Source organism: Massilia sp. TSP1-1-2 (genome assembly GCF_049896185.1).
Classification (GTDB): domain Bacteria; phylum Pseudomonadota; class Gammaproteobacteria; order Burkholderiales; family Burkholderiaceae_D; genus Telluria_A.
In genome coordinates, this window is record NZ_JAFCTU010000007.1 from 114125 (window position 1) to 171795 (window position 57671).

The window sequence follows — 57671 nt, forward strand, 5'->3', positions numbered from 1 at the left end:
CAGCAGTGTTGGCCGGCACCGGCAACTACGGTTACAACGCAGCCAACGGCACCTACGGCGACATGGTCGAAATGGGTGTTCTGGATCCAGCAAAAGTCACCCGTTCGGCACTGCAAAACGCAGCATCGATCGCTGGCCTGATGCTGACCACCGACGCCATGGTATGCGAGCAAGCTGAAGACAAGCAAGCTGGCGGCATGGGTGGCGGCATGGGTGGCATGGGCGGCATGGGCGGTATGGACGGCATGATGTAATTGCTGTTTGCCTGACTAAAAAGCCTGCAAGGTTCGCGCCTTGCAGGTTTTTTTATGTCTATTTTTTGCGTGCGCATTTGTTCAGAGGTGGCGCCACCCCCGGCGGGAGCAATCCACGGAACAGTGGCAAGATAGACGATAGTGAGATCGAACAAGCGTCGCAGCGGTTCGCCATGTATGTATCAATCAATCATTGACGAGGGGACAAGCCGCTGTTACTGTACTAACCGTAGTAGTACAGTAGAGAGGCAACCATGACCCGCCGCGCCGCATTAATGCTCCAGATCGCCACGGGCGACCCACGCCCGATCAACCGCCAGATCGTCGACGGCGTGCGGCGCATGATCGCCAGCGGTGAACTGGCCGTGGGCGCCGCCCTGCCCAGCGTACGCGGCCTGGCCCAGCAGCTCACCGTCAACCCCAACACCGTGGCCAAGGCCTACAGCGAACTGACGGCCGAAGGCTGGCTCGATGCGCGCGCCGGGCTGGGGCTATTCGTCGCCATCCCGCGCCAGCGCCTGTCCCATGCAGAACGCTCGCGCCGGCTCGACGACGCGGTGCAGCGCTTCGTGGGCGACGTGATCGGGCTCGATTACCCGGCCCAGGCGCTGCTCGACGCCGTCGCCGGCGAGCTGGCGCTGAGCCTTTCCAAAAAAACCGCCTAAGCTGCCCCGTGTCCGACTTCATCATCCAGACCAACTCCCTCGTCATGCAATACGGCCGCAAGCGCGCGCTCGACGGCATGACGCTGCACGTGCCGCGCGGCGGCATCCACGCCATCGTCGGCGCCAACGGCGCCGGCAAGTCGACGCTGTTTCGCGTGCTGCTCGGCTTTGAAACGCCGACCTCGGGCCGCGCGCACATCCTCGGCTGCGACAGTGCGCGCCTGACCCCGCAACTGCGCGGGCGCATCGGCTTCGTCAATGAAGAACACACCCTGCCCGGCTGGATGAGCATCAACGAAGTGACCGCCATGCAGCGCCGCCAGTACAGCCTGTGGAACCAGGCCCGCTACGACGACGTCATTGGCCACTTCAATGTGCTGCCCGAGCAGCGCATCGCCCAGCTCTCGCGCGGCGAACGCGCCGGCGTAAATTTAGCGCTGGCGCTGGCGCAAAGCCCGGAACTGCTGGTACTCGACGAACCGACCCTGGGGCTGGACGTCGTCGCCAAGCGCGCCTTTCTCGAAGCGCTGATGTTTTCCAGCCTGGCCGACGAGTCGACCATCATCTACTGCTCGCACCAGATGGAAGAAATCGAGCGCGTGGCCGACAACCTGATCATCCTAGAACGCGGCGCGCTGCGCCACATGTCGGCCCCGGGCGAATTTTGCGAACGGGTGCAGCTGTGGGTGGCCGAATTTCCGTTTCGCGAGCCTAGCCTGGCCCACCTGCCCGGCGTGCTGCAGGTGCAGCGCATCGACGGCCTGACCCACTTCATCGTCTTCGACCAGCAGGACGATTTTGGCGCGCGCCTGGCCCTGCTCGGCGCGCGCAGCGCCCAAGCAATGCCGGTCAGCCTGGACCGCGCCGTTAACGGCTTTCTGGCCAGCGGCCACATAGCCTCCACGCCCGTTGCGGCAGCTGCCTGAGAGCGGCCATGAGAGAGCTTTTTTTCAGCGAGTGCCGGCACTTTCGCAACGCTGCCCTGATCTTCGCCGCCGCGCACCTGCTGCTGCAGCTGTTCGTCAACCGCCTGTTCGACTTGCTGCAACTGCGCTACGAGCCGCACATGATCGCGCTGGCCGTCTACATGCTGGCCGCACTGGCGTTTGCGATGGTGCAGTTCGGCGCCTACCGCCAGCCAAGCCGCTGGCTCTGGCTGCTGCACCGGCCACTGGCGCGGCTGGCGATCTTTGGCGCCATCGCGGCCGCCTCCGGCGCGCTGATCGTGTTCGCGGTCGGCCTGCCGGCCTTGCTGACGGTGCTGTGCACCGACTGGCTCAGCACCCGCGTGGTCGATGCGCGCCACTACCTGCTGGTGCTCGAACTGGTGCTGCTGACGATGACGGCCTGGCTGGCCGGCAGTTACGTCTCCCTGAGCGGGCGCCGCAGCGCCATCCTGGTCTTGCTGCTGCCCCTGCTGCTGATGGGCCACCTCGCCTCCGGCTACGTGATGCTCGCGCCAAGCGCCCTGTGCCTGGCGCTGCTGGTCTACATCGCCTACGGCGCCTTTAAGCCGGACCGCACCGCCCCGCCGTCGGGCGCCGCGCTAGCCGCCACCGCAGCACCGCTGCTGATCGGCTTTTACCTTGCCCTGACCTGGGCCGGCTCCATGATGTACCAGAATGGCCTGATGCTGGCCGGCGTACACCCGCTGAACCGCGCGCTGTCCCCGGCCGGCGGCTTTACCGAGTCCACCCGTTCCGAAGGACCGGCGCTGTTCCTGCGCGGCCTTACTTCTGCGACCGATCCGCAGGCGCTCCAGTGGCGGCGCCAGATCGCCCTGACCGGCATCGTTAATTTTGAACCGTCGATCAGGCAGTACCCGGTGCGCCACCAGCTCGGCAACCTGGACACGCTACGCTTGACCGATGAGGCACGCCATATCGAATGGACCTTCAGCCACGACGCCATGTTGTTTATGGGCCGCGACCTGTACACCATGCAGCCGCGCGGCGTGCTTGGCGCCAAAGGCATGGGCGACCATACACCTTTCAGCGCCGTCCCCCTGCCCGGCGACGGTCCCTACCTGCTGCTGCCGCACGAGCTGATGGCGCGCGACGCCACCAGCGGAGCGGTCCATTCCCTGCTTAAGCTGCGCGCACCCGAGACGCTGGCACGCGAACCGATGGAGGCGGGCGACGTCTGGTACGTCATCACCAACCTGCGCCTGATCGCCTTTGCCAGGCCCGCGCCTGGAGCAGCGCTGCAGGAGACTTACAGCATCGCGCTGCCGCAAGCGTTCAGCAGCCTTGACCGGATCGACATCGCCGCCCTGCTCGACGGCGCGCTGGTCTCGTTCAGCTTTGGCGGCGACATGATCACCGGCGGCAGCGAAGCGAGCCAGGTCATCATGCTGGTCGACGCAGCCGGCCATGCGCGCGAGGTGGCGCGGCGAGAGCTCGCGCATGACTTCCCTGCGCTGTTCGAGCATCATGACTGGTGGGTGTCGCCGGTCTTGCACCACCTGCTGGCACTGCCCGACGCGCTGCTCGACAAAGGCCGCATCCTCGACCGCGCAAAGACCCGCTACAGCAATCTCCTGGACCGCGCGCGCCCAGATGACGTAGTGATCGCGGCCTTGCTCGCCGCCTTGTTGTCAGCACTGGGCGGGTACTACTGGCTGCGCGGCGCGCGCGTAACAGTGCTGCGCAGGGCAGCCTGGCTGGCCGCTTGCCTGCTGCTTGGGCCGCCCGCGCTGGCATGCCTGATGGTGCTGCAGGCGCGCCCACCGGTTTTTCTGAAGTCTTCCACGCCGGCCGCCGTGTTGCTTGCGGCCTCATAACAACAAGCAGTCTTGTCCACCAAAGGAGTCACCATGCTTACCCCAAAAATCGCCCGCAACGGTTCGGCCTGCGCCATGGCATTGGCCATCGCCTTCGCCTGCCTGGGCGCGAGCGCCGCGCAAACCGCCACAGCACTTGATGCGCGCGCGCTCGAAACGCGCTCGCTCAAGCCGCTGCTGGCGCGCATTGCCGCCATGCCGGCGGCGGCGCCCATCAAGGACCAGGACTTCAGCCGCCGCTCGCGCCTGAGCCAGGTGAAGCTCTCGCCGGACGGCGAATCGCTTGCCTTCCTCGAGTCGGACGGCCAGGCACAGACGCTGTACGTCCTGGATATCAAGACCGGCGACAAGAAAAAACTGCTGGCCATTTCCGGTCGCCAGGATCCCTCCTGGTCGAGCGACGCCAAGTTCATTTTTCTCGACAGCGGCGACGCCTTGTCCCAGGTGACGCTGGCCACCGGCGCCAGCAGCAAGCTGGCCGCGTTCGATCCCAAGACGGAGCAGCAATTCCTGTTCGTCGACCCTAGCCGGCCACGGCACGGCATCACCGAAGAATTCGACCGTGCCGCCGGCGCCTACCGTATCAGCCGCATCGGCATCGACGGCAACAGCGAGGTGATCTACGAGGGCAGCAAGAAAGTGGACGAATTTCTCATCGACGGCGCCGGCCAGGTGAGTTTCATCCGTACCCGGGAAGCGGACTTCACGCAGGTCGTCTCGCACCGGCAAAACGGCAAATGGGTCGAGGCCGCGCGCTGCAAGCGGCTGCGCGCCTGCGAACTGGTGGCCGCCTCGCCCGACGCTCGCACGCTGACGATGGTCGTCAACCATGCGGGCGAGCGCAAGGCGCTGGTCCAGGTGGACCTGGCCACGCACGCCACGCGCGTGCTGCACACCGACCCGCTGGCGCTGTCGGACTTGAAGCAGGCCGTGGTCTCGCCCCTATCGCGCACGCCGCTGCTGGCCGTCTACGATTCGCCGGCGCGCCGCAACTATGGCTTGAACGCCGCCGCGCGCCAGGGCGCCGCCGACGTGGCCAAACGATTCCCTGATGCGAACATCACTATTGCCGCCAGCGACAGCGCCCCGCGCTGGCTGCTGACGGAAAGATCGGCGCGCCTGCAACAAGATCGCTACTATCTGTACGACGTAGCCAGCCGCCGCATCGATCCCGTGCTGGCGCAGGAGAGCAGCCTTGGCCAACCGCTGCCGGAGAGCGCGCTGGCGCAAAAAATCGCGCTGCACTATCGTGGTTCGGACGGCGCGCTGCTGCACGGCTACGTCAGCCTGCCGCCGGGGAAGGATGCGGCCACGCTGCCGATGGTGACCATGGTCCATGGCGGCCCGTGGGGCAAGTTCGACAACGATTACAACGCGCTGGTGCAGACCCTGGTCAACCGCGGCTACGCCGTCTTCCAGCCCAATTTTCGCGCCTCGACCGGCTATGGCGAACACTACCTGACGGCACCCAAATCGGACTTTGGCAACGGGCGCGTCCAGGCCGACATCATCGACGGCGTGCGCTGGCTGGTGGCCAAGGGCGTGGGCGACAAGCGCCGCCTGGCCATCATGGGCGACTCCTTCGGCGGCTACTCCACGCTGCTGGCGCTGACCCACACGCCGGAGCTGTTCAAGTTCGGCATGGCGATGGTGCCGCCGCCCGACTTTGCGCGCACGCTCAAGGCCGCCGCAGCCGGCCCGGCGCAAGGTGACGACGCCCCGTTCTCGGTCACGCTGGCGGAAATGGGCATCGACTTGAACGACGCGGCCGCGATGAAGGCACTGGCCGACGCCGCCCCGGCGGCAAATGCCAGCAAGATCACCAGGCCGCTGTTGATTCTTGCCGGGGGCAAGGACCGGATGGTCGACCCGGCCAGCGTGACCGACTACGTCGCGCGCCTGCAAGGCATGGGCAAGCCGGTGACGCTGCTGCTCGACCCGGACGAAGGCCACTCGCCGCGCAAGCCGCTGATGCGCCAGGCGTATCTGCACCTGCTGCTGCGCGGCCTGCACCAGCACCTCGGCGGCCCTGCCCCGGCCGCCCCGAGCGCCGAACTGGCCAACTACCTCGAGCAAAACCTCAAGGTCAACACCGCCCTTAACTAATGAAACCGGGAAACCGGGGTCAGACCACTTCACGCCCTGCGAACAAGTGGTCTGACCCCGAACTAATCCAACTGGGGTCAGACCACTTCACACCCTGCAAACAAGTGGTCTGACCCCGGTGTTGCGGTTGACTTGGGTTTTGGTTTAGTATGGCCGCAACTACAGTTACAGGTTGCTCATCAATGCTGAATCAGAAAGCGTTACTCGCGGGAATTTTCGCTGTCGTTGCCGGGGTTGGCGTCGTGTTTTTCACGCGCGACAAACCGGCGCCGGTGACGGTGGCGCCGACCCCGATCGTAGTGCACGAGCAGCCGTTTTCGGGGCCCCGCAGCAAGGCCGAAGCACGCGCCGCGCTGGCGGCGCTGCCGGAATTGAAGGCGTGGTCGGAACACCTGGAAACGGCGTCTCACGGCACTGTCCACGGCGCATTGATCGAGTATGGGCCGACGCCCAAAGTGATCGGCGCCAAGAGCTACTGGCAATTCAGCTATGTCGAAAATACGCCGGAAGCGGCGCGGCGCTGGGAAAGCTTCCTGGTCGGCCAAGACACCCCCGACATCCTGGTCGAAGACACCGAGACCGACCAGCCGGTCAGCCTGGCCAAGTGGCGCAAGGACAAGCAGCCAATGGCGCGCAAGAGCGCGCTGTAAGCTTGACGCTGTAGCCCTCAGCTTCCCAGGTGCGAGATCAGCATGCGGCGCTGGTCCGCTTCGAGCTCGCCGCCTTCAGCCTTGGCGCCCTGCGCCGCCGTACCGAGCGAAATCCCCACCGATACGATATCGATCAGCAGCAGCTGCAAGATGCGCGAGATCATCGACAGGAAGTTGGTGCTGTCTTCCGCATGGTCAACCGCCAGGCACACTGTGGCCTTCTTGGCCAGCGCCGAGCCGCTGCTGGTAATGGCGATCACGTCCGCGCCCGCAGCGCGCGCCGCATCGACCGCCGTCAGCAATTCGGGCAGCCGGCCCGAGTTTGAAATGGCCACCACCACGTCGCCCGGCTTGAGCAGTTCGGCGGCCAGCGTAAACAGGTGCGAGTCGCCATACGACGCGGTGGGAATGCGGAACCTGAAAAACTTGTGCTGTCCGTCCAGCGCCACCACGCGCGAATTGCCCATCGCGTAAAACTCGACACGGTTGGCCTGGGTCAGCAGTTCGATGGCGCGGTCGATGGCGCGCACGTCGAGCTGGTCGCGAAATTTTAAAATCGCCGAGACGGTGTTGTCGATCACCTTGGCCGAAACGTCGTGCGTGCTGTCGCCGTTGCGCACCTGGCTGTGGCGCACGGGAATGGCGCCCGTCAGGCTGCTGGCAAACTTGAGCTTGAAGTCGGCCAGCCCCAGAAAACCCAGCGAGCGGCAAAAGCGGATCACCGTCGGCTGGCTGACTTCGGCCAGTTTGGCAATCCCCGCGATCGGCTCATTGAGCACCAGGCGCGGATGCTCGAGCACCAGCGTGGCCACGCGCTGTTCGGCAGGCGTGAGCTCGTGCTGCAGGTGGCCTATGCGCTCCATCAGCGTGTTGGCGCCGCTGCGTCCGCGCAGGTGTTCCGACAAAATCGTGGCCACGCCGTGAAAGGCCGGGTTGGGCGTGGTGATGACGTAGGTGGGAATATCGGCCAGGTAGCCGGTGAAGCGCCCCTTGGCCTCGAAGCGCGCCCGGAACTGCGATGTGGCGAACCATTCGCCCATGCGCGGCACGATGCCCCCGCCGATGAACACGCCGCCAAAGGCGCCCAGCGTGACGGCCAGGTTGGCGGCGGCACCACCGAGCATGCCGCAAAAGCAGTCCAGCACTTCCAGGCACAGCGCATCCTTGTCGTCGAGCGCGCCGCTGATGATCGCCGGCGACATGCGCACCGGCACCTTGACGCCATTGCGCAGCGCCAGCGCGCGGTAGATAATCTCCATGCCGGGTCCGGAAATGAGCCGCTCGTTCGACACGTGCGGCCACTCCTTCCAGGCAAACTGCAAAATGGCGAACTCGCGCTCGTCGGCCGGCGCGAAGTTGACGTGGCCGCCCTCGCTGCCCAGCGTGACAAAGCCGTCCACCGTCGGAATGACGCCCGACACGCCAAGGCCGGTGCCGGGCCCCAGCACGCCGACCACCGCGTTGCCCGCCGCCGCACCGCCGCCGACCTTCATCAGGTCGTCCGGGCCCAGCGCGGGTATCGCCATGGCCAGCGCCGTAAAGTCATTGACGATCAGGAGCGTCTGCAAACCGAGCTCGCGCCGCACGGCGTCGGTCGAAAACTCCCACGCGCGGTTGGTCATGCGGACCTGGTCGCCATTGATCGGATTGGCCACCGCAAGCGCCGCGTGGTGCAGCAGCTCCTGGTGGTCGGCCAGGTAAAACTGCAGCAGCGGGACGATGCCTTCGAAGTCGTCGCACTTGAGCACCCGCACCGAGCGAAACACGCCCGGCGCGGTCTGCAGCGCAAAGCGCGCATGCGTGGCGCCGATGTCGGCCAGAAGGCGCGCGCCGTCGGCAAACGCGGTGCGCGCAAACTTTTCCGGATCGGCGAGGTCGTTCATGCTGCGATGCTGCCGAACCAGGCGCCGTAGGCCGGCAGCGTGACGCTGGTGCCGTCAACGCTGCCGGGCAGCCCATGGCCGCTCAGCACCACCGCGCCGGCCGCTTGCTCCAGCGTGAAAGTGATTGGCGCCGGTCCCAGGTTGAACATCGCCAGCACGCTCGGATGGCCTGCCAGGTCGCGCTGCAGCGCCAGCACCGGCTCGGGCGCATCGAAAAACACGATGTCGCCGCGCGTCAGCTGCGGCTGCTGGCGGCGCCAGGCGATCAAGCGGCGCGCAAAATTGAGCGGCGAGTGCGGGTCGCTCTCCTGCCCGGCGGCGGCATTGGCCAGGTGTTGCGGCGCGACCGGCAGCCATGGCGTACCGCTGGTAAAGCCGGCGTGCGGCGCCTCGGTGGTCCACGGCATCGGCGTACGGCAGCCGTCGCGGCCCTTGAACTCGGGCCAGAAGGTGATGCCGTAAGGGTCCTGCAGCAGTTCGAACGGCACCTCCGCTTCGAGCAAGGCCAGCTCGTCGCCCTGGTACAGGCATGGCGTGCCCTTGAGCGAGCATTGCATCGCCAGCACCAGCTTGGCCAGCGCCGGTGTCGGCGCCCCGCCGCCCCAACGCGACATCACGCGCATCGCGTCGTGGTTGCCGACCGACCAGGAAGCCCAGCCGCCCTTGACGCGCGCTTCGAACTCCTCCACCTGCGAACGGATGTAGGCCGCCGTGAACGTGCTGGTGAGCAGGTTGAAGCTGTAGGCCATGTGCAGCTTGTCGCCGTCGGCCGTGTAGTCGGCCATCACGCCGAGCGCATCGTCGGCGCCCACTTCGCCAATCGCGACGGCGCCAAATTCGTTGAGCAGCGTGCGGATCTTTTGCAAAAAGGCGATATTCTCGGGACGCGTTTTGTCGTAAATGTGCGCCTGCATGCCGTACGGGTTGACGTCGGTGACGGTAGCGGTGTCGCGGTTGGTCGCGACCGGATTGCTGCGCAATGCGGGGTCGTGGAAGTGGAAATTGCAAGCGTCCATGCGCACGCCGTCCACGCCGCGCGCCAGCCAGAAGCGCAGGTTGTCCAGGTGCGCCTGCTGCACTTCCGGATTGTGAAAGTTCATGTCCGGCTGGCTGACCAGGAAGTTATGCAGGTAGTACTGCTTGCGCCGGCTGTCCCACTGCCACGACGAGCCGCCGAACACGGACAGCCAGTTGTTGGGCGGATTGCCGTCGGGGAGAGGATCGGCCCACACATACCAGTCGGCCTTGGGATTGTCGCGGCTCTTGCGGCTCTCGACAAACCAAGGATGCGCTTCGGCCGTGTGCGAGAGCACCTGGTCGATCATGATTTTCAGGCCCACGCTGTGGGCCTTGGCAATCAGGGCGTCGAAGTCGGCCAGTGTACCGAATAGGGGATCGACGTCGCAGTAGTCGGAAATGTCGTAGCCGAAGTCTTTCATCGGGGACGTAAAGAACGGCGAAATCCAGACGATGTCGGCGCCAAGCTCGGCGATATAGTCGAGTTTTTCAGTGATGCCGGGCAGGTCGCCCACGCCGTCGCCATTAGTGTCGAGAAAGCTGCGCGGATAAACCTGGTAGATGATGGCTTCGCGCCACCAAGGTGTGATTTGATTGTTCATGAAGCGTCCCGTTATGATTTTGTAGATAATATACATCACTTGCCGCCATTTAACAATATCCGCTCATCCGTCATAAATAGCAATAATGTTTATACTTATCAATGGCTTAGAACATTCCATGGCAATAGTACCAGATCACTATCGTAGTCAAACTACATCAAATAAATTAGCTATTGCCAGTCTCTCGGCAAGCGCTTAGGATCGCGTCTGGTCAAATGTAGGGAGCGGGAATGGCGCAAGCGGATAAACAGGACGGCAACGGGCCCTTGCCCCGGCAAGTGCCGTACATCGTCGGCTCCGAGGCGTGCGAACGCTTCAGCTTTTACGGCATGCGCAACATCCTCACGCCTTTTTTGATCAGCACCCTGCTGTTGTTCATGCCGGCCCCGGACCGCGCCGGCGAAGCCAAGGATATTTTCCACACCTTCGTCATCGGCGTGTATTTTTTTCCGCTGCTGGGCGGCTGGATCGCCGACCGCTACTTCGGCAAATACAACACCATCTTCTGGCTCAGCCTCGTGTACTGCGCGGGCCACGCCTGCCTGGCCGTCTGGGACGACAACCTCAAGGGCTTTTACTTCGGCCTGTTTCTGATCGCACTCGGCTCGGGCGGCATCAAGCCGCTGGTGTCCTCGTTCGTGGGCGACCAGTTCGACCAGACCAACAAGAACAAGGCGAAGGTGGTGTATGACGCCTTCTACTGGTCGATCAACTTCGGCTCGTTCTTCGCCTCGCTGCTGATGCCCATTTTCCTGCGCAGCTACGGCGCCTCGGTCGCCTTTGGCATTCCGGGCGCGCTGATGCTGGTCGCCACACTGGTGTTCTGGTCGGGACGCAAAAAATACGTGCACGTCCCGCCCGCCCCGGCTGACCCGCACTCGTTCATCAACGTGGCGCGCACCGCACTGCTGGCCAAACAGCGCGGCGCTGGACAGGCGGGCCTGTTCGTCGCCGGCATCGGCGCGCTCGGCGCGCTGGTCTCGCTGCTCATGATTCCGGCGCTGGGCTTCGTCATCGGCGCCTGCCTGGCGCTGGTGCTGCTGCTCGCGTTCGGTGGTATCGGCACCTCCATGCAACTCGAACGCGCGCGCGGCATCCATCCCGACGAAGCGGTCGATGGCGTGCGCGCCGTGCTGCGCATCCTGATCGTGTTCGCCCTGTGCACGCCCTTCCAGTCGCTGTTCGACCAGAAGGCCTCGACCTGGGTGGTACAGGCCAATGCCATGATCGCGCCGACCATCGACCTGTTCGGCAGCCCGTTCACGTTCGCACCGGCCCAGATGCAGGCCATAAATCCGCTGCTGGTAATGATCCTGATCCCGTTTAACAACCTGGTGCTGTACCCGCTTTTGCGCACACTGGGCATCGAGCCGACCGCACTGCGCCGCATGACGACGGGGATCGCATTTTCGGGCCTGTCGTGGATCGTCATCGGGGCCATACAAGTGGCCATGGATGGCGGCACGCCGATGTCGATGACCTGGCAGATCCTGCCGTACGCGCTGCTCACCTTTGCCGAAGTGCTGGTATCGGCCACCGGCCTGGAATTTGCCTACAGCCAGGCGCCCAAGTCGATGAAGGGGGTGATCATGGCCTTCTGGTTCCTGTCGATCACGGTCGGCAGCCTGTGGGTCCTGATCGTCAACAAGACCGTGCGCAACGACGCGGTGATCGCGCAGATCGCCAACAGCGGCGTGAGCGTGATGGCGTTCCAGATGTACTTTTTTGCCGCCTTCGCACTGGTGGCCGCTGCCATCTTCGGGTGGTACGCAACGCGCTACAAGATGGTGGATAATTACCGCGCCCAGGGCGAGTTGAATCAAGTGTAAGATTTTGTAGTAAAGCTACAGAAAATGCTCTACCATCGCTAAATTATTAGGCTTGGCGGCGCGAGTCTTGTACTTGCAGTACTTTCCCTGAAAGACCTGTCTTTAGCACTGCCCTCGCCGCGATTTACCGACCCGGATTCCCTATGCGTATTTTGCTTCGCTGTGCAGCCTTGCACCTCATCTTCCTTGGCGCGGCGCACGGCGCCGACGCACCGCTGGCAGCCTGCGACAGCGCCAGCTTCCAGCAGCTACTGCAGCCGGGAGCGGCCAGCCTGCCGGCGCGCGCCGTCTGGCTCAACCGGCGCCTCGCGCGCTGGCCCGGCGCCGACGCGGCGGGCGTCGTCAAGCTGTACCACGCACCCGACGGCGGCATTACTGCCACGCCCGGCGCCAGGGTGAGCGGCGCCACCGGCGCACTGGTCATGACGCGCTTCACCGGACCGGCCGACCCGGCGCGCTTCAAGTACGTCGGCGCCGGCCCCACATTCGCCATTGCCGACGCCGACCTGGCGCGCCTGCCGGCGCTGCACCGCCAGCAGCTGGTACTGGTGCAGGAAGACGCCGACGGCACCGTGCGCGCCGCAACGCGCCTGCAAGCTGCCGGCGCGCTCGACGACCTGTATCGGGCTGCGGCCAGCGCCCCCGGCCTGGGCGTCGCTCCCCGCGCAACAGCCACCGCCTTCGGTCTGTGGGCGCCAACGGCGCAGCAGGTCATGCTGTGCACTTACGACAGCGCCAGCGCGCCGGCCACGGCGATCGCGCCCATGCAGCTTGACGCGGCCAGCGGCGTGTGGCGCATTGCCGCACCCGGCGACCTGTCCGGCAAATACTATCAATACATCGTCGACGTCATTGTCGATAGCGCCGGCCTGGTACGCAACCTGGTGACGGACCCCTACTCGGTCAGCCTGAGCACCGATTCGGCGCGCAGCTACATTGCCGACCTGGCCGCGCCGCGCTTGAAACCCGCGCACTGGGACCGGCACCGGGTGCCAGAGCGCGTCAAGGCGCAGACCGACATGGTGGTCTACGAACTGCACGTGCGCGACTTTTCCATCAACGACCCGACGGTGGCGCCGGCAAAGCGCGGCAAGTACGCCGCCTTTGGCGAGAAGAACGCCAACGGCATGCGGCACCTGGCAGCACTCAGCCGCGCCGGCATGACCGACATTCACCTGCTGCCGGTGTACGACATCGCCAGCGTGCCCGAGCGCGGCTGCGCCGTGCCCGCGCCCGTGGGTGCAGCCGATGGCGACTCCCAGCAAGCCTTGATCAAGAAAACCGAACACACCGACTGCTTCAACTGGGGCTACGACCCGTTCCATTACAGCGCGCCGGAAGGCAGCTACGCCAGCGACCCGGCCGACGGTGCGCGCCGCATCATCGAGTTTCGCGAAATGGTGATGAACCTGCACGGCGCCGGTTTGCGGGTCGGGATGGACGTGGTGTACAACCACACCTTCGCCTCGGGCCAGAAAGAAAAATCCGTCCTCGACCGGATTGTCCCGGGCTACTACCACCGCCTGAACGCGGCCGGCGCGGTCGAGCAATCGACCTGCTGCGACAACACCGCGACCGAAAACCTGATGATGGCGCGTCTGATGCTCGATTCGGCCGCGCTGTGGACGCGCGAGTACAAGATCGATTCATTCCGCTTCGACTTGATGGGCCACCAGCCGCGCGCGGTGATGGAGCAGTTGCAGGCGCGCGTCGACAAGGCGGCCGGGCGCCACGTCAACTTGATCGGCGAAGGCTGGAATTTCGGTGAGGTGGAAAATGGCGCGCGCTTCGTGCAAGCCTCGCAGCTCTCGCTCGATGGCAGCGGCATCGGCACCTTCAATGACCGGGGACGCGACAGCGTGCGCGGCGGCTCCGCTGCCGACGCCGGCGACAAGCTGATCTCGCAGCAGGGCTTCATCAATGGCCTGGTGTACGATCCCAACGCACTGGCCGGCGCGCGTCCGCTGGCCGATTTGCTGGGCACTGCCGACATGGTCAAGGTTGGCTTGGCAGGCTCGGTGCGCAGCTACCCCCTGCGCACGCACGCCAAGGGCGTGCTCACACTGGAATCGATCGACTATAACGGCCAGCCGGCCGGTTACGCCAGCGAGCCGGGCGAAGCGGTCAACTACGTTGAAAACCACGACAACCAAACACTGTACGACATCAACGTCCTCAAGCTGCCGCTGGCCACCACCAGCGCCGAACGCGCGCGGGTGCAGATGCTGGGCGCGGCCATCAACGCCTTTAGCCAGGGCGTGGCGTACTACCACGCCGGCATCGACACGCTGCGCTCCAAGTCACTGGACCGCAACAGCTTCAATTCGGGCGACTGGTTCAACCGCATCGACTGGAGCTACCAGGACAATTACTTCGGCACCGGTCTGCCGCCGGCGCAGGACAACGGCAAGGACTATGCCCTCCTCAAGCCGCTGCTGGCCAACGCCGCATTAAAACCGGCGCCGGCCGACATCGCCTATGCCCGCGACGCCTTTCGCGACCTGCTGGCAATTCGCGCCAGCTCCACCCTGTTCCGCCTGCGCACAGCGGCCGACATAAACGCGCGGCTGCGCTTTTACGACAGCGCCGCCCCGACCGTGATTGCCGCGCGCATCGACGGCAAGGGCTACCCTGGCGCGCACTTCAAGGCCGTCAATTACTTCATCAATGTGGACAAGGTGGCGCATGGCGTGGCCGTGGAGCGCGAACGGGGGCAGCGCATGCGGCTCCACCCGGTGCATGCGGCATCTGGGGCGGCCGACCGGCGCGCCGCGGATGCCGCCTACGACCGCGCAACGGGCATGTTGCATGTCCCGCCGCGCACCGCTGTCGTGTTTGTGGAGTAGTCAGATATCGAGGTGCGAGATGAGCATGCGCTTTTTCTCGGCCTCGCTGTCGTCGCCCTGCACGCCCAGCGAAATCCCGACCGACATGATATCGATCAGCAGCAGCTGCAGCATGCGCGAGATCATCGACAGGAAGTAGGTACCGTCTTCGCTGTGATCGACCGCCAGGCACACCGTCGCCTTTTTCGCCAGCGCCGATTTGCTGCTGGTGATCGCGATCACGTCGGCCCCGACCGCGCGCGCCGCATCCACCGCCGCCAGCAGTTCCGGCATCTGCCCCGATGACGAAATCGCGATCACCACGTCGCCCGGATTGAGCAGTTCTGCGGCCAGCTTGAACAGGTGCGAGTCGCCATACGACGCGCTCGGAATGCGAAAGCGGAAGAACTTGTGCTGCCCGTCCAGCGCCACCACGCGCGAATTGCCCATCGCATAAAACTCCACCCGCTTGGCATTGCGCAGCAGTTCGATGGCGCGGTCGATCGACTGCACGTCGAGCTGGTCGCGGAACTTCAAGATGGCCGACACGGTGTTGTCAATCACCTTGGCCGACAAGTCATGCGTGCTGTCGGACGTGCGCACCTGGCTGTGACGCACCGGAATGGTGCCGGTCAGACTACTGGCGAACTTGAGCTTAAAGTCGGCCAGACCCAGGAAACCGAGCGAGCGGCAAAAGCGGATCACGGTCGGCTGGCTGACGTCGGCCAGGCGCGCAATTTCGGCGATCGGCTCGCCCAGCACCTTGCGCGGGTGCTCGATCACCAGCGTGGCGACGCGCTGCTCGGCGGGCGAGAGTTCGTGCTGCAAGTGCTGTACGCGCTCCATCAGCGTGTTGGCGCCGCTGCGCCCGCGCAGGTGTTCGGACAGGATCGTCGCCACGCCGTAAAAGGCCGGGTTCGGCGTCATGATCACGTACGTCGGAATCTGGGCCAGGTACTCGGTGAAGCGGCCCTTTGCCTCAAAGCGCGCGCGAAAGCCCGACTTGGCGAACAATTCGGCCATGCGCGGCACGATGCCCCCGCCGATGAAAATGCCGCCGAACGCGCCCAGCGTCACGGCCAGGTTGGCGGCCGCGCCGCCCAGCATGTTGCAGAAGCATTCGAGCACTTCCAGGCACAGCGGATCGTTGTCGTCAAGCGCGCCGCTGATGATGTCGGGCGAGGAGCGCGCGGCGACCTGTTGACCGTTGCGTTCAGCCAGCGCGCGATAAATGATTTCCATGCCGGGGCCGGAAATCAAGCGCTCGTTCGACACGTGCGACCACTCTTTCCAGGCGAACTGCAGGATCGCAAACTCGCGCTCGTCGGCCGGCGCGAAGTTGACGTGGCCGCCCTCGCTGCCCAGCGTAACCAGGCCGTCGACGGTGGGAATGACGCCGGAGACGCCAAGGCCGGTGCCAGGCCCCAGCACCCCGATCACCGCGTTCGACGCCGGGGCGCCGGCGCCGACCTGCATCAGATCCGCGCCGGACAGGCCGGGCAGCGACATTGCCAGCGCCGTGAAGTCGTTCACGATCAGCAGCGTGTTCAGGCCGAGCTCGCGCCGCACTTCGTCGGTCGAGAAAGTCCAGTCGCGGTTGGTCATGCGGATCGTATCGCCGCTGATCGGATTGGCCAGCGCGAACGCGGCGTGGTTCAGGCGGATGTTTTTATGGTCGGCCAGGTAGCAATGCAGCAGCGGCACGATGCCGCTGAAATCGTCGCACTTGAGCACGCGCACCGAGCGCAGCACGCCGGGCGCGGTTTCAAGTGCGAAGCGCGCGTGGGTGGCGCCGATGTCGGCAAGCAGGCGTGGACCGTCCGCATAGGCGGTACGGCTGTATTTCTGTTCGGAGTCGGTTTCTTTGGTCATCGCAATAAATAGGGGCTGGATCGCGTGTAGCATACCCTATTGTACGAAATGCACCAAAATCTCCCCCGGGGTCAGGAAATGTTGCGTTCAGAACCCGATCAGCACCATCGAATTGCCGGTGTCGAACTGCACTTTGCCATTCGCGACAAGCGCCGTTTTTCCCGAGTAGTAATCGCGCACCGTCTGGCCGTCCAGAAAGACGCCCGCCACGCTGACCGGCGTTGGCTTGCCGGGCGGCAGGTCCAGCGCCACCACCACGCTGTCGCGCACGCCGGCGCGCTCGAACTTGCGGGCGAACGTGTAGGGACTGCTTTCCAGTTGCTCATGCACGCCCGCTCCCACCGCCGGGTGCGCGCGCCGGAACTGGCCCAGCCGGCTCCAGTGCAGATGCAGGTCGCTAACGCGGTAGCCGGCGCGCTGCGCGTTGTCGGCCAGGTCGCCCCAGTTCATGAACGAACGCAGTGTTGCGTCGCCCACCGCGCCGTCAACCTTCAATACGCGCGCCGTCTCGTCGCCGTAATAGATCTGCGCCGCGCCGGGTGCGAGCATCAGCTTGGTCGCGCTTTCGAACGCACGCGTGCGCAGCGGATCGAAGGGGTTGCCGTCATCATGGGAGCTGATGTAATTGAGGACCGAATAACCTTTCAGCGGCCCGTTGAGCGCCTTTGAATAGCCGCTGAACAGCTGCTCGTAGCTTTGTTTGGCGTCGCGCACCATGCTGAAGTTGATCAGGCTGTCAAAACCGTTGGCGAAAAAGTCCGCGTACTTGCCACCGTTCATGTCGAACATGCGCCCATGATTGACCGAATAGTTAAACACTTCGGCCGTCATGAAGAACTTGTCGTCGCCCAGCCGCTTGGCCGGGTTGGCGCGCTTCCAGTCTTCGTACGCTTCGCTGGCGACCTTTTTCAGGTCCTTCCATACGCCAGGCTCGGTGTGCTTGACCGTGTCGCCCCGAAAGCCGTCAAAGCCATACTTGCGCACCCAGTCCGCGTGCCACTTCATCACGTAATAGCGCGGCGCGCGCGGAAAACCGGTGCGCTTGAAAAAAGCATCGAGCTCCTTGACTTCGCGCTCGTAGCGCCCTTCCTGCTTCCACTTGGCCACCAGCGTCGGCGGCAGCTGCACCGCCTTGTTATTGTCGGTGCGGATGTCGGGCAGGTTCTTGACCAGCGCGCAGTCGACCGTCGTTGCCGTATCCTGGTGCGTGCACACCGGGTCGAGGCGCACCCATTCCTTGGGCCACGCCGGGTCGGCTTGCGTGACCGGGCCGGTATGGTTCATCACCACGTCGAGCAGCACGCGGATGCCGTGCGCGTGCGCGGTATCGACCAGTTCCTTCACGTCCGCTTCGGTGCCAAGGTTGGCGTCCACACTGGTGAAGTCCTTGGCCCAGTAGCCATGAAAGCCGTACGAGGTGCCCGTGCCTTCGTCCGTGCTGGCGTGGTTTTGCTCCACCGGCGGCGAAATCCAGATGGCGTCGACCCCCAGCGTGGTGAAGTAGCCTTCCTTGATCTTGGCGGTCACGCCGGCCAGGTCGCCGCCCATGTAGCTGCGCAGGACGGCCCCGTCGCGCTTGCGCCCGTACGCCAGGTCGTTGGCGGCATTGGCGTTGCTAAACCGGTCCGTCAACAGGAAGTACACCGTCGCGCCCTCCCACACAAAAGGCTGATTCGCTCCGTGCGCGAATGCGGGAGTCGATGCGGCGCCAGAGGCGAGTGCAAGTGCGAGTGCGAGTGCGGCAGCTAATGCGGAACGTTTCATGTACTTCCTGTCGGTGAAAAATTTAGGTGATGACGGTGGGACCTGCCCGCTTGGTGCGTGACTTCAGTTGCGAAAGCGTGTCGGCGATGCGCGCCAGGCCGGCAAGGGCGCTTTGCGCTTCCAGAGCGTGGCGGGCCGGATCGGCCTCGTATTTTTCAAGATACAGGCGCACGGTGGCGCCCTCGGTGCCGGTTCCCGACAGGCGGAAAACAATGCGCGAGCCGTCGCTCATGATGATGCGCACGCCCTGCCTGTTCGCGACCGAGCCGTCAACCGGGTCGGTGTAGACAAAGTCGTCGGCCAGCGCCACGGTGTAGCCGTCGTGGACGGTGCCCCCAAGCGCGCCAAGCTGCCCGCGCAGGTGCGCCATCATGGCTTCGGCGGCAGCGGCATCGACCGCCTCGTAATCGTGGCGCGAGTAGTAATTGCGCCCGAAGCGGGCCCAGTGGCGCTCGACGATGTCGGCCACCGAAAGGCCGCTGGCAGCCACCATATTGAGCCAGAACAGTACCGCCCACAGGCCGTCTTTTTCGCGGATGTGGTCTGACCCCGTTCCGTAGCTTTCTTCGCCACACAGGTTGACCAGGCCGGCGTCGAGCAGGTTGCCGAAATACTTCCAGCCGGTCGGCGTTTCGTAACACGGCACGCCGAGCGCCGCGGCTACCCGGTCGGGCGCGGTGGAAGTGGGCATCGAGCGCGCGATACCCGTGATGCCGGCGCGGTACCCGGGCACCACGCCGGCGTTGGCGGCGATGATGGCCAGGCTGTCGGACGGCGTGACGGCAATGCCGCGCCCGACGATCATGTTGCGGTCCGCGTCGCCGTCAGTGGCAGCTCCCAGGTCCGGCGCGTCGGGCGCGGCCATCAAAGCGATCAGGTCGGCCGCATTGACGGGGTTGGGGTCGGGGTGGTGGCCGCCAAAGTCTTCCAGCGGCGCGCCGTTGATGACGGTGCCTTTGGGCGCGCCCAGGATGCCTTCAAGGATGGCCTGCGCATACGGTCCGCCCACCGCGTGCATGCCGTCAAAGCGCATCGTGAAGCCGCCTGCGAACAAGGCCTTGATGGCCGCAAAGTCGAACAGGCGCGCCATCAGGTCGGCGTAGTCGCGCACCGGGTCGATCACTTCGACGACCATTTGCTCGATGTGCGCCTGGCCGATCTGGTCGATATCGGTAGCGGGCGCGTCGCTGATGCGGTAGGCGGCAATTGCCTGGGTATGGCCGTAGATGGCGTCGGTGATGCGCTCGGGTGCCGGTCCGCCGTTGCCGATGTTGTACTTGATGCCGAAGTCGCCATCCGGGCCGCCCGGATTGTGGCTGGCCGAGAGCACGATGCCGCCCAGCGCCCCATGCTTGCGCACCACGCAGCTCAGCGCCGGCGTCGAGAGGATGCCCGCGCGCCCGACCAGCACCTTGGCGAAACCGTGCGCGGCAGCCATGCGCAAAATGACCTGGATCGCGTGGCGGTTAAAAAAGCGCCCGTCGCCGCCCACGACCAGGCTCTGGCCGGCACAGTCGCCAAGGGTGGCGAAGATCGACTGCACGAAGTTTTCAAGGTAGCCGCCCTGCTGGAACTCGGCCACTTTTTTGCGAAGTCCCGACGTGCCGGGCTTTTGCCCGGCAAACGGTGTTGTTGCAATGGTCTGGATGGTCATTATTTCTCCTGTCAATTATCAATATGATATGACAAGCAACGCGATCCTGACGCCACGTTAAGCGCTGACGACCACGGTGTCTTTTACCAGCAGCGTGCACAGGCCACCGATGACCATGCAGGCGCCGCTGAAGGCCAGCGTGGCCACGACCCGGCCGCCCAAAAAGTGGCTCAGGACGAATGGCAGCACGGGTACCATGACGATCTGGGGAACCACGACCGTGAAGTTGAACGCGCCCATGTAAAAGCCCATTTTTTCCGGTGGCACGGAACCGGCAAGAATCGCAAACGGCACCGTCAGGATACTGGCCCACGCGATGCCCACGCCGACCATCGGCAGCAGCAGCATTTCCTTTTGGGTGATGAACATGATGCTGGCCAGGCTGGCCCCGCCGATGAACAGACAGATCATGTGCAGCACCTTGCGGTTGGTCTTGCGCGCGATGACCGGCAAAATAAAGGCAGCCAGCGCCGAGACGCCACTATAGACCGCGAACATAATGCTCACCCAGGTACCGGCAGCCTGAAAGGCGTCCGACTTGGCATCCGTGGTGCCGAACACATTGGCGGCGACGGCGTTGGTCGTATTGACCCACATGATGAACAGCGAGGCCCACGAGAAAAACTGAACCGCAGCCAGCTGGCGCATCACCAGCGGCATCTTTACCAGACTACTGAAAATTTCGGAAAAGGCGTGGCCGACACCCTTGCGCTTGGCGCGTTCGGCGCGAAAAGCCTCCAGGTCGGCCGGCGGCAGTTCGGTGCTGCTGAACACCGTCCACGCAACGGCGCTGATGAACGCCAGGCCGCCTACATAAAACGAGTAGCGTACGGTCGGCGGGATGTTCCCGTCGATGACCGAGTTACTCACCCCGAAGTGCTCGAAGATCGACGGCAGCAAGGACGCGATCACCGAACCGCAGCCGATGAAGAAGGTCTGCATCGCAAAGCCGGACGTTTGCTGCGCCGGATCGAGCTTGTCGCCAACAAAGGCGCGAAACGGCTCCATCGCCACGTTGATCGACGCGTCCATGATCCACAGCGCGAACACGGCCATCCAGATGGCGGTCGAATTGGGCATCATAAACATGGCCAGCGTGGCCAGGATGGCGCCGCCAAAAAAGAAGGGACGGCGACGGCCCCACTTGTGGTGCCACGTGTTGTCGCTCAAGTAGCCGATAATCGGTTGTATCAGCAGGCCGGTGACGGGCGGGGCGAGCCAGAACCAGGGTAAGTCGTCGGGCGAGGCGCCCAGGGTCGAGAAGATGCGGCTGCTGTTCGAATTTTGCAGCGCAAAGCCGAACTGGATGCCAAAAAAGCCGAAGCTCATGTTCCAAAGCTGCGAGAAGGTCAGCCGCGGCTTGATTGCCGAGAGTTGCATTTGCATCTGTGTCCCCAAATTTGTCGCCCGCGCAACATGCCAGGCTTATTTTCATCATTTGTAGCAAAGTAACATGGCGATTTCTACGTGTCAATCCAAACCGTTCCATAGTAGAATTAAGGTAGCAATCAAATAAAAACAATAGAAATTGTAGTCAAATAACAGAATTGGACGGAGACACCATGCTGGATATGCAAAAGCGCTTGAGTAATTTTTTCTACGCGACGATTAGTTTGCCCTCGACGGCAATGGGTTTTGCGTTGTGCATCCAGATTTCGGCGCTGAGCTGGATCTTGAGCACCCGCTTCGGGCTCGAGATCCACCAGATCGGCATTGTCTGGGCCGCCGGCCCGACTGCGGGCATTCTGGGCCAGGTGTTGATCGGGCTGGTCAGCGACAAGGCCTGGTTCTGGGGCGGCCGGCGCCGGCCTTTCATCCTCATTGGCGGCACGCTGGCGGCACTGATGGTGTTCCTGCTGCCGCGCATTGACATCGTCAACCAAGCGCTTGGCGTGGGCAACCTGCTGATGGTGGCGGTAGTGATCGTGGTGGTGCTCGACCTGTCGATCAATATCAGTTTCAACCCCACGCGCGCCATCATCGCCGACCTCACTCCCGAAGGGGAGGCGCGTACCAAAGGGTACACGTGGATGCAGACCATCTCCGGCTTTTGGGGCGTGCTCGCCTACATCGTCGGGGCCACGCTTGGTAACGATGCCCTGATCCAGCTGGGCGCCATCGTCGTGTTCGCGTTCTCGGTGGTGCCGATGTTCTTCATCAAAGAGCGGCGCGAACTGGTGACGGTGGCCGAGGCGGCCACGGCAACCAAGGCCGACTGGGGCCAGCTGTGGCGCATCTATATCGCGCATGGCTTTTCGTGGCTGGGCGTGCAGTCAATGTTCGTGTTCACGTATGGCTTCATCCAGACCCATATCATTCCGGCCGGCCTGCCGCAGGCTGCGGCCAACGCGCAGAGCGGGCAAATCATCGCGTACTCGTTCGCGGTGCTCAACACCGTGGGCTTTTTGCTGCCGGCGCTGGTGCTTGCGCCCGTTGCCAGGCGCATCGGGCGCGTGAACACGCAGGCGCTGTGCATTGCCATCATGGCCGGCGGGTACTTCATGATCGCCTCGTTCGCGCGCACGCCGGCCATGCTGTATGCGCTGATGGCGGTGGTGGGCATTGGCTGGAGCGCGATCGTGAGCCTGCCGTTTGCGATCATGAGCGACAAGGTGGACAAGAGCCGCATGGGCTTTTTCATGGGCTTGTTCAACTTGTCGGTGGTGGTGCCGCAGCTGATGTCGACGGGCGTGGGGTATGTGCTCAAGGGCGCGGGGAACAACAGTTTGCTGTATGTGATCTGCGGGACCTCGCTGGCCGTGTCGGCCGCGTTGTGGTGCCTGGTGAAGGACAAGCAAGGGGCGGCCATGCCGGTGGGGGCGCTGGCGGCGCAGCATTGAGGTTGAAGCCGCGGGCGGCGCCGTGGTGGAATGCGCTTCGCTTTTGCGCCCTACGCAAGTCGACGGCTTCGGCCCTGCGTAGGGCGGAAAAGGGCATCGCCTGCATTGCGCCAAGCGCCGTCGAAACGCCCGATGCCGCAGGCGGCCCCATGGCGCAATGCGCTTCGCTTTTCCGCCCTACGCAAGTTGACGGCTCGGCTTTGCGTAGGGCGGAAAAGGGCTTCACCCGCATTGCGCCAAGCGCCGTCGAAACGCCCGATGCCGGCTCGGCTGCATGGCATTGGTGCCGCAGCCGGGTGGGCGGCGCTCTGGTAAATCGGCGGCTTCGGCTTTGAACCCGATTACGCCCAATTACGCCCGGCGCAAGCCGTTGAGAATATCCATCAGCCGCGCCGTATCCACTGGCTTGACCAGGTAATGGTCAAACCCGGCCGCCATGGCCTTGGCCCGGTCGCTCTCCTGCCCGTACCCGGTCACGGCAATGAGCACCATGTGCGAGGTGGCCGCGCCCGCCTTCAGCCGCCGCGCCAGTTCATTGCCATCCATATCGGGCAGACCGATATCAAGAATGCCGATATCGGGCCGGCGCGCGCTTGCCATCGCCAGCGCTTTGGTCGAGTCATGCTCCACCATCACTTCATAGCCTGACGCGTCAAGCAGCAGCGAGAGCATCATCGCCGCGTCCACATTGTCGTCCACGACCATGATCCTGAGCGTGCCTGCGCACTGCACCAGCGGCGCGAGCTCCCCGGCAGTACCATCCCTGCCCGCTTCTTCCAAAAGCGGCAGACTGACCGTAAAGCAGCTCCCCTTGCCCAGGCCTTCGCTGCTGCACACCACCGTGCCGCCGTGCAGCTCCACCATGCTCTTGACCAGGGCCAGCCCCAGACCCAGCCCGCCCTGCGAGCGGTCCGGCGTACGCTCGGCCTGCGCGAACAGGTCAAACACGCGCCCCTGCAGTTCGGGCGCGATCCCGATGCCGGTGTCTTCCACGCTGATCGCAATGCGCCCGCCTTCCAGGCGCGTGCGCAAGGTGACGACGCCGCCATCGGGCGTGTACTTGGCCGCGTTGTTGAGCAGGTTGCTCAGCACTTGCACCAGGCGCTTGTGCTCTCCCAGCACCACGCCGTCCTGCGCGGCCAGGTCGGTAATGAGCTGGTGGCGGCGCGCTTCAATCAGCGGCGTGACCTGTTCGACCGCGTTGGCGACAATGCGGCCGATGTCCTGGGGACTGCGGTCGATCGCCACCAGGCCGCGTGTGACGCGCGAGACGTCAAGCAAGTCATCGACCAGGCTGGTCATGTGGCGCACCTGGCGCGTGATGATGGCGCTGGTGCGTTTCAGCCGCGCTTCGTCGAGCTGGACCATGGCCATCAGTTCGGCGGCGGCGCTGATCGGCGCCAGCGGGTTGCGCAGTTCGTGCGCCAGCATCGCCAGAAATTCATCCTTGCGGTGGCTCGCTTCGATCACTTCCTCTTCGGCCAGCTTGCGCGCCGTGATGTCGAGCACCACGGCCAGCGCGCCTTCGGCCACGCCGGTGGCTGCGTTGCGGATCGGCGTGACGGCCATGCTGACCCAGACCGCGCTGCCGTCGGGCCGCTCGTAGCGGCGGTCGGCCTCGAACGCGTCCAGGCCGCCCTGCGCCAGGTCGAAGCCGTCGCCGGGCCGCCCCAGCAGCGCCTCGCGGGTGCGCCCGACGATCTCGCAATAGCGCTCGTTGACGCGGATCAGGCGCCCTGCCAGGTCGGCTTCGGCCACGCCGGCCGCGCTCTGCTCAAAGAACGACGCCACGTGGGCCTCGGTCTCGCGCAGCGCCGCGCGGCCGCGCTCCTTCTCAATTTCCACCAGCAGCGCGCTGACGCGCTCGTCGGCCTTGCGCCGGTGCCCCGCAAGCGCAATGGCGCCGTCCACACGCGCGCGCAGTTCGCGCGCGCTGAACGGTTTGACGATGTAGTCGTCGGCCCCCGCGGCCAAGCCTTCGAGCCGCGCTTCTTCGCCGGCGCGCGCTGAAATGAGCATCACCACCAGACCCGTGGTGGCCGCGTCGGCGCGCAATTGGCCGAGCAACTCGAAACCATCCATCCCCGGCATCATCAGGTCGGTCAGCACCAGGTCGGGTGCCGGGCTGCTCCGGATCGCGGCCAGCGCCGCCGCGCCATCGCCCACCGCATCGACCTGGTAGCCGGCGTCGACCAGGATGCGTTGGATATAGGCGCGCATGTCGGCGTTGTCGTCGGCCAGCACGATGCGCGGCGCGCCCGGCATGAAGATCGGCGCGACGCTCGCCGCGTCCGGACGCAGCGAGAGCATCGCTTCCTCGGCATATTCGCCGCCGCGCCAGGCACGCGCCGGCCAGGCCGACCTGGCGTGCACTTGGTCGGGCGGCAGGTGCGCGCAGCCGAACGGGATCGACAGTGTGAAAGTGGTGCCGGCGCCCTCGACGCTGTCGACAGCGATCGCGCCGCCATGCAAGTGCACCAGCTCCTTGACCAGCGACAGGCCGATGCCGGTGCCCTCCACCGAACGGCCCTTCTGGCTCTGCACGCGGTGAAAGCGCTCAAAGACGCTGCCCAGTTGCGCGGCCGGGATGCCCACGCCCGTGTCGGCCACCGTCAGCTGCACGGCGTCGCCATGGCAGCGCAGCGTGAGCGAAATACTGCCGGCCAGCGTGAACTTGAAAGCGTTCGAGAGCAGGTTGAGGATGATTTTTTCCCACATCTCGGTGTCGACATAGACCGCTTCCTGAAGCGGCGGCGCGGTGACGTTCAACGCGATGCCGGCATTGGTGCAGGCCGAGCGAAAGCCGCTGGCCAGGTCCGCCGTCAGCGCGGCCAGGTCGACGGAGACAAAGCGCGCCACGGCGCGCCCCGCCTCGATGCGCGCATAATCGAGCAGCGAATTGACCATTTTGAGCAGGCGCAGCGCGTTACGGTGCGCCATCTCCAGCCGGTCTTGCTGGGCCTGGGGAATGGCCGCATCGTGCGCGGCATCTTCCAGCGGGCCAAGCAGCAAGGTGAGCGGCGTGCGGAACTCGTGGCTGACGTTGGAAAAAAATTCGGTCTTGGCGCGGTCCATGGCGGTCAGCATGTCCAGGCGCAGGCGCGCTTCTTCGGCTGCGGCCACGCGCGCGAGCGCGGCGCCAAAGGCGGCGCCCAGCACCGCGTAAAAGTCGCGATAGGCGTCGATCAGCGGCAATCGCGCGCTGACCCCAGCTATGAGCAGCGCCACCGGCAGTTTGCCGTTGTCGCGCCAGGCCGGCATGAGGAAGGCACACTCGGGCGCCTCGTCGTAGGGACCGCATTGGACGGAGCCCAGACGCGCGCGCAAACCGTCCACGCACAAGGTCGGCGCGTCGCGTTCGAGGCGCGCCAGCGGCCATACGCCGCCGGCGTCCGCCGCGATGGCCGGTGCGCTGATCGCCGTGCCCTCGTCGACGCCGGCGCTGCCGAACAGCCGGTAGGCGCCGCGGTCCGCGTCCAGGCAGTACAGCAGCGCGAAAGGCAGGTCGAGCGCGTAACCGGCCAGCGTTTCGATGGCCAGGCGGCACACGTCGTGGGCAGTTTTCGCTTCGGCCAGGTGCGCCGTCAGGTCGCGCAAGGCGCGCGTGCGGCGCGCCGCCAGCGTGCTGGTGGTGGTCTCGGTCACGGGATGGAACACGCCGCCGATGCCGCCCGACTCGTCGCGCACGGGGCTCATGGAAAACGTGAAAAAGGTCTCTTCCAGGTAGCCGTTGCGAAACAGGAACATCCGCTCGTTTTCGCGGAAGGAGGTGCCGCCCTTGCGCGCCTGCTCGAACGCTTCGCCCACGCCGGTCCATGCGGAGGCCCAGCATTCGGTGTAATCCATGCCCAGCGCCCCGGGATGGCGCGCGCCGTACATGGCGCGGTAGCCGTCGTTGTAAATCTGGGTGTTGGCCGGCCCCCAGATGATATTGATGGGAAAGCTCGACGCCAGGCACAGGCTGACCATGGTGCGCAAGCTTTGCGGCCACGTTTGCACGGGACCGAGGGGCGTGCCGGACCAGTCCAGGGAACGGATCAAGGCGGCCATCTCGCCGCTGCCATTCAAAAAGCTGGTATCGCTGGCCAAGAGACTATCCATATTCCTCTCAATCGACGGCATTGTCGTTGATGAAATCATAGAACAAATCGGACGGAAGGGACGTTCCGATAGGAAACCCGACAGTTTATTCCAGGTCCAGCAGCGAAGCCACCGATTGCTCGACTTGCTCCACCAGTTCGGGGTCCATGTATTTGTAGTCGTCGGGGATGTCGAGCACGTGGATTACGCGCCCTTCCAGCAAGCGGGAAAATTCGGCTTTCAGGCGCGACTTGTGCTTTTCTTCCATGACCTGATGACGGTGGACCAGCTGATATCGTCGGCGGACACCTGGCGCCGCGCGTTGGGGCTGGTGCCGGCGGAGCGCACGGACAATAGGGGATGCTTGCGCCAGACTTGCTCGGCGGTGGGACTGCGCCACTGGTTGCGGCTGCAGATGAAAAGGACGTGGTGTTTGTCGGGTTGGGGCATGAACTCACTGATAGAAGTCATGAGCGAGAAGTCATGAGCGAGAAGTCATGAGCGAGGAGTCATGAGCGAGAAGCCATGAGCGGCTCATGGAAGATTGCATCCGCCCTACGGATAGAAGTCGCTAGCGGAGCGTGGCCGAATGCATCCGCCCTACGGACCGCTGCTCGCACGGCTTGCGTAGGGCGGATACGATCCGCCATCGCGTCAAATTACTCAGGCTTTACCGGGCCTTTGCGGTGCTCTTTCTTCTTGGTCGCGTCGTATGGCTTTTTGGGTCCGAGCTTTTTCTCTTCAAAACGGCGGTCGCCCGCTTTCTTGACGAACGGCGTGCCCGCTTTTTTCGGCGGCGGCGTTTCACCATCACGCGTGATGTTCAGCTGCTGGCCCGCAACCCACACCGTCTTGAGGTGATCGATCAAGTCAGGCGGCATGTCCGACGGCAGATCAAGCGTGCTGTAGTCATCGTAGATCTCGATGCGCCCGATGTACCTGGACTCGATGCCCGCTTCATTGGCAATCGCGCCGACGATATTGCCCGGCTTGACACCGTGCGCGTGGCCCACTTCAATGCGGAACGTGCCCATGCCCTCTTCCTGCGGCTTCATGGTGCGCTCGCGCGGCTTGAAGGCCGGTGCTTCGCCGCCACGGTCCGGACGCTCGCTGCGTTCGCCGCGCTCGCTAGGGACAAACGCGCGCGGCGGCGAATCGGAACGCGGTGCGCGCGCGCCCGGCGCTTCGGTGGCGGCCCACGATGGCGCCGACTTGGCGTCGCGGTTCGGTTTTTCTAGCAGCAGCGGCACGTCGCCGCGCGCCAGCTTGGCCAGCGCCGCGGCAATTTCGATCGCGGGCACGTTCTGCTCGCGCTCGTATTCTTCGATCAGCGAACGGAACACGTCCAGGCCGCCGGCGGCGATCACTTCCGTGATCTGGTCCTTGAATTTGGCAATGCGCACGTCGTTGACCGCTTTGACCGTAGGCAACGTCAATGGCGCCACCGGCTGGCGCGTGGCGCGTTCGATGGCCTTCAACAGACTTTGCTCGCGCGGAGTAATGAACAGGATCGCGTCGCCGCTGCGGCCCGCGCGGCCGGTGCGGCCGATGCGGTGGGTGTAGCTTTCAGGGTCGGACGGCACGTCGTAGTTGATCACGTGGCTGATGCGCTCGACGTCCAGGCCGCGCGCGGCCACGTCGGTGGCAACCAGAATGTCGATCTTGCCGTTCTTGAGCTGCTCGATGGTGCGCTCGCGCTGCGTCTGCTGCATGTCGCCATTGATGGCGGTGGCGGCAAAGCCGCGCGCCTGCAGCTTGGTGGCCAGTTCTTCGGTACCGAGCTTGGTGCGGGCAAAGATGATCATGCCGTCGAACGGTTCCGCTTCCAGAATGCGGGTCAGCGCTTCGAGCTTTTGCATGCCGCTCACCATCCAGTAGCGCTGGCGGATATTGTCGGCGGTGCCGGTCTTGGCGGCCACGGTCACTTCGGCCGGGTCGCGCAGGTAGGTTTTGGCGATGCGCTTGATGGCCGAGGGCATGGTGGCCGAGAACAGCGCGGTCTGGCGCGATTCGGGCGTCTTTTGCAAGATCTGTTCGACGTCGTCGATAAAGCCCATGCGCAGCATCTCGTCGGCTTCGTCGAGCACCAGCGTTTTCAGCTTGGACAGGTCGAGCGAGCCTTTTTCAAGGTGGTCGATGACGCGGCCAGGGGTACCGACAATGACGTGCACGCCGCGGCGCAAGGCCGACAGCTGCGGGCCGTAACTCTGGCCGCCGTAGATCGGCAGCACGTGGAAGTCTTTGATGTGGGTGGCGTACTTCTGGAACGCTTCGGCCACCTGGATCGCCAGTTCGCGCGTGGGCGCGAGCACCAGCGCCTGCGGCGTTTGCTGCTTGATGTCGATGCGCGACAGGATAGGCAGCGCAAAGGCGGCAGTCTTGCCGGTACCGGTCTGGGCCTGTCCCAACACGTCGCGATTGGCCAGCAGCAGCGGGATGGTGGCTGCCTGGATCGGCGAAGGGGTTTCGTAACCGACCTCCTTCATTACCTTCAGCACCTGGGCGGAAAGATTGAGTTCGGAAAACAGCAGTACAGGGGATTCAGACATAGGACACTCGCAATTAGACTTGCCATCCCGACGGGAAAGCACCCTGTAGTTTACCCTGTTGGCGATTTTTATGTGCCAAAACCACGATTTCCGTATCAAATTGCTGGGGGAATGCTGCTAGTATTTCATGCGCGTGGGGTCGCTGCCCCCCTTTCCTGTCACCTGCTGTCACTGATTTTGCACGCCACACGCGGCAAAATAAACTATTTTGTCATGGTAGGATGCGCGCTTTCATGATGCTATTGCTACCCATGCCTGAATCAGTCAAAGCCAAGCTTGCCGTCTCGGCCATCACGTATCCGCTGCCAGCGAAACGCTACTGGATGCTGTTTCAATCGTGGACGCAGCTGCAATCGTATCTGCTTATCGTACTGGCTTGCACGCTGGCCATTCATGGCCTGGCAATCGCTTCCGGCGCGCGCGTCATGCCGCTGGGCGCCTTGCTCGCCGGATTGGCGGTGGGCGCGCTGATCTCGGTGCTGATGGTGATGAAGGCGCGCTTTAGCGTGTCGCCGGCGTCGGAAGCGGCGGTGCGGCGCGTGGTCACCGAAGTGGAGTGCGCGCGCTATATCGAAGTGGGCGCGCGCGGGAACGCCATCGTGTATCGCCAGAACTTGCCGCGCCTGCTGCGCTGGGATGAGGGCAATATCCACGTGGCGCGCGATGGCGATACGCTGGTGCTGACGGGCCCGGTCGCCAATTTGCGGCGCATTCGCGCCCGCCTTTGCGCCTCATAAAAATCACTTCCGAGCGCGATGGACAAGCGCGTGCCGGCGGCGTTGTAGGCGCGAGACTGTGTTGCGCGCGCCGCGCCTACCGAGATTGAATAGTTAACGCTGAAATGTTATATTGCCAAAGGGCAAAGCAGCTTGCCTTCGCTGGCAGCTCGGCCAGTCTTTCGAACTATTGTTGACGGACGGCAGTCCAGGATGGAGCGATAATTGACTATCAAGCTAATAAACGACATCGTCATCGTCGGTGGCGGTACCGCAGGCTGGATGACAGCTGCCGCGCTATCGCATTTGATGCCCGAAGACTACCGCATCCGCCTGATCGAATCGAACGAAATCTCCACCATCGGCGTAGGCGAGGCGACCATCCCCCTGATCCGTGGTTTTAACGATTTGCTGGGGATAGACGAAAACGAATTCATCCGCGCCACCCAGGGTTCCTTCAAGCTTGGCATCGAGTTTGTCAATTGGGGCAGGCAGGGCGACTCCTATATCCACGGCTTTGGCAGCATCGGACGCGACCAGATGCTGGCCAAGTTCTATCAATACTGGCTCAAGCTGTACCAGCTTGGTGAAGCACCCGAGCTCGAACATTTTTCGCTCAATACCGTGGCGCCGCGCATGGGCAAGTTCATGCGCGGCACGTATGACTGCAGCGACTCTCCCCTTGCAGACATTGCTTACGCCTACCATTTCGATGCCGGCCTGTACGCCAAATTCTTGCGCCAGCGCGCCGAGGCCGCGCAGGTCACGCGCACCGAAGGCAAGATCGTCGGGACCGTGCTGCGCGAGGGCGACGGCTTTATTCAAGCGCTGATCATGGAAAACGGTGAACGCATTGCCGGCGACCTGTTCATCGACTGTTCCGGCATGGCCGGTCTCTTGATTGAAAAGGCGCTGCATACCGGCTTCGAGGACTGGAGCGGCTGGCTGCCGTGCGACCGCGCCGTTGCCGTTCCCTGCGAATCGCATGGCGCCTTGCTGCCGTACACCCGATCGACCGCGCGTGCGGCCGGGTGGCAATGGCGCATCCCGCTGCAACACCGGGTCGGCAATGGACACGTCTACAGCAGCAAGTTCATGAGCGCGGACGAAGCCGAGTCTACGTTGATGAACAACCTTGACGGCGCCCCACTGGCGTCGCCGCGCCATCTCAAGTTCACCACCGGCAAACGCAAAAAAGCGTGGAACAAGAACTGCGTGGCGATTGGTTTGTCGGGCGGCTTCATGGAGCCGCTCGAATCAACCAGCATCCACATGGTGCAAACGGCGATTACCCGCTTGATGATGATGTTTCCGCATGCGCGCTTCGATACGGCCGACATCGACGCCTACAATGCGCAGAGCGATCGCGAATACACCACCATTCGCGACTTCCTGATCCTGCACTACAAGGCCAATGAGCGCACCGGTTCGCCGTTCTGGGATTACTGCCGGGAAATGGAGATCCCCGCTACCTTGCAGGCAAAGATGGATCTGTATCGCAGCAACGGGCGCATTGTGCGCGACAGCGATGATTTGTTCGCCGAGACCAGCTGGCTGCAGGTGATGCACGGGCAAGGCATGCGGGCCCAGGGCTACAACCCGCTGGTGGACCAGCGCAGCAAGGCCCAGATCGCCAGCTTCCTGAGCGATGTACAGCAGGTGATCCGCAACTGCGCGCAAGCCATGCCAAGCCACGAAGAATTCATCGCCGCCAATTGCAAGGCCGCGCCTCCGGGCTAACACCGCCGCGCCAGATTACTTGGCCGCGCGCAGGTTGCGATCCAAAAATTTCTCGACGCGGGTCCAGAAGTCGACCTGGTTTTCCGGCTTGTGCCAGCCATGCCCTTCTTGCGGGTACACGACCCACTCGACATTGCTGTTGCGCGCCCTGACCGCGTCGCGTAGTTTTTCACCGTGCACGATGGGCACGCGCACGTCGAAGCCGCCATAGGCGAGCAATAGCGGCTGGGTGATGCGGGCAGCCTGGCCACCGGCGAGGTTGCCTTGAACTGGGCCGCATCCTTGACCCGGTCGCCCACCAGCGCTGGCATGCCGTAGCGCTTGTAGTCATCGGACAGATCGCTCCAGCCCACGCCATACATCAGATCGATGTCGGTCACGCCCACCCAGTTGACGCCGCAGCGGAACAAGTCCGGGGCGTGTACCAGACCCATCATGGTCGCGTAACCGCCATAGCTGGCGCCCATGATGCAAATACGCTTAGGGTCGGCAATGCCTTCGGCAATCGCCCAGCGCACGCCGTCGGCCAGGTCGTTTTGCATTGCCAGGCCCCATTGCTTGAAGCCGGCTTCAAGATGACGGCGCCCGAAACCCCGGTTGCCGCGAAATTCCGGCTGCAGCACTGCGTAGCCACGCGAGGCAAGGAACCGCACTTCGCTATCCCAGCCCCAGGTTGCGCCGCGTACCCACGGCCCGCCATGCACAAACACCAACAAGGGCAGGTTTTTCTTGACCCCGCCAGGCGGCAGCGTCAGATAGGCGGGAATCGGCAAGCCGTCGCACGCCTTGTAGTGCACCATGTCCATCACCCCGAGCTGCTGCGGATCGAAGGCCGGCCGTGAAGCGCCAATGATGGTCAATTAGCCGGTTTTGGTGTCATACAGTGCATAGCGCAGCGGCTGGACGTCGGAAAACGATTCCACCAGCACGAAATTGGTGGCGGCATGGGCCGGCACCGAGATGCAGTTGGCGGGTGGCAGGCAGCAGCGTGTCGACGCTGGCTTGAACTGCTTGCATGGCTGGATCGAGCCATGCCGTGACCTCGGCATCGATGTGGTAGCGCATGCCGAGCAACTTGTCATTGGTGGCGATGAACTGGGGATCGATGTCATACTCGGCCGAAGCGAGCACCGGCTTGGCGCCCAGCTTTCCCGTGGCCGGATCGAAGGTGAAGACCGCCCGTTTGTCGCCTTGGACAGCGCTGACGTACAGGCGAGCGGCATTGTCAATAAACAAGGGGTGAATCGCGTTGTGATCGAAGCGGGGGAACTGGGCAAGCTTTTTCCAATCGCCGTCCGGCTTACGGTAATGCATGGTTCGCGTGGCGCCCTCGACGGACATGGCAACGCGCAGCTTGCCGTGCAGGTCGCGCAGCCAGTAGTCCGAATGCAAGGGTGTGTCCAGATTGCGCAAGCGGCCAGTGACGGTATTCAGACTGCCCAATTCGATATAGTCGACCTGTTTTTCGTCCATCGCCTGTGGACTTGCCACCAGCACCTCGTCACCGCGTTGGCCCCCGATAGCGTGGACCAGAAAGGTATTAATAGGTTGCAACTTGTCGAATGTGGCGCCACTGGAAGCGAAATAACGGGTGCGCTCGACCAGGGCGCGCAAGCTGCCGCCGTCGCGGTTGACGGCAACCAGGCCGGGGCCGGGCCCGGTGTCGGTGCGGTTCGGTCCGGTCAATTCAACCTTCAGGGTAAACACCAGGCGCTGGTCATTGACCCATGCGATCCGGTCAACGTCGTCATTGGCATAGGATGCCACTACCGTGGGCTTGAAGCTCAGCAGGTCGAGCACGACCAGGCGCAACCTGCCGTCGGGACCAGGCTGGCGAAATGCCAGCGCTCGTCCGTCGGGTGACAACACGGCGCCGGACAGCTGCGGTGCCTAGAAAAATTGCGTGGCCGGTGGCAGCGCAGCGGCGCTTGCCGCCACCGCCAGGTTTGCCAAAGCCAACGCCAACGCGATCATGGCTGCGCGGGCTGGAAAGGCGAGGCGCGATACTGAAAAATGCATGGGCAATTCCTGGTAAAAGTCTAGCGCGGCGCGGCGCAAAATTGGGCAACATACTCGGCATGCGACGGCATCACGTCGACGCAGGCGGCAATCACGGCGCTGACATTGTCGAGATACTCGGCAGTTTCGTTTTCCCCAATCAGATCGACCAGGGGGTTGTAGCCTTCGGGCGCAAGATTCTGTCCGTAAAGCACCTGCAGCCAGCCGACTTCGGCAAACAGTTCATTATCAAGGCGCACCACGCGCCCGCGCGCGCGGAACAAGGCCATCTTGCGCTCCAATGTCTCCGGGATGGGCATGGCGGCGCAGGCTTGCCAGAACGGCGCGTCGTCTCGCTGGTTGAGCTTGTAGTGCAAGATGATGAAATCCCGGATGCGCTCGTATTCGAAACGGCTCTGGCGGTTGTACTCGTCAATGTCAGTCTGGTTGAAGCCCTGGTCGGGAAAGAAATTGATCAGTCGTCCGATCGCAGCTTGCACCAGGTGGATACTGGTTGACTCGAGCGGCTCCAGGAAACCACTGGCCAGCCCGATGGCAACCACATTGCGGTTCCAGCCCAGCTTGCGCATGCCGGTCTTGAAGCGGATGATGCGCGGCTCACCCAGCGGCTTGCCGTCCAGATTGGCCAGCAAGGTGGCGCGCGCCTCATCATCGCTGATGAAACGGCTGCAATACACGTAGCCGTTACCGATCCGGTGCTGCAGCGGGATCCGCCATTGCCAGCCGGCCGTGTGCGCAGTGCAGCGGGTGTAGGGCAGCAGCTCAGCGGCCGATTCGCACGGCACTGCCACCGCCGTGTCGCACGGCAAATAGGCGCTCCAGTCTTCATAGCCGGTCTCAAGCGCGCCTTCGATCAGCAAGCCGCGAAAACCGGAGCAGTCGATGAACAGATCGCCCTCGATCCGCTGGCCGCTTTCCAGCACGACCGCGTCGACATGGCCGTCGCCTTCGCGCTGCGACACGTGCACGATCTTGCCTTCGATGCGCGTCACGCCGCGTTGTTCGCACACGCCACGCAGGTAGCGCGCATACAGGCTGGCGTCGAAATGGTAGGCGTAAGCGATGTCATTGAGCGGCGAATTCGGTGCGTCGTGGCGCGGCGGCATGAATTTGTTCTGCCTGCAAGCTTGGCGCGTGATGGAATACGCATCCAGATCCTTGGCCTTGCCCAGGCGCCGCATTTTTTGCCAGTACTGGTCAAAAGGCACGGTGGCCAGGTCTTGGCCCAGGGTGCCAAAGCCGTGCAGGTAACGGTCGCCCAGCTTGCCGAAGTTGACGAATTCAATGCCCAGCTTGAAGGTGCCCTGGGTGGCGCGCAGGAAGTGCGCTTCGTCGATGCCCACGACCTGGTTGAAGCGCTTGATCATTGGAATGGTCGCTTCCCCCACCCCGACAATGCCGATCTCGTCGGACTCGACGACCCGCACCGTGTAGCGATCCTTGAGCACGGCCGACAGTGCCGCGGCGCTCATCCAGCCGGCAGTGCCGCCGCCGACGATGACGATGTTTTTGATGACGCAAGTTGGCATGGTGATGTCCTGGCTGGAATCCAAGGTTGATAGGTAAAACGCGCAGGTGGTACGTAAAACAACCCCGGGCGCCTGAGCGGCCGGGGTTGTCAATCACGCCGAGGTCAAGACCTCCGCATGCGGCTTAGAACTTGTAGCTCGCGCCGAACTGGTAAGTGCGGCCGTAGGTCGTCTTGTATGATGGCGCATTGCGGTCCACGCCATTATATTCCTGGTACGGCGTGTTATTCCAGTTGTTAGCCGTTGCAAATACGCTGACACCTTTCAACGGACCGGCCTGGACTTCGTACGACGCTTGCAGGTCGATGACCGTTTCCCCCTTGACGAACGTCAGCTGGCTGTTGTCTTGGTAGTCGCTGATCGCGCCGAGGAAGTCGGAACGCTTGCGTGCTGCCCAGGCAAACTGGAAGCCGGCTTTTTCGTAGTACAGGCGCAGGTTGCTGACGCGCTTGGACAAGCCTGGCAGCGGGATGCGGATTGGACTGACGTTTATGGTGGCAAAACCGACTGCCGGCAGATCGATACCGCTCGTGGTATCCGAATGGTTCAGCGAAGCGCCAAAGCCGTCCAGGTAAGGCGTAAACAACGAGAACGGCACGTTCACTGCTACTTCAACACCGCGGATATTGCCACCATCACCGTTGGTTGGGGTGGTCAACACGCCCACCGTCGAACCCTTGAACGGGCCGCTCTGCGGCAAAGGCGTATTCGCGCTCACCTGGCTGCCGAAGTCGAAGGCGCGTGGCGAGCGCAGGATGTAAGTATCGAGCTTTTTGTAGAACACGGCTGCGCTGATATAACCCTTCTTGCCGAAATACTTTTCGTACGACACGTCCAGTGCCTTGGCACGGAACGGCTCAAGCTTGGCGTTACCGCCGCTACCGGAGAGAATCGGCATCTTGTTGTCGGTGGTGTCAACACCAAACGACGAACTTGCGCGCATATCGTCCAGATTGGCACGGGCCAGCACCTTGGCCGCTGCGACACGGATGACCTGGTCGCGGCCGAGATCGAAGGTCACGTTTGCACTAGGCAGGAAATCAGTATAGCTGGTGCCATTATGAATTTTGCTCGATGGGCAGGTTGCCTCGGTGATGCCTTTACAGGTTGCCAGGTCAACCTTGTTGCCAACGGTCGATTGCGTGGTGCGCACAACTTGCAAGCCGACATTACCTTTGTACGGCAGGCTGCCAAGCTTGCCGTCCATGTCAGCCATGGCGTACATCGTGTTCACTTTTTCGGAAACCGACCAATCCTTGGCCAGGGTCGTTGCATCAACCCAGCGTGCCAATTCGTAGATCGAGCCAACAGTGCCGGTTGGGTCGAACGAGACGATTGGAATGCCCGTGGTGCCGGCGGTGGCGATCGCCGTGCCAGGCACGGTCGCGGTGGCGTAGCCGCCACCGGCGCCGATGACCGCCAGGCGGCCTTCGGCACCGACACGCTCTTTGTCGCGCTTGGTCGAGTTAAAGCCCACGCTCACCGCGTTGACGACACCCCATTCGATTTCCTTGCGGCCCGTCAGACGCAGGCTGAGAATCTTGTCGTCGACAGTCGGATACGCCACGTAACCGGCCTGTGGCGACTGCGGACCACCGCCCCAGCCAGTGGTATCGGTCAGGAACGTGGTAGCGCGGTTAGAGAAATCGTGGCTGGTCGACAGTTTCATGGCCGACAAGTCGGAACCATTGAAGCCCGTCCAGGAGATCGAGCTGACCTGACCTGCAGGCGTGTTGCCGGCTTGACCTGCCAGGGTTTCGAAACGCTGGGCCTTCTTGGTCGCTTTCGAGCTTGACAGGTCGGAACCGAGCTTCCAGCCGCCGGCGTCGAGCGAACTGTTCCAGCCGATCGAGGTCAGCTTGTCGTCCGCGCTTTCCATGTGGTTGCGCACGTCACCCTTGTACCCGGTGAACGTACCCGAGGTTGCTACGCCGTTGGCGATAGTGGCATTGGTCAACATGCCCTGTGGATCGTAACCGCCCCAAGAACCGCTGATCGAACCTTCCAGACCGGTCTTTTTCAGCGCGCTCGAGCCTTCCGAGTGAACGACATCCAAGGTGGTCTTGAAATCACGGTTTGGACGGTATTGCAAAGCCAGCGAAGCGGCCTTGCGGTCATAGGTCGACGTTTCGGTATCGGCCTTGAAGCCGCTAGGGGTGGTCACTGACTGACCGTTGTAGTCGCTCTTGCCGGTGCCGCCGCCTTCAAACTTTTGTTGGCCACCACCGACGCTCTTGTAGGTAGTCAAGCCAACTGCCACACCAATGGTCCGATTGGCGAACTGGTCGATGTAGCTGAAGGAATAACGGTGGCCGCTGCCTTCAGGCGACGGGGTGTTGATGCCGGTGCGCTCTTTGCGAGCACTGACGGCAACCACGCGCTTGCCAAAGTCCAGCGGCTGCACGGTGCGCAGGTCGATGGTGGCGGCCAGGCCCTGGCCGATCACGCTTGCATCGGGGGTTTTGTAAATCACGGCGCTGCCAATCAGTTCGGCGGGGAACAGATCGAATTCGGGGCTACGGGAGTTGCCCGTCGAAGCCTGCTCGCGGCCATTGACCAGGGTGCCGTTAAAGCTTGGCGCCAGACCGCGCACGCTGATCTCGGACGGCTTGCCGGTGCCGCGGCTACGCTGGGTGGTCACGCCTGGCAAACGGGCGATCGACTCGGCGACGCTTGAATCAGGCAGTTTGCCGATGTCTTCCGCAGAAATCGCTTCGACGATCGAGCTGGAATTTTTCTTGATCGAGATAGCCGCTTCAATACCGCGGCGAATACCGGAGACAACCACGGTCTGGGTTCCTGGTGCTTCGTCCGTTTTGGCGACCGTCTTGGTGGTGTCCGCCGGTACCGGCACGACGTCGGCTTGCTGGGCGAAGGCGCTGGTCGTCATGGCGCTCAACAGGATTGCGCAGCCTGCCGCAACTGGTTTGAGCTGGTAGTAACCGCTGCGGCGTTTGTTCAAAATGTTCATGTGTCCCCTCATTTCATCAGTACTTCACAATTCCCAGTAACCAGCCTACAGCGACTTTCCGGGATCCTTTAGCCGTGCGTTCTAAGACGCCCTGATAGGAATTTTGTACTAAAACTAGATGCACTGTCAACGACAGTTGCATCAGACTACGCAAATCGGAAAATTTGACGCAAACTTACCAATCTGAAGGGCTACGTCGTTGTATTTCGGCCACATCAAGCTCAGGCCAATGCTGTAGTACGACTACATTATCTCTGTAACTAATCAAAAAGATGTTGAATTTGCACCGCGTCGGTGCAAGTTGCTCTGGGTATCCATAACTTAGCATGGTCGCCGTGCTACAGGAATCTACCCACAGCGAATAATTCAGCTGATTGCGCGTGCTGCCACGGCAAATTCGCTGCGTTGTACCCAAACTAGTTGAACATCTGCGCCATCTGCACCGTCGTAGATGGGAATTTCGGAGTGTAGTATGCTGGTTTCGCGCAAAAAAATTGTAGTGGAACTACAATTTTTACCGTGATGAATGCCGGCGAATCCGAATGTGACAATAAGAGACAACTTGATGACGTCCACTCTTCCCCGCGTACTGCTGGCCGCAGCCGCCTTGTCGATTTGCTCGGCCCAGGCGCAGACTCCCCGGATCGACCATCTGGAGCCGCCGTTCTGGTGGACTGGCATGCAGGACAAGTCAGTGCAACTGATGGTGCACGACGCCTCCATCGGCAAGCTTGCGCCCTCGCTCAGCTATCCCGGCGTGCGCATCGCCAAAGTAACGCGGGTGGCCAATCCCAACTACTTGTTCATCGACCTGCAGCTGCTCGCCGCTGCGCGCCCGGGCAAGTTCGACATCCGGTTTGGCAGCGGGGCGGATGCGCTGCGTCACGGCTACCAGTTGCTGGCGCGCGGCAAAGGCTCGGCCGCGCGCCAAGGTTTTTCCAGCAAGGATGTGATTTACCAGGTCATGCCGGATTGCTTTGCCAACGGCGACCCGGCCAACGACAGCGTGGCCGGCATGGCTGACAAAGCTGACCGCGCCGGCGACGGCGCTCGCCACGGTGGTGACATCCAGGGCATGATCGGCCATCTCGATTACATCGCCGGCATGGGCTTTACCCAGCTCTGGCCCACGCCGCTGGTTGAAAACGACATGCCGTCCTATTCGTATCACGGCTACGCCGCCACCGACCATTATCGTATCGACCCGCGCTACGGCAGCAATGAGGACTTTCGGCACCTGTCGCAAGAAGCGCGCAAGCGCGGCACCGGCACCGGCATCCCCCAGGACGTGGTGCTCTCGCACATTGGCAGCGGTCACTGGTGGATGAAGGACATGCCCTTTCCCGACTGGACCAAGCACCGCGGCGCCTTTGTACCCACCCGCCATCACCGGGTCTCGGCCCAGGATCCGTATGGCGCCATAGACGACCGTGAAAACTTCACCACCGGCTGGTTCACCAGCGCCATGCCCGACCTGAACCAGACCAACCCGCTGGTGGCGAACTACTTTATCCAAAACAATATATGGTGGATCGAGTATGCCGGCCTGTCCGACCTGCGCATCGACACCTACGACTACTCCGACGGCGCCTTCTTGACGCAGTACACGCGCCGTCTGATGGCCGAGTATCCGCACCTAAACATGGTCGGCGAAGAGTGGCACAAGTCGCCGGCGGTGGTGTCGCGCTGGCAGAAGGGCAAGCGCAACTTCGACGGCTACGTCAGCTCCCTGCCAAGCCTGATAGACGTCCCGATGAGCGAAGTGATGCGCGCCGCGCTCGCCAGCAAGGCGCCGGAGGCGGGCTTTACCGACGTGCATGAGACGCTGTCGCTCGACTACCTGTACCCCAACCCCGGCCAGTTGGTCTTGTTTGAAGGCAACCACGACATGGCGCGCATGTTCAGCGTGGTCGGCCAAGACATCGACCTGTACACGATGAACCTGGCCTGGCTGCTGACCATGCCGCGCATCCCGCAGCTGTATTACGGCACCGAGATCCAGATGACCAGCTCCACCACCGCGCGCGACGACGCCAGCTACCGGCGCGATTTTTCGGGCGGCTGGACTGGGGGCAAGGTCGATGCCTTTACTGGCACGGGCCTCACGGCGCAGCAGCGCGACGCGCAAGCCTTGGTGCGCAGGCTGGTCACCTGGCGCAAGACGCAGCCGGTTATCCACTCGGGCAAGATGATGCATTACGGCGCCGAAAACGGTACCTACGTCTACTTCCGCTACGACGGCAAAAAAAAGGTGATAGTCGCCTTGCACAAGAACACCGCCCCGGCGGTGCTGCCGGTGGGGCGCTTTAGCGAAATGCTGACCGGCGTGCGCTCGGGTGTGGACGTCATCAGCGGCGAGACTTTTGCGCTTGATGCGGCCTTGACGCTGCCGGCGCGCGCTACAGTGATCCTGGAGCTGCAATGAAAACACGCGTGCTTGCCGCTGCGCTGTCGCTGGCGCTGCCGCTGGCCTCGGCGCACAAGCCGGACCTCGACACCTTTTTCAGCGAGATGGCGATCAAGGTCGCGCCGGGCCGGCAGGCGCAGTTCGTTGCCGGCGACAACATCGCCGGCTACTATGAAGGCTATACGCAAACCAGCGCGCGCGGCGCCGGCTACCTGATCAAAAACGAAGCGGTGTTCCAGGGTTACGCCAGCTTTGCCGACAACGCGCCCAACGTGCGCGCCGCTTCCCGCGAACAGGTGCTGCCCTACGGCCACCAGGTGCGCTACGCGAACGGCGCCAGCGAGGAAATGGCGCTGCTGTCAAAACAGCAGGCCATCGCCATGCGCGTGACCAGCATTGACGCTGCGCGCCTGGCGATTCGCCCGCTGCTGAAACAGACGGGCGCCGTCACGCGCGCCGGCAATCTGGCGATAATCGCTCCCGGCGCCGGCCAGACGCTGTACGCCGCGCTGGCCGCCGACCAGCCGTTCACGCTCGACGACGACTTCACGCTCAGGGCCAGCGCGCCCGCCAGAACCCTGCTGGTGGTGGCCGCGTTCGCGCCCAGTGCCGAGGAAGCGCGCCGGCGCGCGCTGGCACTGGTCGCGGCCGACCCGATCCTGGCCGAGCGGCGCAAGCTGTACCAGGCGCTGACCAAAAGCTACCTCGCCACCAGCGACAGGCAATACAACAAGGCGCTGAACTGGGCCAAGGCTGCCAGCCGCATGTTCGTGGTCGAGGAGTTCGGCGCCGGCATTTGGGCGGGCCTTCCCTGGTTTCGCGACAACTGGGGCCGCGACACCTTCATCGCCCTGCCCGGCACGCTACTGGTGTCGGGCCAGTTTGACGACGCCAAAGCAGTCTTGTCCAACTTTGCGCGCTACCAGAACCTCAACCGGGGCGACAAGGAATATGGCCGCATCCCGAACCGCGTGGCGGCCGGCGAGAGCATCATCTACAACACGGTCGACGGCACGCCGTGGATGCTGCGCGAGGCGCTCGAGTACATCCGCTACACGGGCGACAAGCCCTTCGCTCGGCAGATGTACCAGCTGGCGCTTGCCTATTTCGACGGCGCCATCGCCAACTACATGGACCAGGATGGCCTTTTGGCGCACGACTCGGCCGACACCTGGATGGACGCGCGCATCGAAAACAAGCAGCCCTGGTCGGCACGCGGCCCGCGCGCGGTCGAGATCCAGGCGCTGTGGTACACCGCCTTGCAAACCGGTGCCAGCCTCGCCCTCGAAGCGGGCGACCAGCAAAAGGCGGCCGATTGGCAGGCGCTGGCCGCACGCGCCAAACAGCGCTTTTTGCGTCTGTACTGGAATGGCAGCGTGATGGCCGACCGCTTGCGCGCCGACGCCAGCGCCGACACCAAGGTGCGCCCCAACCAGCTGATGCTGGTCTCGGTCCCCTTCGACGATTTCGTGCCCGCGCAGGTCCAGGCGCGCGTGCTGCGCAATGCCGTATCCGAACTGCTCTACCCTTACGGGATCGCGTCGCTAAGTCAGAACGACGCCTACTTTCACCCGCGCCACGAAAACCCGCTGTTTCATCACAAGGACGCCGCCTACCACCAGGGCACCATCTGGGGCTGGAACGCCGGCTACACCGTCACCGCGCTCAACAAGTTCGGCTACCAGGACCTGGCCTGGCCGCTGGCGCAGAACCTGGGCCGCCAGATCCTGGGCCTGGGCACGCTGGGCAACATGAGCGAACTGCTCGACGCCCTGCCCCATGAAGGCGGCCGCCTGAAACCCTCTGGCACGTACGCGCAATCGTGGAGCGTGGCCGAATACGCGCGCAACGGCTACCAGGACTTTGTCGGGTTCAAGCCCGACCTGCTTGAAAATACCCTGGCATTGAGCCCGGCGATACCGTCGGCATGGACCAGGTTCGAGGCAGTGCTGCCGTTTGGCGCGGGCGAACAAATGACCATCCGCTTCACCCGGCGCGGCCCCGTGCAGCGCTGGTCGCTGCACCTTGACGGCAGTGTTGCGCGCACCGTCAGTTTTGATTTTCTGAACCGCGACAAAAGCCGCTCGCAGACGGCGTTCAAACTCGCACCCGGCCAGACGGCGCTGCTGGCAGTTGCCAATGGCATTGCGACGCTGGACGGCAAGCCGCTCGCGGTGAGCCCGCGCCAAGCCTCGTTCGCCAGCACCATCGGCACGCTGCGCTTTCAAACGCCGAGGGCCTACCGTACGCAACACTTCCCCATGCTGCAATCAAAGGATGTCCTCAAGGGCATCGTCGAACGGAGCGAATACAAATGATCAAGACCCTCGGGCTCATTGTTGGCGTGCTGCTGTCGAGCGGCGCCACTGCAGGCGACATGTATGTGCGCGGGGGCTTCAATGGCTGGGGCACGGACAATCTGCTGGTCCCGCTTGGCCACGGCGTGTACGAAGCGCGCGTCACCCTCAGCCCGGGCAACCATGCGTTCAAGGTGGGCAGCGGCGACTGGTCGACCGAACTGACCGTCGCGCGCGATGCCGGCGCCGGCGTAACAGCGGGCCGGGCTTACCGGATGGTCGCCGACAAGGGCCGGGATGGCCACTTGTTCGTGCGCAGGACGGCCGACTACACCTTTCGGCTCGACCTGTCCGAGCCAACCGCTCCCCTGCTGCGCGTGGCGCGCATTGAGGCGCCGCCGGTTGCAACGAACGACCCGCACCAGGGCCGGCGCGACACTGCGGCGCTCTCGTTTGCCACTTACGACGGCAAGCGTGAAAGCGCGCGCTTTTCGTCGCCCGACGCGCGCGCGGCGCGGCGCAGCTACTCGCAGTCGAGCACATTGCAGTTGCGCGACCCCGGCCCCCAATATGTCAGTTACGCCGAGTCGGCAGCGCTGCCCACGGTGCGCAGCGGCAGCCTGGCGTTCGACGCCCTGTTCGCGCTGGCCGGCGCCGAAATGAAGCTCGACTCGGTCGCCCAGATCAAGGACGGCAACTACAACGACGGCAAGCAGATCGCCTGCGACTGCTTCGAGACGGGCGAGAAGTGGCACTATGTGTGGACGCGCGACCTGTCGTACGCGGCCGACCTAGGCCTGGCCATGCTGGACCCGCAGCGCGTGATGCTTTCGCTCGACTTCAAGCTCTCCCCGTTTCGCGACGGCGTGCATAAGGCGCCGCAGGTGGCTGGCAGCGTTGACGGCCTGCAGATCCTCCAGGACACCGGCAGCGGCGGCAGCTGGCCGGTCAGCACCGACCGCGTGAGCTGGGCCTTTGGCGCCGAACAGGTGCTCAAGTCACTGCCGGCGCAAGAGCGCGCCGGGTTTGTGCCGCGCGCCTTCAAGGCGCTGTCGAACACGATCGAGAACGACCGCCTTGCCGCCTTCGACGCCGTTTCTGGCCTGTACGCGGGCGAGCAATCCTTCCTCGACTGGCGCGACCAGAGCTACGCCTCGTGGATCGTCAATGACCTGGCGGCGCTGGCCAGTTCCAAAGCCCTGTCAACCAACGTGGCGCACTACAAGGCGCTGACGCTGGCCGCCAGCCTGGCGCGCGAACAGGGCGCCCATGCGCAGGAGGCAAAATATGCCGCCTGGGCGCTCGCGCTGAAAGTGGCCATCAACGAGCGCCTGTGGCTTGAAGACGCCAATATGTACAGCAGCCTGACGGCGCCCCATTTCGACGGCGCGCCGATGTACAAGTTCGACTGGCTGGGCCAGGCGCTGGCGATCGTCACCGGCGTGGCCGATGAAGATCGCGCGCGCAAGATCCTGTCCCACTATCCGCACGGCCCGATGGGCGCGCCGGTGATCTACCCGCAGCAGCAAGGCGTGCCGGTTTATCACAACCGCGCCATCTGGCCCTTCGTCACCGCCTATGGCTTGAAGGCGGCCGCCATGTCCGGCAACGTCAGCGTGGCCGACGCCGCGTACGACACATTGATCCGCGCCGCCGCGCTCAACTTGTCGAACATGGAAAACCTGGAGTGGCTCTCCGGGCAGCCGCTGCTGCTCGACGAGCAGCATCCCGAGCTGATCGGACCGGTCATCAATTCAAAGCGCCAGCTGTGGTCTGTCGGCGCCTATCTCGGCATGGTGATCGGGAACGTGTTTGGCGTTGCGACCACGGCCGACGGCATTACCATCAAGCCCTTCATCACGGCCAAGCTGCGGCGCGACGTCTTTGGCGCGACCGACCTGATTGCTTTGCACGATCTGCCGTTGCACGGCAAGCGCCTGTCGGTGAGCATCCGGCTGCCCAAGGCGTCCCGCGCGAACGGCTACTATGCAATCGGCTCCATCACTCTGAACCAGGCAGCCGTTGGCCCTGCAATCCGGTGGGACGCGCTGCCCGCCGACGGCCGGATCGAGATCACGCTGGGTGGTTTGCAAAGCGGCGACCAGCAACTCCATCGCGTGCACGCCGGGCCCTACACGCGGGCGAGCAGCGTTTTTGCGCCGCCCGATCCGGCGCCGCCGACTTTTGCGGGCGCGGCGACATTGACGTTTTCCGCGTCCGGCAAAGGCATTGTCTACAACGTCTATCGCGACGGGCAACTGGCGGCGTCCGGCATTCGCGCCAGCGCATGGACCGACCGCGCGGGCCACGCGAATGCCTGCTACGCCATCGAAGCGCAATTTACCGGCTCGGGCAACCGCAGCCATCACAGCCCTTCAACCTGCCGCGGCGCCGTGTTCGAAGTGGCGCCAGGCCTTGCAGCGAACATTGCGCAAGCGGGCAACTACCAGGTCCAGCTACGCTATGCCAACACCGCCAACCAGATCAACCTCGGTGTCAGCGGCGCGGTCAAATGGATGAGCGTGAAAGACGCCGCCGGCCGCGTCCTGGCAGAAGGCGTCGTGCAAATGCCCCACACCCGGCGCGAGGCGGGAACGGTGTATTCCACGCCGCTCGCGGCCAAGCTGCCCGCCGGTCCGGTGACGATTGCGCTGACCGACTTCTACAACATGAGCTACCTGCAGGCCAACAGCACCTTCAGCGCCGCCGGCGGCGCCGCCGGAGCGTTGAACACGGCCGACATCCACGCGGTGCGCATCCTGCGCACCAAATAAATTACGGAGAATGCATGCGACTACCAACCCTTGCGGCCCTGGCCGCCGCGATGCTGGCCAATAGCGCCGGCGCCACCACCGTCCGGATCCATTACGAGGCGGGCCAGCGCGCGATTTTCCTGCGCGGCGACAAGGGACCGATGTCGTGGACCAAGGGCGCACCCGCCTTGGCGGGGCCGGGCCAGGTGTGGACCTACACCTGGCCCGACCGGCTAGGCGACGTCACCATGAAGCCGGCCCTGGGCAAGGACCAGGTCTCGACGGGGGGCGCGTATCGCATCAAGGCCGGCGCCACCGAAGACATCTACCCGTTCTTTGGCGTGGCGACCGGACGCGTGACGATTGTCGACGCCATCGCCTCGCCCCAATTGAAAAACAGCCGCAAGCTGCGCATCTACCTGCCGCCCAGCTACGGCGAAAACGCGGCCAAGCGCTATCCGGTGCTGTACATGCACGATGGCCAGAACCTGTTCGACGCCAAGGCGGCGGCGTATGGCGTTGAATGGGGCATCGACGAAACTGCCGACCGTTTGATTGATGCCGGCGCAATGGACGAAATCATCGTGGTCGGCATCGACAACACGCCCGACCGGATACCCGAGTACACGCCCTGCTGCGACCCCAAGCATGGCGGCGGCATGCTGGACGCCTATGAAGCTTTTGTAATCGACACCGTCAAACCCTATGTGGACCGCACCTGGCGCACGCTGCCGGGGCGCGAGACGACCGCGATCATGGGCTCGTCGCTGGGCGGCATCGCATCGGTGGCCATCGCGCAGCACCGGCCGCACGTGTTTTCCAAGGCGGGCGGGGTATCGAGTTCGTTCTGGTGGAATGAAGGGAGCATGGTCGCCAAGCCGGCGGCGCGGGTGCCGGTGAAGTTCTATCTCGACGCCGGCACCAGGGACGATGGCCTGGAAGGCACCGAGGCGATGCGCGACGCCATGCTCAAACAGGGCTACCGGCTCGATGCCGACCTGAGGTTTTTTGCCGCCGAGGGCGGCATCCACAATGAAGCATCGTGGGCGGCGCGGGTGGACCGGCCGCTGACCTGGTTCTTCCCGTGGGGGAGCACCAGGCAGTAACTTTGCTATTGCGTGGCTATTACCTTGAGTGGCGCGCGTTCAGCTTCAGTGAACTGATCTTGGCGAAATCCATCGGCTTGACGACATGCTCGTCAAAGCCGGCATTCATCGCCAGTTCGCGGTCGCGTGCCTGGCCGTAACCGGTCAGCGCAATCAGGAACGCATTTTCCAGCCCCGCGATCTCGCGCATCCTGGTGGCGACCTGGTAGCCGCTCATGTCGGGTAAACCAATATCGAGGAACACATACGCCGGCTGGAACTCGGCCGCGCGATCTAGCGCCTGCTGGCCGCTGTAGGCCACCTTGACTTCATGGCCGTCGATGGTGAGCAGTTCGGCCAGCATGTCGGCCGCGTCCACGTTGTCGTCGACCACGAGGATGCGCGTGGCCACCACTTCATCGGGCACTTCGGCCGCGCCCTGGTCGTCGCCGCGGTCGAAGGCAAAGATCGGCAGCCGCACTTCGAACGTGCTGCCCTTGCCTTCGCCCTTGCTGGACGCGGTCACGCTGCCGTGGTGCATTCCCACCAGCGTGCGCACCAGCGACAGGCCGATGCCCAGGCCGTCCTGCACGCGGTCGTCGGCAAAGCCGTCCTGGGTGAACATGTCGAACACCATGTCGAGTTTACCGGCATCGATGCCGATACCGTTGTCGCTCACGCGGATCAGCAGCTCGCGCCCGTCCACCTCGACATCGAGCCCGATCGCGCCCTTGGGCGCGGTGAACTTGACGGCGTTGTGCAGCAGGTTGCCGACGATCTGGGTCAGGCGCACATTGTCGCCCTCGATCCAGATTTCGCGCTCGGGCAGCTTGACGCTCAGCTGCTGCTCGCGCATTTCCACAATATGCGCCACCGACTCGCAGGCGCTGTCGATGAAGGTGCGCACCTTGACCCGTTCCTGGTGCAAGGTGATTTTGCCGCGCGAGATGCGGGCTACATCAAGCAGGTCTTCCACCAGCCGCACCAGGTGGCCCGTGTGGCGCAAGATCGTCTTGCGCGCCTGGTCCTGGCGCGGCGGCACTTCAGGGTCCAGGCGGCACAGCAGCTCCACCGCAGTGCGGATCGGCCCCAGCGGGTTGCGCAGTTCGTGCGCCAGCGTGGCCAGAAAATCGTCCTTGCGGCGGTCGACGTCGCGCAGTTCGCGTTCGACCCGGCCCAGGCGCAGCAGCGCCTTGACATTGGCGATCAGTTCTTCAGGCTCGATCGGTTCGAACAGGTAGTTGTCGGCGCCGCCTTCGAGCGCGCGGATCTTGTCGGCCACGCCGATATACGAGGCCGACATTTGCAGCACCAGGATCGCGCGCGTGGCCGGATCGGCCTTGAGCAGGCGGCATACTTCGAGCCCGTTGATGTCGGGCAGTTTGACGTCCAGCAGCACCAGGTCCGGCTTGTCTTCGCGCGCCCGGTACAGCGCTGCGCTGCCGCTGGCCGCTTCAATCACCTTGAAGCCGGCGTGGGTCAGGATGCGCGTCTTGGCGTAGCGGGCAGCTTCGCTGTCATCCACGTTGAGGATGACGGAGTCGGAAAATGGCATGGACGTCATGGGATACCCTAAATCGGTTGGTTGCTATCTGGTTGCTTGCTGTTTGAAGAGGTGCCGGCGGCGTCTGGCGGTGCGATGTACACCAGTGGGATCGCCGCCGTGAAGACCGAGCCGGCGCCCAGCACGCTCCTGGCATGCACGCTGCCATTGAGCAGCGCGGCCAGCTTGCGGCACAGCGGCAGCCCCAGCCCGGTGCCCTTGACCTTGGCCTGCAGGCGGTTTTCAATCTGGTTGAATTCTTCGAAGATCATGTCGAGGTGGTCGGCGTCGATGCCCAGGCCCGTATCGGCGACGGAAAACTCGATCTCGCCGTGGCCCGGGCGCAGCACGGCCTGTACCAGGATTTCGCCCGACTCGGTAAACTTGATCGCGTTCGAGACGAAATTGCGCAGTATCTGGGCCAGCTTGCCCTGGTCGGTATAGATGGCAAGGCCGGGCGCCGGCGCGCGAAACACCAGCGCCAGCGCAGGGTTCACCAGCAGCGGACGCAGCATGCCGCGCAGGGTGCTGAACATGTCGGCAATGTCCACATGGTCGGGATAGACCACCACCTTGCCCGCTTCAATCTTGGCCAGGTCGAGCAGATCGTCGACCATGTCGCCCAGCGACACGGTCCCCTGCAAGATGAAGTTGACCTGCTTGTCCTGTTCCGGCGACAACTCGCCGTCGGTGCGCGCCAGCAGCAGCTTGGCCAGCGCCCGGATCGAACTTAACGGGGTGCGAAATTCATGGCTCATGTTCGACAGGAAGCGCGACTTCATCTGGTCGGCGCGGTGCAGGTTGGCGGCCCGGTCGTCGAGCTCCGCGTACAGCGCCACCATGCCGCGGTTGGTCTCTTCCAGTTCGCCCGTCAACTGCAGCAGTTCTTCCTGGCGCGCCTTGAGTTCGGCCATGGTGCTGAGCAGTTCGTGGTTTTGCTGCTGCACTTCCGCCAGCATCGAGTCGGGCAGGCGCGCGCGCAGTCGCTCGCCCAGGTCGCCCACCATCGGCGCCGTCATCCGTCCGCAGTCGAGCGGCAGCAGTTTGTGCATGATGATCTGGGTGCCCGAGCCGAGCGCGGTGCGGATGTCGAAACGGTCCATCAGGCGCTTGGCGCCCAAAATTCCCAGGCCTTTGCCGGTGGACGACTTGTAGCCGCCGTCGAGCACTTCGTCGAGGTGGCCAAAGCCCGGCCCCAGGTCTTCGATCCTGATTTCGAGGACCTGGTTGCCATCGACTTCGCAGATCGAAAACTCGACCCGCCCGCCCTGCGCGTAGTTGTAGACATTGCGCGCCAGCTCGGAGACCGAGGTGGCGATGCGTACCTGGTCTTGCATTGCAAAGTTGCAGTGGACCGCGATTTCACGCGCGCGCTGGCGCGCGGCAATCACGTCCAGCTCGGTGCCGACTGCCAGCTTCAGTATCCGCAACGTCATGCGTGGGTGCTGCGCTGGCGCACCACGACGACCATGGCGTCGTCGCGCTTGCGCGCAAAATCGCGGTACAGCACGGCGGCGATCAGGCTCGGATGGCGAAACACCAGGCCGGGGTAGCTGTCCAGGTCCCAGCGCGTGGCGATCCCGTCCGAATGCAGGATCACCATCGCGCCAGGCTCCCACGGATGGCAAAATTCCTGCACCTTGCGCAGGTTGCTGCCCACGATGCCGTTGTGCGACATCAGGTGGCGCCGCGCGCCGTCGGTAAAAATGCAGCCGGCGATATTGCCTACGCCGACAAAGCCGAGCTGGCCCTTTTCTTCATCGATCACGGCAATGGCCATCGCCGCGCCGCGCGTGCCGCGCAGCGCTTCGTGCGCCAAGGCGATGAGCGACGTTGCGCTCAGGTCCGGCCGCTGCGAGGCCAGCACCACCGCCGGGTCGGATGCCAAGGCGGCATCCGGGCCGTGGCCCAGGCCGTCGGCGGTGCAGATGGCCACGCTCGACCGGCCCATGCCGATGTCCCACGCGTCGCCGCACGCTTCTTCGCCGGCGACCGGCAAGCACACCGCGCCCACCTGCCAGTCGGAAGACGCAGCGCCCACGCCGTCGCCCCAGACCACCATCATGAGCACCGTGCCCAGGTCCTCGGTCGAATAGACGTCGAACTCCTGCGACAGGCGGCGGATGGCGCCCAGGCCCACGCCATAGGTGCCGGCGGTGGAGACGCCATCTTCCATGCGCAGCGCGATATTGGCCATGCCGGGCCCGCGGTCCAGGGCAATGACTTCGACGCCGAACTTACCGTCAGCGGCAAGCGTGCGCAGCAAAATCTCGCCCTCGCGCGCGTGCTTGAGGATATTGGTCGCCGCTTCCGTGATGACCAGCGCCAGTTGGCCGGCGCGCACTTCATCAAAGCCGACCCGGCGCGCGAGCTCGTTGCCGGCCCGGCGCGCTGCAGCTATCTCGCTCGATTCCCCGATGTGATGGGAGACCTGCCTGCCCAGTTTATTCAAAAGCGCTTCCATTTCGTGATCGTGACGGTGGTGCCTTTGCCCGGGGCGCTATCAATATCGAATTCGTCGGCCAGCCGGCGCGCGCCCGACAGGCCCAGCCCCATGCCGCCGCCGCTGGTATAGCCGTCCGTCATGGCCAGGTCCAGGTCGGCGATGCCGGGTCCCTCGTCGACAAACGTGGCGCGCACGCCGGGCACGCCATCTTCGGTCAGCAGTTCCAGTTGCGCGTAGCCGCCGCCGCCGTAGCGCAGCACGTTGCGCGCCAGTTCGCTTGCCGCCGTGACCATCTTGGTCTGGTCGGTCAGCGAAAATCGCAGCGTGACCATATCGTCGCGCACCATCTTGCGCAGCCTGACCACGTCTTCATCGGTCACCAGGCTCGCGCGCACGGCGCCCTCGCCCGCCGCGCTCACTGGCAGCCCCGCTTGGCCACCGGCGCGCTCATTCCGGTTCCTGCCTGAGCAAGTCCAGGCCGCGTTCGATGTTCAGCGCCGTGCGCACGCCTTCGAGCGTGAGGCCAAGTTCGACCAGCGTGATGGCCACCGCCGGCTGCATCCCGACCAGCACCGTGCGCGCGTCGAGGATCTTGGCCATCGCGGCCGTATTGCTGATCATGCGCCCGATGAAGGAGTCGACAATGTCAAGCGCCGAAATATCAATTAATACGCCGGTAGCGCGGTCCTTGACGATGCGCGCGGTCAGGTCGTCTTGCAGCGTCATGGCCAGCCGGTCGTGCATATCGACCTGGATGGTGACCAGCAGCAGGCGGCCGATCTTCAGAATGGGAATGCGATCCATGGCTGTTAAGCCGCGTTCTGCGGACGGGTGATGCTCGAACCGGTGCGCTTGAGCGCCGCGACAAAGGCGTCGGCCAGCGTGGCCTTGGTCACCACGTCTTCCAGGTTCACGCCCAGATGCACGATGGTTTGCGCAATTTGCGGGCGGATGCCGCTGATGATGCAGTCCGCACCCATCAGGCGCGCCGCCGCAATCGTTTTGAGCAGGTGCTGCGCGACCAGGGTGTCGACCGTCGGCACGCCGGTGATGTCGATAATCGCAATCGAGGCGCCGGTGTCGACGATTTTTTGCAGCAGGCTTTCCATCACCACCTGGGTGCGGGCGCTGTCGAGCGTGCCGCTCAACGGCAGCGCCAGCACGCCGTCCCACAGCTGCACCACGGGCGTGGACAGCTCGAGCAATTCCTGCTGCTGGCGCAGGATGATCTGCTCGCGCGCCTTCTGGTACACCTCGACGGTAAACAGGCCGAGGCGGTCGAACAGGCTGCTGGTGGCGGCGGTTTCTTCGATCAGGAGCAGCGGATCGTTGGCCAGCTCGGTGCGCAGGTAGGTAAACAGCGGGTCTTTCAGCGAAAAGATGAAGCTGGCCGTCTCGATCGACGAGAAGCCCTGGCGCACGCGCGCCTGCGAGATCTCGGTGAGCATGTGGCGCGTGTCGTCCCAGGGCGCCGCTTCGATATCGGTGGTGGCGCCGCGTTCGATCGCCTGCACCAGCAGCGGCAGGAAGCGCGCCGCCTGCTGGCGCAGTTCGGCTTCGGCGTTCTTGTCGCGGCGAATCATTCGTGTCATCAAGCCTGACAGCCATACTTCCAGCAATTCGGCCTCATACTTGGTAATAATCTTTGCAAGCTGCAAACTTTTATGGTTGGACATTGGATCCTTTGATAGTGGCGTAGAAGAACAAAAAATACGCTATCGGTCGGATATTATATATACAGAGTGCAATTTATTTGCCGCGCACGAATCGAAAATGATCGACAAACAACATGGCCTGATTCAGGCGCCTGAGGCCAGCCCGATGGCGTACAGCCGCGCGGGGCCGTCGTCAAGCTGCAGCACGCCCTGGTAGCGCATGCCGATCTTGAGCAGCAATGCATGCGAGGCATGGTTGTGCGGCGAGGTGATGGCCAGCAGGCGGCGCAAGCCGACCGCCTCGCGCGCGTGCACCAGCAGCGCGCGCGCCGCTTCCGTGGCGTAGCCGCGCCCGAAATGCGGCGGCAGCAAGCCGTAACCCAGGTCCACATCATCGAGCGCATCGCGCTTGATGAGACCAGCCATCCCGATCGGCTCGCCGCTGTGCAGCAGCTCAACCAGGTAAATCGAATGGCCGTGCGTCTGTTGCATGGCCACGGGGCCGGCGGCAATCGCCGCGCGCGCCGCCGGCAGCGTGCGGATGCCGCGGTCGCCGATATTGGCAATGAACGGTTCGCTGTTGAGTAGTTCCAGATAAAACGGCGCATCCTCCTCGTCGATGGTGCGCAGGCGCAGCCGTTCGGTATCGAGTATGTGCATGGCCATGGCAGTCAGCGTCCCAGTCGAAAGCCTGTTTGACCGGGCCGGCCCGGCAAGTTCAATGTCGCGCTGGCGCGCGGCGCTTCGCTTACCACCGCGCCGCGCCGCATCACCAGGCGGCGCGCGGCGCGCAGGCGGATCGCCTCGACCGTGCTGCCGGCGTCCAGCAGCACCAGGTCGGCGTGGCAGCCGGGCGCAATGCCATAGCCGGTCAAGCCCAGGATGTTGGCCGGTGTTTCGGTGACCGCCAAAAAGCAGCGGTGCATCGCTTCCTGGCCCGTCATTTGCGCCACGTGCAGGCCCATGTGCGCCACTTCGAGCATGTCGGCCGACCCCAGGCTGTACCACGGATCCATCACGCAGTCGTGGCCAAAGGCGACGTCGACGCCGGCGGCCATCAGTTCGGGCACGCGCGTCATGCCGCGCCGTTTGGGATAGCTGTCGTGGCGTCCCTGCAGCGTAATGTTGATCAAGGGGTTGGCAATGGCCGCAACGCCCGCCTCGGCAATGAGCGGCAGCAATTTACTGACATAGTAATTGTCCATCGAATGCATCGAGGTCAGGTGCGAGCCCGCCACCCTGCCCTGCAAACCGAGGCGCTGCGTTTCGTATGCCAGCGTTTCGATATGGCGCGACAAAGGGTCGTCCGATTCGTCGCAATGCATGTCCACGCGCAAGCCCTGCTCGGCGGCGTACTCGCACAGCAGCTTGACCGACGCGGCGCCTTCCTGCATGGTGCGCTCGAAATGGGGAATGCCGCCCACCACATCCACGCCCATGCCGATGGCGCGCTTCAGGTTGGCGAAAGCGCCCGGGCTGCGCAAAATGCCGTCCTGCGGGAAGGCCACCAGCTGCAGGTCGAGGTAGGGCGCGACGCGGCGCTTGACTTCCAGCAGCGCTTCGACGGCCAGCAGGCGGTCGTCGCAAATGTCGACATGCGAGCGGATCGCCAGCAAGCCGCGCGCCACGGCCCAGTCGCAGTACTGCATGGCGCGCTCGATCAAGGCATCCTGGGTCAGGCTCGGTTTCAGTTCGCCCCACAGGCTGATGCCTTCCAGTAGCGTGCCGCTCGCATTGACGCGCGGCAGGCCGACGCTCAGGGTGGCATCCATATGGAAATGGGCGTCCACGAAAGGCGGCGTGACCAAGTCGCCTTCGGCGTCAAATTCGCGCGCGCCTTGCAGCGGCAGGCGCTCGGCTACCGCGGCAATTGTTCCACCGTCGATGGCGATGTCGATGTTGCGCCGGCCGTCGGGCAGGCTGGCATTGCGAATCACGAAATCCATAACCGCTCCTGTGCTGGGGGAATCCTGATTGTAGTGCTTGAGTCGGATATGCGTCTAAGCGAATTATCTTTGTCAATCATGCATGCTGCATTGCAATATTTATTGGCGCCAATCTTGGAGAAAGTTCTTTTCAACACCAGCAATCATGGATAGACTAAGGAATATTGCACCGCATCACAAACATCCAAAGGACATCCCATGAGCACTCTTCCGGAACAGTTTTCCGCTGCGAGCAAGTCGCAAGTTGAAGCACAGATGAATTTCTTTCAAAATTTTACCGCAAGGGCACTCGAGAGCGCGCAGAAAATCGTCGCCCTGAACCTGAGCGTTTCGCGCGCGTCGATGGAGAAATCGTCGGCCGCCGTGGTCGAACTGCTGGCCGCCAAGGATCCGCGCGATCTGTTCGCGCTGACCAATCGGACCCAGGAAAGTATTGACGGCTTGCTGGCCTACAACCGCCAATTGATGGCGATTGCCACCGGCGCCGGCGCGGTGCTGGCCGACACGGTTGCCGACGCGAAGCCGGCAGCGCCACAGCCAGGGCTGGCCCTGGTCAAGCCGGAAGCTGAGCCGGAAGCTGAGCCGAAAGCTGAACTGGAAGCTGCGCCGCAAGCTGAACCGGAAGCTGTGCCGCCGGCGCAGTTGAACGCGCAGTTGGAAACCGAGCTGAACGCGCAGCTGAGCCCGGAACCGGCAGCGGTTGAATTTATCGCTCCGGTCGCCGAGCCGCAAGCCGCTGCCCCTGCGGTAGCGGTCGCCACCCCGGCTGCCCCGCTTGACGCGAAAGCCAAGCCCATCGCCAAGGCGCTCGGCAAGGTCGCGCACGGTACCGTGGCCGCCACGCCGGCCGCCGCGCCGGTGCCTGCAGTCGCCACCAAGCCGCTGGTTGTCACCGGCATCAAGCCGGTCGAGGCGTCGCCACCGCCAGCGCCCGTGTCGGGCAAACCGGTCGTCGCCCAGCAGCAGCTCGACTTGCCGACGGCCAAATCCAAGAAGAAGAAATAAAGAAGAAACAAGACCACAATCAGGCGCGCTCAGCGCCGATGGGCCAGAAGTAGTAAATTGACGGGCTTCGGCCCGTTAATTGTTTCTGGCCGCATCAATAGGGTGGGGAATGACTTTATCGCGGCTCGTCTTCAATTTCGTGCGTCGCCACTGGCCTTCCTACGTCTCGTCGGGCACCATGCTGATCGGCGTGGCCGCGTTTACCGTCCTCATTCCGCGCAAGGTGGGCGCCATGATCGACGGCCTGGCCGCGCACACGCTGGGCGCGCACGCCTTGCTGCTCGATATCGCGCAACTGCTCGGCATGGGCCTGGCGATCTACCTGCTGCGCGTGAGCTGGCGATTGCGCCTGTTCGCCGCCGCCTACCAGCTGGGCGTCGAACTGCGCACCCGCTTTTACGCACGCCTGTCGGCCCAGGGTCCGGCCTTCTATCAGCAGCAGCGCACGGGCGACCTGATGGCGCTTGCCACCAACGACATCGACGCCATTGAAATGGCGGCCGGCGAAGCGATGCTGGCCGGCTTTGACGGCTCGCTGACACTGGTGATGGTCTTGGGGATTATGATGCTGGGCGTCGACTGGCGCCTGGCCAGCATTGCGCTGCTGCCGTTCCCGCTGATGGCGTTCGCGTTCTGGCGCATCTCGCGCCACATCCATGTGGCAGCAACCGATTCGCTCAAGCGCTTCTCGGCCTTGAACGACCATGTGCAGGAAGCGCTGACGGGCGTACGTACGCTGCGCGCGCTGGGGCTGGAGCAGCACAGCGCAAAACAGTTCGGCGAGCTTGCCGCGCGCGCTGCCGACGCCAGCCTGGCCGCGCAAAAGTGGGAAGCGGCCTACGAGCCGGCAGTCGGCTGGACGCTGACCGCCGCCAGCGTGCTTACGCTCGGCCTGGGCGGCTACCTGGTGTGGGACAGTGAACTCAGCATCGGTTCACTGACCAGTTTTACGATGTACCTTGGCCAGCTGATCTGGCCCATGTTCGCGGCCGGCTGGGTGCTCTCGCTCATCGAACGGGGGCGCGCCGCGCTGGCGCGCGTGCAGCCGCTGCTGGACGCGCCGCTGTCGGTGGACGATGACGGCACCTTGAGCGCGCTCGCGAGCGGCCCTCTGGTGCTTGATGCCGTCACCTACGCCTACCCGGGCCAGGCCACGCCGGCGCTGGCCGGCATTTCACTGACGCTGCAGCCGGGCCAGACGCTCGGCCTGGTCGGGCCCACCGGCGCCGGCAAGACCACGCTGCTCAAGGTGCTGATGCGCCAGGTCACGCCGCAGCAAGGCAGCGCCTCGTGGGGCGCTCATGCCTTGGGCGACTATACGCTGGCAACCTTGCGCCGCGCGATGAGCTGGGTGCCGCAGGAGTCGTTCCTGTTTTCGGCCACCATTGCCGACAACATCGCACTGGCCCGGCCGCTCGCCACGCGCGCCCAGGTCGAGCATGCAGCCGACATGGCGGCGATCCACGACGACATTTTGCGTTTCCCGGCCGGCTACGAAACCCATGTGGGCGAGCGCGGCATCACCCTGTCGGGCGGCCAGCGCCAGCGCGTGGCCATTGCCCGCTCGCTGCTGGCCGACAGCAGTTTGCTGCTGCTGGACGACGCCCTCTCGGCGGTCGACACCGGCACCGAAACGCGCATCCTCGAGCATCTTGAAGAACTGCGGCGCGGCTCCAGGCAGCGCAGCGCCATCATCGCCAGCCATCGCTTGTCGGCGGTGGTGGGCGCCGACCTGATCGTCGTGCTCAAGGGCGGACGCATCACCGAATCGGGCACCCACGACGCACTGCTCGCGCACGGCGGCTGGTACGCCAGCCAGTGGCGCTACCAACAACTGGAGGCCAGTCTCGATGCACTCTGATACCACGCCCAAGGCGATGCGCGCGCAGGCGGCGCAAGCCTTCGCCCTGTTGCGGCGCGCCGCCCATCCCGACCGCCGCCACCTGGGCTGGGCCACCTTCTGGCTGATCCTGGCCGCCGGCCTGGAAGTGATCGGCCCGATCCTTGGCAAGGCGCTGATCGACGAACATCTGCTGCCGCGCCACCTCGACTGGCCGCGCATGGCCACCCTGCTGGGCGCCATGCTGCTGACCGGCTGGATCGCGTCCGGCCTGCGCTACCTGCAGCTGGTGCGCCTGTCGGGCCTGGCGATGCGCTCGGTGCAGCGCCTGCGCGAATGGGTGTTCG

Annotated in this window: 40 protein-coding genes (2 of these 40 running past the window's edge); 18 read left to right on the forward strand and 22 right to left on the reverse strand. The window is 63.9% G+C overall.

The genetic code is table 11. The features are described 5' to 3' along the window. The 6 genes from groL to ACP7BV_RS08395 all read left to right on the forward strand — a co-directional run. On the forward strand, positions 1 to 254 hold the final stretch of the coding sequence (gene groL, locus ACP7BV_RS08370) for a chaperonin GroEL (RefSeq protein WP_426103345.1). 1396 nt of this gene lie to the left of the window's left edge; the window shows 254 of its 1650 coding nt (coding positions 1397–1650); the start codon falls outside the window, past its left edge; the stop codon is at positions 252 to 254. A 254-nt stretch (positions 255 to 508) separates the two neighbouring features. After that, on the forward strand, positions 509 to 919 hold the full coding sequence (locus ACP7BV_RS08375; RefSeq protein ID WP_426103346.1) for a GntR family transcriptional regulator: 411 nt from the start codon (positions 509 to 511) through the stop codon (positions 917 to 919). A gap of 8 nt (positions 920 to 927) precedes the next feature. Then, positions 928 to 1845: an ABC transporter ATP-binding protein gene (locus ACP7BV_RS08380; protein WP_426103347.1), complete on the forward strand. Its 918-nt coding sequence runs from the start codon at positions 928 to 930 to the stop codon at positions 1843 to 1845. An 8-nt stretch (positions 1846 to 1853) separates the two neighbouring features. Continuing rightward, entirely contained in the window at positions 1854 to 3701 is a 1848-nt protein-coding gene (locus tag ACP7BV_RS08385; RefSeq protein ID WP_426103348.1) for a hypothetical protein, read from the forward strand. A 33-nt stretch (positions 3702 to 3734) separates the two neighbouring features. Further along, the gene (locus ACP7BV_RS08390) at positions 3735 to 5807 is read left to right on the forward strand and encodes a S9 family peptidase (RefSeq protein ID WP_426103349.1); all 2073 of its coding nucleotides are present in this window, start codon (positions 3735 to 3737) and stop codon (positions 5805 to 5807) included. 182 nt (positions 5808 to 5989) lie between these two features. Further along, positions 5990 to 6457, forward strand: coding sequence for a hypothetical protein (locus tag ACP7BV_RS08395; RefSeq protein WP_426103350.1), 468 nt, complete (start codon positions 5990 to 5992; stop codon positions 6455 to 6457). Between the two features lie 17 nt (positions 6458 to 6474). Here the strand turns inward: ACP7BV_RS08395 and ACP7BV_RS08400 are convergent, their stop codons facing one another. Continuing rightward, positions 6475 to 8340 (reverse strand): glucokinase, encoded by a 1866-nt coding sequence (locus ACP7BV_RS08400; RefSeq protein WP_426103351.1) that lies wholly within the window; start codon positions 8338 to 8340, stop codon positions 6475 to 6477. Continuing rightward, entirely contained in the window at positions 8337 to 9959 is a 1623-nt protein-coding gene (locus ACP7BV_RS08405) for an alpha-amylase family glycosyl hydrolase (protein WP_426103352.1), read from the reverse strand. Before ACP7BV_RS08405 ends, ACP7BV_RS08400 begins: the two co-directional genes overlap by 4 nt. A 230-nt stretch (positions 9960 to 10189) precedes the next feature. Between ACP7BV_RS08405 and ACP7BV_RS08410 the strand changes: the two genes are divergently transcribed. Next, on the forward strand, positions 10190 to 11788 hold the full coding sequence (locus ACP7BV_RS08410; protein WP_426103353.1) for an oligopeptide:H+ symporter: 1599 nt from the start codon (positions 10190 to 10192) through the stop codon (positions 11786 to 11788). Positions 11789 to 11931: 143 nt separating this feature from the next. Next, positions 11932 to 14634 (forward strand): pullulanase-type alpha-1,6-glucosidase, encoded by a 2703-nt coding sequence (gene pulA / locus ACP7BV_RS08415; RefSeq protein WP_426103354.1) that lies wholly within the window; start codon positions 11932 to 11934, stop codon positions 14632 to 14634. On the opposite strand, the gene ACP7BV_RS08420 is transcribed toward pulA, so the two are convergent. The 4 genes from ACP7BV_RS08420 to ACP7BV_RS08435 all read right to left on the reverse strand — a co-directional run bounded on the left by ACP7BV_RS08420 (position 14635) and on the right by ACP7BV_RS08435 (position 21289). Beyond that, positions 14635 to 16485, reverse strand: a complete 1851-nt coding sequence (locus tag ACP7BV_RS08420; RefSeq protein WP_426103355.1) for a glucokinase — start codon at positions 16483 to 16485, stop codon at positions 14635 to 14637. Between the two features lie 87 nt (positions 16486 to 16572). After that, on the reverse strand, positions 16573 to 18249 hold the full coding sequence (locus ACP7BV_RS08425) for an alpha-amylase family glycosyl hydrolase (RefSeq protein WP_426103356.1): 1677 nt from the start codon (positions 18247 to 18249) through the stop codon (positions 16573 to 16575). Positions 18250 to 18271: 22 nt separating this feature from the next. Then, positions 18272 to 19903 carry an alpha-D-glucose phosphate-specific phosphoglucomutase gene (locus tag ACP7BV_RS08430; RefSeq protein ID WP_426103357.1) on the reverse strand — a complete coding sequence of 544 codons (1632 nt, stop codon included), beginning with the start codon at positions 19901 to 19903 and terminating at the stop codon, positions 18272 to 18274. Positions 19904 to 19960: 57 nt separating this feature from the next. Further along, positions 19961 to 21289, reverse strand: a complete 1329-nt coding sequence (locus ACP7BV_RS08435) for an MFS transporter (protein ID WP_426103358.1) — start codon at positions 21287 to 21289, stop codon at positions 19961 to 19963. A 176-nt stretch (positions 21290 to 21465) separates the two neighbouring features. Between ACP7BV_RS08435 and ACP7BV_RS08440 the strand changes: the two genes are divergently transcribed. Then, positions 21466 to 22743 (forward strand): MFS transporter, encoded by a 1278-nt coding sequence (locus tag ACP7BV_RS08440; protein WP_426103359.1) that lies wholly within the window; start codon positions 21466 to 21468, stop codon positions 22741 to 22743. Positions 22744 to 23094: 351 nt separating this feature from the next. Here ACP7BV_RS08440 and ACP7BV_RS08445 read toward each other — a convergent pair whose 3' ends face one another. The 3 genes from ACP7BV_RS08445 to ACP7BV_RS08455 all read right to left on the reverse strand — a co-directional run bounded on the left by ACP7BV_RS08445 (position 23095) and on the right by ACP7BV_RS08455 (position 29372). Beyond that, on the reverse strand, positions 23095 to 26844 hold the full coding sequence (locus tag ACP7BV_RS08445) for an ATP-binding protein (protein WP_426103360.1): 3750 nt from the start codon (positions 26842 to 26844) through the stop codon (positions 23095 to 23097). Between the two features lie 85 nt (positions 26845 to 26929). After that, complete coding sequence (locus ACP7BV_RS08450) at positions 26930 to 27091, reverse strand: hypothetical protein (RefSeq protein ID WP_426103361.1); 162 nt, start codon at positions 27089 to 27091, stop codon at positions 26930 to 26932. A gap of 391 nt (positions 27092 to 27482) precedes the next feature. Beyond that, positions 27483 to 29372 carry a DEAD/DEAH box helicase gene (locus tag ACP7BV_RS08455; RefSeq protein WP_426103362.1) on the reverse strand — a complete coding sequence of 630 codons (1890 nt, stop codon included), beginning with the start codon at positions 29370 to 29372 and terminating at the stop codon, positions 27483 to 27485. A 251-nt stretch (positions 29373 to 29623) separates the two neighbouring features. Between ACP7BV_RS08455 and ACP7BV_RS08460 the strand changes: the two genes are divergently transcribed. Together ACP7BV_RS08460 and ACP7BV_RS08465 are read left to right on the forward strand one after the other, a co-directional pair. Next, positions 29624 to 30109: a hypothetical protein gene (locus tag ACP7BV_RS08460; protein ID WP_426103363.1), complete on the forward strand. Its 486-nt coding sequence runs from the start codon at positions 29624 to 29626 to the stop codon at positions 30107 to 30109. Positions 30110 to 30313: 204 nt separating this feature from the next. Beyond that, on the forward strand, positions 30314 to 31828 hold the full coding sequence (locus tag ACP7BV_RS08465) for a tryptophan halogenase family protein (protein ID WP_426103364.1): 1515 nt from the start codon (positions 30314 to 30316) through the stop codon (positions 31826 to 31828). Here the strand turns inward: ACP7BV_RS08465 and ACP7BV_RS08470 are convergent. The 5 genes from ACP7BV_RS08470 to ACP7BV_RS08490 form a co-directional block, all read right to left on the reverse strand. Further along, on the reverse strand, positions 31825 to 32688 hold the full coding sequence (locus ACP7BV_RS08470) for an alpha/beta hydrolase family protein (RefSeq protein WP_426103365.1): 864 nt from the start codon (positions 32686 to 32688) through the stop codon (positions 31825 to 31827). The two genes, ACP7BV_RS08465 and ACP7BV_RS08470, sit on opposite strands and share 4 nt — an antisense overlap. Positions 32689 to 32704: 16 nt before the next feature. Further along, positions 32705 to 33697 (reverse strand): hypothetical protein, encoded by a 993-nt coding sequence (locus ACP7BV_RS08475; RefSeq protein WP_426103366.1) that lies wholly within the window; start codon positions 33695 to 33697, stop codon positions 32705 to 32707. A gap of 21 nt (positions 33698 to 33718) precedes the next feature. Next, a complete protein-coding gene (locus ACP7BV_RS08480; protein ID WP_426103367.1) occupies positions 33719 to 33847 on the reverse strand; it encodes a hypothetical protein in 129 nt (42 codons plus the stop codon). Between the two features lie 20 nt (positions 33848 to 33867). Beyond that, positions 33868 to 35376, reverse strand: a complete 1509-nt coding sequence (locus tag ACP7BV_RS08485; protein WP_426103368.1) for a tryptophan halogenase family protein — start codon at positions 35374 to 35376, stop codon at positions 33868 to 33870. Between the two features lie 124 nt (positions 35377 to 35500). Further along, on the reverse strand, positions 35501 to 38347 hold the full coding sequence (locus ACP7BV_RS08490; RefSeq protein ID WP_426103369.1) for a TonB-dependent receptor: 2847 nt from the start codon (positions 38345 to 38347) through the stop codon (positions 35501 to 35503). A gap of 565 nt (positions 38348 to 38912) precedes the next feature. On the opposite strand from ACP7BV_RS08490, the gene ACP7BV_RS08495 reads away from it, so the two are divergent. The 4 genes from ACP7BV_RS08495 to ACP7BV_RS08510 are packed head-to-tail and all read left to right on the forward strand — an operon-like array spanning position 38913 to position 46910. After that, the gene (locus ACP7BV_RS08495) at positions 38913 to 40772 is read left to right on the forward strand and encodes a glycoside hydrolase family 13 protein (RefSeq protein WP_426103370.1); all 1860 of its coding nucleotides are present in this window, start codon (positions 38913 to 38915) and stop codon (positions 40770 to 40772) included. After that, a complete protein-coding gene (locus ACP7BV_RS08500; protein ID WP_426103371.1) occupies positions 40769 to 43072 on the forward strand; it encodes an amylo-alpha-1,6-glucosidase in 2304 nt (767 codons plus the stop codon). The genes ACP7BV_RS08495 and ACP7BV_RS08500 overlap by 4 nt, the downstream gene beginning before the upstream one ends. Next, positions 43069 to 45825, forward strand: coding sequence for an esterase (locus tag ACP7BV_RS08505; protein WP_426103372.1), 2757 nt, complete (start codon positions 43069 to 43071; stop codon positions 45823 to 45825). Before ACP7BV_RS08500 ends, ACP7BV_RS08505 begins: the two co-directional genes overlap by 4 nt. A gap of 14 nt (positions 45826 to 45839) precedes the next feature. Beyond that, entirely contained in the window at positions 45840 to 46910 is a 1071-nt protein-coding gene (locus ACP7BV_RS08510; RefSeq protein ID WP_426103373.1) for an alpha/beta hydrolase, read from the forward strand. Between the two features lie 19 nt (positions 46911 to 46929). Here ACP7BV_RS08510 and ACP7BV_RS08515 read toward each other — a convergent pair whose 3' ends face one another. From ACP7BV_RS08515 to ACP7BV_RS08550, 8 genes are all read right to left on the reverse strand, one after another. Then, entirely contained in the window at positions 46930 to 48453 is a 1524-nt protein-coding gene (locus ACP7BV_RS08515; protein WP_426103374.1) for a response regulator, read from the reverse strand. Positions 48454 to 48461: 8 nt separating this feature from the next. After that, positions 48462 to 49868: an ATP-binding protein gene (locus tag ACP7BV_RS08520; RefSeq protein WP_426103375.1), complete on the reverse strand. Its 1407-nt coding sequence runs from the start codon at positions 49866 to 49868 to the stop codon at positions 48462 to 48464. Next, on the reverse strand, positions 49865 to 50884 hold the full coding sequence (locus tag ACP7BV_RS08525; protein WP_426103376.1) for an ATP-binding SpoIIE family protein phosphatase: 1020 nt from the start codon (positions 50882 to 50884) through the stop codon (positions 49865 to 49867). The genes ACP7BV_RS08520 and ACP7BV_RS08525 overlap by 4 nt, the downstream gene beginning before the upstream one ends. After that, positions 50881 to 51297 carry an anti-sigma regulatory factor gene (locus ACP7BV_RS08530; protein WP_426103377.1) on the reverse strand — a complete coding sequence of 139 codons (417 nt, stop codon included), beginning with the start codon at positions 51295 to 51297 and terminating at the stop codon, positions 50881 to 50883. Before ACP7BV_RS08530 ends, ACP7BV_RS08525 begins: the two co-directional genes overlap by 4 nt. A gap of 28 nt (positions 51298 to 51325) precedes the next feature. Beyond that, positions 51326 to 51682, reverse strand: coding sequence for an STAS domain-containing protein (locus ACP7BV_RS08535; protein WP_426103378.1), 357 nt, complete (start codon positions 51680 to 51682; stop codon positions 51326 to 51328). Positions 51683 to 51687: 5 nt separating this feature from the next. After that, on the reverse strand, positions 51688 to 52554 hold the full coding sequence (locus ACP7BV_RS08540; RefSeq protein WP_426103379.1) for an STAS domain-containing protein: 867 nt from the start codon (positions 52552 to 52554) through the stop codon (positions 51688 to 51690). A gap of 123 nt (positions 52555 to 52677) precedes the next feature. Continuing rightward, positions 52678 to 53199: a GNAT family N-acetyltransferase gene (locus tag ACP7BV_RS08545; RefSeq protein ID WP_426103380.1), complete on the reverse strand. Its 522-nt coding sequence runs from the start codon at positions 53197 to 53199 to the stop codon at positions 52678 to 52680. A gap of 5 nt (positions 53200 to 53204) precedes the next feature. Continuing rightward, a complete protein-coding gene (locus ACP7BV_RS08550; RefSeq protein WP_426103381.1) occupies positions 53205 to 54479 on the reverse strand; it encodes an amidohydrolase family protein in 1275 nt (424 codons plus the stop codon). Positions 54480 to 54677: 198 nt separating this feature from the next. On the opposite strand from ACP7BV_RS08550, the gene ACP7BV_RS08555 reads away from it, so the two are divergent. From ACP7BV_RS08555 to ACP7BV_RS08565, 3 genes are all read left to right on the forward strand, one after another. Continuing rightward, positions 54678 to 55484 (forward strand): phasin family protein, encoded by an 807-nt coding sequence (locus ACP7BV_RS08555; RefSeq protein WP_426103382.1) that lies wholly within the window; start codon positions 54678 to 54680, stop codon positions 55482 to 55484. A gap of 109 nt (positions 55485 to 55593) precedes the next feature. Then, positions 55594 to 57345 (forward strand): ABC transporter ATP-binding protein, encoded by a 1752-nt coding sequence (locus ACP7BV_RS08560; protein WP_426103383.1) that lies wholly within the window; start codon positions 55594 to 55596, stop codon positions 57343 to 57345. Then, positions 57335 to 57671 carry the beginning of an ABC transporter ATP-binding protein gene (locus ACP7BV_RS08565; RefSeq protein WP_426103384.1) on the forward strand. 1454 nt of this gene lie beyond the right edge of the window, so only the first 337 of its 1791 coding nucleotides appear in the window; the start codon lies at positions 57335 to 57337; the stop codon falls past the right edge of the window. The genes ACP7BV_RS08560 and ACP7BV_RS08565 overlap by 11 nt, the downstream gene beginning before the upstream one ends.

Bases quoted from the DNA above. Each gene is read 5' to 3' on its own strand.
- ACP7BV_RS08375 (WP_426103346.1), top strand. From the start codon at position 509: ATGACCCGCCGCGCCGCATTAATGCTCCAGATCGCCACGGGCGACCCA.
- ACP7BV_RS08385 (WP_426103348.1), top strand. From the start codon at position 1,854: ATGAGAGAGCTTTTTTTCAGCGAGTGCCGGCACTTTCGCAACGCTGCC.
- ACP7BV_RS08390 (WP_426103349.1), top strand. From the start codon at position 3,735: ATGCTTACCCCAAAAATCGCCCGCAACGGTTCGGCCTGCGCCATGGCA.
- ACP7BV_RS08395 (WP_426103350.1), top strand. From the start codon at position 5,990: ATGCTGAATCAGAAAGCGTTACTCGCGGGAATTTTCGCTGTCGTTGCC.
- ACP7BV_RS08400 (WP_426103351.1), bottom strand. From the start codon at position 8,340: ATGAACGACCTCGCCGATCCGGAAAAGTTTGCGCGCACCGCGTTTGCC.
- ACP7BV_RS08405 (WP_426103352.1), bottom strand. From the start codon at position 9,959: ATGAACAATCAAATCACACCTTGGTGGCGCGAAGCCATCATCTACCAG.
- ACP7BV_RS08410 (WP_426103353.1), top strand. From the start codon at position 10,190: ATGGCGCAAGCGGATAAACAGGACGGCAACGGGCCCTTGCCCCGGCAA.
- pulA (WP_426103354.1), top strand. From the start codon at position 11,932: ATGCGTATTTTGCTTCGCTGTGCAGCCTTGCACCTCATCTTCCTTGGC.
- ACP7BV_RS08420 (WP_426103355.1), bottom strand. From the start codon at position 16,485: ATGACCAAAGAAACCGACTCCGAACAGAAATACAGCCGTACCGCCTAT.
- ACP7BV_RS08425 (WP_426103356.1), bottom strand. From the start codon at position 18,249: ATGAAACGTTCCGCATTAGCTGCCGCACTCGCACTCGCACTTGCACTC.
- ACP7BV_RS08430 (WP_426103357.1), bottom strand. From the start codon at position 19,903: ATGACCATCCAGACCATTGCAACAACACCGTTTGCCGGGCAAAAGCCC.
- ACP7BV_RS08435 (WP_426103358.1), bottom strand. From the start codon at position 21,289: ATGCAAATGCAACTCTCGGCAATCAAGCCGCGGCTGACCTTCTCGCAG.
- ACP7BV_RS08440 (WP_426103359.1), top strand. From the start codon at position 21,466: ATGCTGGATATGCAAAAGCGCTTGAGTAATTTTTTCTACGCGACGATT.
- ACP7BV_RS08445 (WP_426103360.1), bottom strand. From the start codon at position 26,844: ATGGATAGTCTCTTGGCCAGCGATACCAGCTTTTTGAATGGCAGCGGC.
- ACP7BV_RS08450 (WP_426103361.1), bottom strand. From the start codon at position 27,091: ATGGAAGAAAAGCACAAGTCGCGCCTGAAAGCCGAATTTTCCCGCTTG.
- ACP7BV_RS08455 (WP_426103362.1), bottom strand. From the start codon at position 29,372: ATGTCTGAATCCCCTGTACTGCTGTTTTCCGAACTCAATCTTTCCGCC.
- ACP7BV_RS08460 (WP_426103363.1), top strand. From the start codon at position 29,624: ATGCCTGAATCAGTCAAAGCCAAGCTTGCCGTCTCGGCCATCACGTAT.
- ACP7BV_RS08480 (WP_426103367.1), bottom strand. From the start codon at position 33,847: ATGCATTTTTCAGTATCGCGCCTCGCCTTTCCAGCCCGCGCAGCCATG.
- ACP7BV_RS08485 (WP_426103368.1), bottom strand. From the start codon at position 35,376: ATGCCAACTTGCGTCATCAAAAACATCGTCATCGTCGGCGGCGGCACT.
- ACP7BV_RS08490 (WP_426103369.1), bottom strand. From the start codon at position 38,347: ATGAACATTTTGAACAAACGCCGCAGCGGTTACTACCAGCTCAAACCA.
- ACP7BV_RS08495 (WP_426103370.1), top strand. From the start codon at position 38,913: ATGACGTCCACTCTTCCCCGCGTACTGCTGGCCGCAGCCGCCTTGTCG.
- ACP7BV_RS08500 (WP_426103371.1), top strand. From the start codon at position 40,769: ATGAAAACACGCGTGCTTGCCGCTGCGCTGTCGCTGGCGCTGCCGCTG.
- ACP7BV_RS08505 (WP_426103372.1), top strand. From the start codon at position 43,069: ATGATCAAGACCCTCGGGCTCATTGTTGGCGTGCTGCTGTCGAGCGGC.
- ACP7BV_RS08510 (WP_426103373.1), top strand. From the start codon at position 45,840: ATGCGACTACCAACCCTTGCGGCCCTGGCCGCCGCGATGCTGGCCAAT.
- ACP7BV_RS08515 (WP_426103374.1), bottom strand. From the start codon at position 48,453: ATGACGTCCATGCCATTTTCCGACTCCGTCATCCTCAACGTGGATGAC.
- ACP7BV_RS08520 (WP_426103375.1), bottom strand. From the start codon at position 49,868: ATGACGTTGCGGATACTGAAGCTGGCAGTCGGCACCGAGCTGGACGTG.
- ACP7BV_RS08535 (WP_426103378.1), bottom strand. From the start codon at position 51,682: ATGGATCGCATTCCCATTCTGAAGATCGGCCGCCTGCTGCTGGTCACC.
- ACP7BV_RS08540 (WP_426103379.1), bottom strand. From the start codon at position 52,554: ATGTCCAACCATAAAAGTTTGCAGCTTGCAAAGATTATTACCAAGTAT.
- ACP7BV_RS08545 (WP_426103380.1), bottom strand. From the start codon at position 53,199: ATGGCCATGCACATACTCGATACCGAACGGCTGCGCCTGCGCACCATC.
- ACP7BV_RS08550 (WP_426103381.1), bottom strand. From the start codon at position 54,479: ATGGATTTCGTGATTCGCAATGCCAGCCTGCCCGACGGCCGGCGCAAC.
- ACP7BV_RS08555 (WP_426103382.1), top strand. From the start codon at position 54,678: ATGAGCACTCTTCCGGAACAGTTTTCCGCTGCGAGCAAGTCGCAAGTT.
- ACP7BV_RS08560 (WP_426103383.1), top strand. From the start codon at position 55,594: ATGACTTTATCGCGGCTCGTCTTCAATTTCGTGCGTCGCCACTGGCCT.